General features: G+C 69.8%; 43 protein-coding genes. 29 read left to right on the top strand and 14 right to left on the bottom strand.

Annotated features, from left to right (window positions below):
• Positions 1-233: 233 nt before the first annotated feature.
• Together DFR50_RS28345 and crtD are read right to left on the bottom strand one after the other, a co-directional pair.
• Positions 234-1,055, bottom strand: coding sequence for a hydratase (locus DFR50_RS28345; protein WP_342634588.1), 822 nt, complete (start codon positions 1,053-1,055; stop codon positions 234-236).
• 26 nt (positions 1,056-1,081) lie between these two features.
• Positions 1,082-2,623: a 1-hydroxycarotenoid 3,4-desaturase CrtD gene (gene crtD, locus DFR50_RS28340; RefSeq protein WP_113893160.1), complete on the bottom strand. Its 1,542-nt coding sequence runs from the start codon at positions 2,621-2,623 to the stop codon at positions 1,082-1,084.
• Between the two features lie 90 nt (positions 2,624-2,713).
• On the opposite strand from crtD, the gene DFR50_RS28335 reads away from it, so the two are divergent.
• The 15 genes from DFR50_RS28335 to DFR50_RS28265 all read left to right on the top strand — a co-directional run bounded on the left by DFR50_RS28335 (position 2,714) and on the right by DFR50_RS28265 (position 18,586).
• On the top strand, positions 2,714-3,577 hold the full coding sequence (locus tag DFR50_RS28335; protein ID WP_113893158.1) for a polyprenyl synthetase family protein: 864 nt from the start codon (positions 2,714-2,716) through the stop codon (positions 3,575-3,577).
• Between the two features lie 13 nt (positions 3,578-3,590).
• Positions 3,591-4,730: a methyltransferase gene (locus DFR50_RS28330; RefSeq protein WP_113893156.1), complete on the top strand. Its 1,140-nt coding sequence runs from the start codon at positions 3,591-3,593 to the stop codon at positions 4,728-4,730.
• 73 nt (positions 4,731-4,803) lie between these two features.
• Positions 4,804-5,742 (top strand): chlorophyll synthesis pathway protein BchC, encoded by a 939-nt coding sequence (bchC, locus tag DFR50_RS28325; protein WP_113893169.1) that lies wholly within the window; start codon positions 4,804-4,806, stop codon positions 5,740-5,742.
• Positions 5,739-6,740, top strand: coding sequence for a chlorophyllide a reductase iron protein subunit X (locus DFR50_RS28320; RefSeq protein WP_113893154.1), 1,002 nt, complete (start codon positions 5,739-5,741; stop codon positions 6,738-6,740). The genes bchC and DFR50_RS28320 overlap by 4 nt, the downstream gene beginning before the upstream one ends.
• 16 nt (positions 6,741-6,756) lie before the next feature.
• Positions 6,757-8,298, top strand: coding sequence for a chlorophyllide a reductase subunit Y (gene bchY, locus DFR50_RS28315; RefSeq protein ID WP_113893151.1), 1,542 nt, complete (start codon positions 6,757-6,759; stop codon positions 8,296-8,298).
• Positions 8,292-9,746, top strand: coding sequence for a chlorophyllide a reductase subunit Z (gene bchZ / locus DFR50_RS28310; protein WP_113893149.1), 1,455 nt, complete (start codon positions 8,292-8,294; stop codon positions 9,744-9,746). Before bchY ends, bchZ begins: the two co-directional genes overlap by 7 nt.
• A 50-nt stretch (positions 9,747-9,796) precedes the next feature.
• Entirely contained in the window at positions 9,797-10,030 is a 234-nt protein-coding gene (locus DFR50_RS28305; protein ID WP_113893148.1) for a hypothetical protein, read from the top strand.
• Between the two features lie 98 nt (positions 10,031-10,128).
• The gene (gene pufB / locus DFR50_RS28300; protein WP_113893146.1) at positions 10,129-10,350 is read left to right on the top strand and encodes a light-harvesting antenna LH1, beta subunit; all 222 of its coding nucleotides are present in this window, start codon (positions 10,129-10,131) and stop codon (positions 10,348-10,350) included.
• A gap of 12 nt (positions 10,351-10,362) precedes the next feature.
• Positions 10,363-10,557 carry a light-harvesting antenna LH1, alpha subunit gene (pufA, locus tag DFR50_RS28295; RefSeq protein WP_113893144.1) on the top strand — a complete coding sequence of 65 codons (195 nt, stop codon included), beginning with the start codon at positions 10,363-10,365 and terminating at the stop codon, positions 10,555-10,557.
• A 138-nt stretch (positions 10,558-10,695) separates the two neighbouring features.
• Entirely contained in the window at positions 10,696-11,520 is an 825-nt protein-coding gene (pufL, locus tag DFR50_RS28290; protein WP_113893142.1) for a photosynthetic reaction center subunit L, read from the top strand.
• A 17-nt stretch (positions 11,521-11,537) separates the two neighbouring features.
• A complete protein-coding gene (gene pufM, locus DFR50_RS28285; protein WP_113893140.1) occupies positions 11,538-12,509 on the top strand; it encodes a photosynthetic reaction center subunit M in 972 nt (323 codons plus the stop codon).
• Complete coding sequence (gene pufC / locus DFR50_RS28280; protein ID WP_113893138.1) at positions 12,506-13,543, top strand: photosynthetic reaction center cytochrome PufC; 1,038 nt, start codon at positions 12,506-12,508, stop codon at positions 13,541-13,543. Before pufM ends, pufC begins: the two co-directional genes overlap by 4 nt.
• Before the next feature lie 145 nt (positions 13,544-13,688).
• Positions 13,689-14,429 (top strand): rhodoquinone biosynthesis methyltransferase RquA, encoded by a 741-nt coding sequence (gene rquA / locus DFR50_RS28275; protein WP_113893136.1) that lies wholly within the window; start codon positions 13,689-13,691, stop codon positions 14,427-14,429.
• 333 nt (positions 14,430-14,762) lie between these two features.
• Positions 14,763-17,402, top strand: a complete 2,640-nt coding sequence (xdh, locus tag DFR50_RS28270) for a selenium-dependent xanthine dehydrogenase (protein WP_113893134.1) — start codon at positions 14,763-14,765, stop codon at positions 17,400-17,402.
• Positions 17,393-18,586, top strand: coding sequence for an amidohydrolase family protein (locus tag DFR50_RS28265; RefSeq protein WP_210209066.1), 1,194 nt, complete (start codon positions 17,393-17,395; stop codon positions 18,584-18,586). Before xdh ends, DFR50_RS28265 begins: the two co-directional genes overlap by 10 nt.
• 1,259 nt (positions 18,587-19,845) lie before the next feature.
• On the opposite strand, the gene DFR50_RS28260 is transcribed toward DFR50_RS28265, so the two are convergent.
• A complete protein-coding gene (locus DFR50_RS28260; protein ID WP_113893132.1) occupies positions 19,846-20,064 on the bottom strand; it encodes a 4Fe-4S binding protein in 219 nt (72 codons plus the stop codon).
• Positions 20,065-20,251: 187 nt separating this feature from the next.
• On the opposite strand from DFR50_RS28260, the gene DFR50_RS28255 reads away from it, so the two are divergent.
• Entirely contained in the window at positions 20,252-20,950 is a 699-nt protein-coding gene (locus tag DFR50_RS28255; RefSeq protein WP_113893130.1) for a substrate-binding domain-containing protein, read from the top strand.
• A 170-nt stretch (positions 20,951-21,120) separates the two neighbouring features.
• Here the strand turns inward: DFR50_RS28255 and DFR50_RS28250 are convergent, their stop codons facing one another.
• The 7 genes from DFR50_RS28250 to DFR50_RS28220 form a co-directional block, all read right to left on the bottom strand.
• Complete coding sequence (locus DFR50_RS28250; RefSeq protein ID WP_113893128.1) at positions 21,121-22,653, bottom strand: acyl-CoA synthetase; 1,533 nt, start codon at positions 22,651-22,653, stop codon at positions 21,121-21,123.
• A gap of 59 nt (positions 22,654-22,712) precedes the next feature.
• Positions 22,713-23,381 (bottom strand): glutathione S-transferase family protein, encoded by a 669-nt coding sequence (locus tag DFR50_RS28245; RefSeq protein ID WP_113893126.1) that lies wholly within the window; start codon positions 23,379-23,381, stop codon positions 22,713-22,715.
• A gap of 112 nt (positions 23,382-23,493) precedes the next feature.
• Entirely contained in the window at positions 23,494-24,657 is a 1,164-nt protein-coding gene (locus DFR50_RS28240; protein WP_113893124.1) for an acyl-CoA dehydrogenase family protein, read from the bottom strand.
• 65 nt (positions 24,658-24,722) lie between these two features.
• Positions 24,723-25,586 (bottom strand): beta-keto acid cleavage family enzyme, encoded by an 864-nt coding sequence (locus DFR50_RS28235; RefSeq protein WP_113893122.1) that lies wholly within the window; start codon positions 25,584-25,586, stop codon positions 24,723-24,725.
• Between the two features lie 2 nt (positions 25,587-25,588).
• Positions 25,589-27,529, bottom strand: a complete 1,941-nt coding sequence (locus tag DFR50_RS28230) for an ATP-binding protein (protein ID WP_113893120.1) — start codon at positions 27,527-27,529, stop codon at positions 25,589-25,591.
• Positions 27,526-28,323 carry an enoyl-CoA hydratase/isomerase family protein gene (locus DFR50_RS28225; protein WP_113893118.1) on the bottom strand — a complete coding sequence of 266 codons (798 nt, stop codon included), beginning with the start codon at positions 28,321-28,323 and terminating at the stop codon, positions 27,526-27,528. The genes DFR50_RS28230 and DFR50_RS28225 overlap by 4 nt, the downstream gene beginning before the upstream one ends.
• A gap of 2 nt (positions 28,324-28,325) precedes the next feature.
• A complete protein-coding gene (locus DFR50_RS28220) occupies positions 28,326-29,936 on the bottom strand; it encodes an acyl-CoA carboxylase subunit beta (protein WP_113893116.1) in 1,611 nt (536 codons plus the stop codon).
• 481 nt (positions 29,937-30,417) lie between these two features.
• On the opposite strand from DFR50_RS28220, the gene DFR50_RS28215 reads away from it, so the two are divergent.
• Positions 30,418-30,669 (top strand): sulfurtransferase TusA family protein, encoded by a 252-nt coding sequence (locus tag DFR50_RS28215; RefSeq protein ID WP_113893114.1) that lies wholly within the window; start codon positions 30,418-30,420, stop codon positions 30,667-30,669.
• Positions 30,670-30,820: 151 nt separating this feature from the next.
• Here DFR50_RS28215 and DFR50_RS28210 read toward each other — a convergent pair whose 3' ends face one another.
• On the bottom strand, positions 30,821-31,516 hold the full coding sequence (locus DFR50_RS28210; protein WP_113893112.1) for a GntR family transcriptional regulator: 696 nt from the start codon (positions 31,514-31,516) through the stop codon (positions 30,821-30,823).
• A gap of 282 nt (positions 31,517-31,798) precedes the next feature.
• Here DFR50_RS28210 and DFR50_RS28205 point away from each other — a divergent pair, with 282 nt between their 5' ends.
• From DFR50_RS28205 to kce, 12 genes are all read left to right on the top strand, one after another.
• A complete protein-coding gene (locus tag DFR50_RS28205; RefSeq protein ID WP_113893110.1) occupies positions 31,799-32,635 on the top strand; it encodes a fumarylacetoacetate hydrolase family protein in 837 nt (278 codons plus the stop codon).
• Positions 32,636-32,687: 52 nt separating this feature from the next.
• Positions 32,688-35,666: a molybdopterin-dependent oxidoreductase gene (locus DFR50_RS28200; RefSeq protein ID WP_113893108.1), complete on the top strand. Its 2,979-nt coding sequence runs from the start codon at positions 32,688-32,690 to the stop codon at positions 35,664-35,666.
• 14 nt (positions 35,667-35,680) lie between these two features.
• A complete protein-coding gene (locus tag DFR50_RS28195) occupies positions 35,681-36,547 on the top strand; it encodes a 4Fe-4S dicluster domain-containing protein (protein WP_113893106.1) in 867 nt (288 codons plus the stop codon).
• Between the two features lie 44 nt (positions 36,548-36,591).
• Positions 36,592-37,890 carry an ABC transporter substrate-binding protein gene (locus DFR50_RS28190; RefSeq protein ID WP_113893104.1) on the top strand — a complete coding sequence of 433 codons (1,299 nt, stop codon included), beginning with the start codon at positions 36,592-36,594 and terminating at the stop codon, positions 37,888-37,890.
• A gap of 27 nt (positions 37,891-37,917) precedes the next feature.
• Complete coding sequence (locus DFR50_RS28185) at positions 37,918-38,643, top strand: ABC transporter ATP-binding protein (protein ID WP_113893102.1); 726 nt, start codon at positions 37,918-37,920, stop codon at positions 38,641-38,643.
• An 8-nt stretch (positions 38,644-38,651) separates the two neighbouring features.
• Complete coding sequence (locus DFR50_RS28180) at positions 38,652-39,353, top strand: ABC transporter ATP-binding protein (RefSeq protein WP_113893100.1); 702 nt, start codon at positions 38,652-38,654, stop codon at positions 39,351-39,353.
• Positions 39,354-39,357: 4 nt separating this feature from the next.
• The gene (locus tag DFR50_RS28175) at positions 39,358-40,221 is read left to right on the top strand and encodes a branched-chain amino acid ABC transporter permease (RefSeq protein ID WP_113893164.1); all 864 of its coding nucleotides are present in this window, start codon (positions 39,358-39,360) and stop codon (positions 40,219-40,221) included.
• Positions 40,218-41,285: a branched-chain amino acid ABC transporter permease gene (locus tag DFR50_RS28170; protein WP_113893097.1), complete on the top strand. Its 1,068-nt coding sequence runs from the start codon at positions 40,218-40,220 to the stop codon at positions 41,283-41,285. Before DFR50_RS28175 ends, DFR50_RS28170 begins: the two co-directional genes overlap by 4 nt.
• 2 nt (positions 41,286-41,287) lie before the next feature.
• Positions 41,288-42,238, top strand: coding sequence for a VOC family protein (locus tag DFR50_RS28165; protein WP_113893095.1), 951 nt, complete (start codon positions 41,288-41,290; stop codon positions 42,236-42,238).
• 197 nt (positions 42,239-42,435) lie between these two features.
• Positions 42,436-43,389 carry a VOC family protein gene (locus DFR50_RS28160; protein WP_113893093.1) on the top strand — a complete coding sequence of 318 codons (954 nt, stop codon included), beginning with the start codon at positions 42,436-42,438 and terminating at the stop codon, positions 43,387-43,389.
• A gap of 57 nt (positions 43,390-43,446) precedes the next feature.
• On the top strand, positions 43,447-45,048 hold the full coding sequence (gene mhpA, locus DFR50_RS28155) for a bifunctional 3-(3-hydroxy-phenyl)propionate/3-hydroxycinnamic acid hydroxylase MhpA (protein ID WP_113893091.1): 1,602 nt from the start codon (positions 43,447-43,449) through the stop codon (positions 45,046-45,048).
• 22 nt (positions 45,049-45,070) lie between these two features.
• A complete protein-coding gene (kce, locus tag DFR50_RS28150) occupies positions 45,071-46,000 on the top strand; it encodes a 3,5-dioxohexanoate:acetyl-CoA acetone transferase (RefSeq protein WP_113893089.1) in 930 nt (309 codons plus the stop codon).
• A 96-nt stretch (positions 46,001-46,096) separates the two neighbouring features.
• Here kce and cobD read toward each other — a convergent pair whose 3' ends face one another.
• The 3 genes from cobD to tcuA form a co-directional block, all read right to left on the bottom strand.
• Positions 46,097-47,131 (bottom strand): threonine-phosphate decarboxylase CobD, encoded by a 1,035-nt coding sequence (cobD, locus tag DFR50_RS28145; RefSeq protein ID WP_245428190.1) that lies wholly within the window; start codon positions 47,129-47,131, stop codon positions 46,097-46,099.
• An 83-nt stretch (positions 47,132-47,214) separates the two neighbouring features.
• Entirely contained in the window at positions 47,215-48,354 is a 1,140-nt protein-coding gene (tcuB, locus tag DFR50_RS28140; RefSeq protein ID WP_113893086.1) for a tricarballylate utilization 4Fe-4S protein TcuB, read from the bottom strand.
• On the bottom strand, positions 48,341-49,669 hold the full coding sequence (gene tcuA, locus DFR50_RS28135; RefSeq protein WP_113893084.1) for an FAD-dependent tricarballylate dehydrogenase TcuA: 1,329 nt from the start codon (positions 49,667-49,669) through the stop codon (positions 48,341-48,343). Before tcuA ends, tcuB begins: the two co-directional genes overlap by 14 nt.
• Between the last annotated feature and the right edge of the window lie 394 nt (positions 49,670-50,063).

The following is a 50,063-nucleotide window of genomic DNA, read 5'->3' as shown; positions in this document are numbered from 1 at the left end:
ACAACCATCCCCACCTTGACTCACGTTTCGCCCCGCCGCGTCTCGCAAAATCCGCCGCCACCCGACGAGCGCACCCAACCTGTGACAATTCGGACCCACCCCGGCTTGGGAGTTACGGTCGCCCGGGAATCTGGTCGCAACGCTCTGAGAAGATTGATTCCGCGCCCGACCTTTCGCGGGGTCGGCAGGCCCCCGCCCGGCCGGCGCGTCCCGACCCGACGGGGTGGCCGCCGCTACCACCGCGGCATGCGGAACGGCAGCATCAGGCGCACCGCCGGGCTGGCGAAGCGGTCGAGCGACAGGCTCTCGTGCACCGATTCCACCGTTTCGCCGTGGAGCCGGTGGGCGACGAGGCTGCGGGCGTAGAACGGCGAATCCTCGAACGAGCGCACCGCCTCGGCGCGGCCGTCGTCGGAGCGGGTGGCGCGCTCGAGCCGCCATTTCGTCCGCGGCAGCGGGACCGGCGGGGGCGCGGCCAGGGTCTCGCAGCCGCCGCGGGCGTCGAAACGCAACGCCAGCGACAGCGGCGGGCCGCGGCGCGGCGCCGCGTCGTAGAGCACGCTCGCGCCGCTCGCGGTCGCGGCGCGCGACCAGGTCCAGCGGGAAAAGCCGCGTTCGAGCGGCTCGGCGCCGGCGTTCTGGTCGAAATAGCCGGTCCCGCGCCAGCGGAGGGCCGGCGCGTCCATGGCGACCTCGACATCGGCGGTCGGCATGATCGGGCGCCACCAGTGGCCGCCCTCGGCGTCGAGGGTGAAGGCGTTGGCGTTGAGCGCCGCCGCCCGGACCTCGATCCGCCCGCGCACCCGGCGCGGGAAGGGCGCGGCGCGCTCGTCGATCACGAGCGCGAGCCCGGCGCCGGTCCATTCCGCTCGCGAGCGGCCGATCTCGAGCGTGTCGCGGCCCGGCCGCACCGCGCGGCGGCGGCGCTCGGTCATCGTCCAGATCGCGCCCCGCGGCCCGTAGAGCGCGACGTTGAAGGCGCAATGGTCGAGCGGGTCGCGCCGTCCGGCCCAGGCGTAATAGGGCGAGAACACGCTGCCGACGAAAACGATCACCGTCAGCCCGAAGGTGCGGTCGGCGCTCAGCGCGTCGACGTACCACCAGGCGTAGCCGCCGGGCGCGACCGGCCGGTCGAAGAAAGGTCCCTGATCACGCTCAGCGCCGCCTGCCGGCCCGACAGCGCCGCCATCGGCGCCCCCGGCCCCGGATGAACGCTGCCCCCCGCGAGATAGAGTCCCGGCAGCCGGGTCTTCGCCCCTTCCCGGGCGAAGGTCGCCTTCCAGCCGTGCGTCGCCGGGCCGTAGAGCGCCCCCCGGGTCGAGGGGTAGACCTTGGCGAAATCCTCCGGAATCGTCCGGACGATCGATTCGCGGTCCCGCTCGATCGTCAATCCGCACCGTCCCAGGAGGCTGAAGGCCGCGCTCTCGCATGTCTCGATCTCCGCTGCGGTCAGGGGACGGTTGGCCGGCCGCGCCGGCGCGTTGACGAGGCCGAAGACGCGCTCGGGCCCCGAGGGCGCGCCCGCGTCGGAATCACCGCGATCCTGGGCGCAAAGATACACGGTCGGGGCGGCGGGCAGGCGGCCGCGGGCGAACAGATCGTCGAATTCGGCGCGGCTGTCGCGCGAGAAGAACACGGTGTGGCGGACGAGCGGGAACCCGCGCACCCGCGCCGACATCGCCCAGGTCACCGCCGACAGCGACCGCTCGGGCGTGTGGGCGGCGACCGCGCGCCTGGCCTCGGGGCCGGCCGCGCCGTCCGCGAGCGCGGCGACGTCGCCGTTCCAGATGACGGCGTCCGCGGCGATCGGCTCGCCCGCGCCGGTCGCGACGCCCGCCACCCGGCCGCCCGCCGTCAGGATGCGCGCCACCGCGGTCCCGAACCGGAACTGCGCGCCGCGCGCTTCGGCGAGGCCGCGAAGCGCCTCGGCCAGCCGCGCCATGCCCCCCTCGACGAGCCACACGCCCTCCCGCTCGACATGGGCGACGAGCATCAGCGTCGCGGGCGCGAGGAACGGCGACGAGCCGCAATAGGTGGCGTAGCGCCCGAACAGCTGGCGCAGCCGCGGATCGGCGAAATGTTCGCCGAGCGCCTTCCACATCGTTGCGAACGGCGCGATGCGGACGAGGTCCCCGACGTGCGAGAGGCCGACGCGCGCCGACAGATCGAGCGGGCCGGCGACGCGCGGCGCGTCGATGAAGCCCGGGCGCAGCGTCTCGTAGATCGCCTGCGCGCGCTTGCAGAAGGCCCGATAGCCGCGGGCCTCGCGCGCGCCCGCGAACGCCAGAATCGCGTCGGCGCTGCGGTCGATGTCGGAATAGAGGTCGAGGCGGGAGCCGTCGGCCCAGGCGTGTCGGGCGAGCCGCTCGGCCCGGACGAGCGTCGCCCATTGCGACAGCGAGGAGCCGGCCTCGTCGAACAGCCGATCGAACACCCAGCGCATCGTCAGCACGGTCGGTCCGGCGTCGATCGGGCGTCCGGCGAGCGGAGCCGGGCGCATTTTCCCGCCCGCCCGGTCGGTCGCCTCGATCACGGTCGTGCGAAAGCCGGCGGAAGACAGGAGGACGGCGGCGGCGAGCCCGCCCATGCCCGCTCCGACGATGACGATGCGACGATCCGCCATGACGGCTCTCCTTGCGGGACACGTGCGAATGTGTCAAGTTCTCATGACACGAGAGAGAGACAAGCCGTCTTTACGACACTGGAGGCGCGTGTGCTGACTTCGGACCGCATCGAGCTGGCGCTGGAAAGCGCCGTCCATCGCGCCGGAGACGCTGGGTCGCCGCCGCTGCTCGCCTCGGCCCTGCATTACGCGGTGTTCCCGGGCGGGCACCGGATCCGGCCGAACCTGTGCATCGCCGTCGCCGCCGCCTGCGGCGCGCCGTTTCCGCGCGAGACCTACGCCGCGGCGGCCGCGGTCGAGCTGCTGCATTGCGCGTCTCTGGTTCACGACGACCTGCCCTCGTTCGACAACGCCGACACGCGACGCGGAAAGCCCTCGGTTCACGCGCAGTTCGGCGAACCGATCGCCGTCCTCACCGGCGACGCGCTGATCGTGCTCGCGTTCGAGACCTTGGCGCGCGAGGTGGCGCCGAGCCGGCTCGCGCCCGCGATTGCGATCGTCGCCGGGGCCGTCGGCGCGCCGGGCGGGATCGTAGCGGGCCAGGCCTGGGAATGCGAGGCCGCCGTCCCGCTGGCCGACTATCAGCGGGCCAAGACCGGCGCGCTGTTCGTCGGCGCGACCATGTCCGGAGCGGCGTCGGCGGGAGTCGACCCGGAGCCGTGGCGGATGCTCGGCGACAAGATCGGCGAGGCCTATCAGGTCGCCGACGATCTGCGCGACGTGCTCTGCACCGCGGAAGAACTCGGCAAGCCGATCGGCCAGGACGCGGCGCGAACCCGTCCGAACGCCGCGGCCCAGCTCGGAATCGCCGGCGCCAAGTCGAGGCTCGAGACGCTGGTCGCAGCGGCCTCGGCGTCGATCCCCGACTGCCCGGGACGCGCGGCGCTGTGCAAGGCGATCGAGCTGCAGACGCGGGCGCTGTTCCCGAGGCAACTGACCCAGGTCGCCGCCTGACCCCTCGGGCGCGATGGCGTCCCCGGGCCTGCCGCCGCTGTTCTCCGCACTCGCGCGGCGCATCAAGGATTGGCGCATCCGGCGCACCGCCGATCCCGCCTTCCAGCGCTGGGCGGCGCAGTCGCCGCTCACCCGCGGGCTCGTGCGGCGGGACGCCCGGGCGCTGTTCGATCTGTGCGCGGGCTTCGTCTATTCCCAGATCCTGAGCGCCTGCGTCAAACTGCGCGTCTTCGAGATCCTGCGCGCGGGGGCCGTCGACGTCGCGACGACCGCGGCCGAAACGGGCCTCGAGCCGCCGGCCGCGCTGCGCCTGCTCAAGGCCGCCGCCGCGCTCCGGCTCGTCCGGGCGCTGCCCGACGGCCGGTTCGCGCTCGACGACCTCGGCGCCGCGACCCTCGGCAACGCCGCGGTCGCCGAATTCGTCGCGCATCACGACCTCTTCTACGCCGACCTCGCCGATCCGGCGGCGCTGCTGCGCGGCCACGTCGAGACGCGGCTGTCCCGGTTCTGGAGCTATGCGTCGGACCCGACCAGGCCCGATGACGGCGACGGCGCCGCCGCCGCCTACAGCGCGCTCATGTCCCGGACCCACGCGCAGGTGGCGGACGCGGTCCTCGCCGCCTATCCGTTCGTGAGCCGGCGCCGTCTCCTCGATGTCGGGGGCGGCGAGGGCGCCTTCGCCGTCGCGGCGGCGCAGCGGCATCCCCGTCTCGCGGTCACGCTGTTCGACCTGCCGCGGGTCGCGGAGCGGGCGCGGGCGCGGTTGACGGAACTCGGGCTTCAGAAGCGCGTCGCGGTCGCCGGCGGCGACATGCTGCGCGATCCCCTGCCCGAGGGCGCCGATGTCGCGACTCTGGTGCGAGTCCTGCACGACCACAACGACGCGGAGGCGGGCGCGATCCTGGCGGCGGTGCGCGGCGCATTGCCGCACGACGGCGACATCCTCATCGCCGAACCGATGTCGGGGATTCGGGGCGCCGAACCCATGGGGGACGCCTATTTCGGCCTTTATTTGCTGGCGATGGGGCGCGGTCGGCCGCGCACGCCCGACGAGATCGGCGCTCTCCTGAAGGATGCGGGATTCGCCCGCCCCCTCCGTCTGAGGACCCCGAATCCGTTCGTTCTCAGCATCGTGAAGGCCTCCCGAGTGTAAATTCGACTTGACGCTTTGAGGTGACAAGTTAGACTTACACCAGAGAGTCTGAGTGCGGGAGCCGCCGGGCATGTTGAAGTCCCTGGCCGTGGTTTTGGAGCAGCCGGAGCGCCTGTCGTTGACGACGCTCCCGGTCGACTCCCCGGCCGCGGGTGATGTCGTCGTGGAGACGCTGTGGACCGGCGTGAGCGCCGGAACCGAGCGGCTGCTCTACACCGGCCAAATGCCGCACTTTCCCGGCATGGGCTATCCGCTCGTCCCCGGCTACGAGACCGTCGGACGTGTAGTCGACGCCGGCCCGGACTCCCGGATTCCTGTCGGCGCCCGGGTGTTCGTGCCGGGCGCGCGTTGCTTTGGTCCGGTCCGCGGACTGCACGGCGGCGCGGCCTCGAGGCTCGTGACGCGGGGCGACCGCGTGGTCCCGGTGTCCGAGTCGCTTGGAGAAAAAGCGGTGTTGCTCGCGCTCGCCGCCACCGCGCTGCACGCCCTCTCTGGGTCGACGCTCGAGGCGGGGGCGCTGATCGTCGGACACGGCGTTCTCGGCCGGCTGATGGCGCGGCTCGCAACGCTGCGGGGCGGCGAACCGCCGGTGGTGTGGGAGACCAACGCGAACCGGCGCGACGGCGGGACCGGCTACGCCGTCACCACGCCCGAGGACGATTCGCGCAAATCCTACCCGGTGGTCATCGACGTCAGCGGCGATGCAAGCGCGCTTGATTTGCTCGTTCAGCGTCTGGCGCCCGGCGGCGAGATCGTGCTCGCCGGCTTCTACGACCGGGTGAGCTTCGCCTTTCCACCCGCGTTCATGCGCGAGGCCCGCTTCCGGGTCACCGCGCAGTGGCGCGAGGGCGACCTCGCCGAGGCGGCGCGCCTGGTCGAGTCGGGTCTGCTTTCGCTGGACGGGCTGATCACCCATCGCGCTCCGGCGAGCTCGGCCCCGGAAGCCTATCCGGTCGCCTTCGGCGATCCCGCATGTCTGAAAATGGTGCTCGACTGGAGGACGTTGGCATGAGTCTCGGCGAGGGCTTTCTCACCGCCGAAGAAGTGGCGAACCCACCGGCGCATCTCGAGGCCGCCGCGGCCGAACCCGCGCCCGCCGCCAAGACGACGCAGATCATCGCGATCTACGGCAAGGGCGGAATCGGCAAGAGCTTCACCCTCGCCAACCTGTCCTACATGATGGCGCAGCAGGGCAAGAAGGTCCTGCTGATCGGCTGCGACCCGAAGAGCGACACGACCTCCCTGCTGTTCGGCGGTCGCGCCACCCCGACGATCATCGAGACCTCGACCCGAAAGAAGCTCGCGGGCGAGCAGGTTTCGATCGGCGACGTCTGCTTCAAGCGCGACGGCGTCTTCGCCATGGAGCTCGGCGGGCCGGAAGTCGGGCGCGGTTGCGGCGGGCGCGGCATCATCCACGGCTTCGAGCTGCTGGAGAAGCTCGGCTTCCACGAGTGGGGGTTCGACTTCGTCCTGCTCGACTTTCTCGGCGACGTGGTGTGCGGCGGGTTCGGCCTGCCGATCGCGCGCGACATGTGCCAGAAGGTCATCATCGTCGGCTCGAACGACCTTCAGTCGCTCTACGTCGCCAACAACGTCTGCTCGGCGGTCGAGTATTTCCGCAGGCTCGGCGGCAACGTCGGCATCGGCGGCCTCGTGATCAACAAGGACGACGGAACCGGCGAGGCGCGCGCGTTCGCCGCGGCCGCGGGCGTTCCGGTGCTCGCCTCGATCCCGGCCGACGACGATATCCGCAGGAAGAGCGCGAACTACGAAATCGTCGGCAAACCCGGCGGACGCTGGGCGGGGCTGTTCGAGGATCTCGCCACCAATGTCGCCGCGGCGCTGCCGAACCGCCCCAAGCCGCTCTCGCAGGACGGTCTCCTCGGCCTCTTCGCCGGCGACGCGGTCGGACGGCACGTGACGCTCGAGCCCGCGACGATGGCGGACATGTGCGGCGGGGCGCTGAAGCCCAGGCCGTCCCTCGAAGTCGTCTACGACCCAGCAGTCTGAGGGCGCCCGGAAAGTCATGACCGACTGTCTCGATATCCGCCCCGCGAACGGCGCCGCCCCCGCAGAAGTCGGCGCGCCCGCGCCCGAAACCGCGTCCTGCCATTCCGACAAGGCGGCCGTCCGCGAGGCGGCGCGCCAGGCCGGATCGGGCGAGACGCTCGAACGCTACGCCCGCGATTATCCGGCAGGGCCGCACGACCAGCCGCAGTCCATGTGCCCCGCGTTCGGCGCGCTGCGCGTCGGGCTGCGCATGCGGCGCACCGCGAGCGTGCTGTGCGGCTCGGCGTGCTGCGTCTACGGCCTCACCTTCACCTCGCATTTCTACGGCGCGAAGCGGACCGTCGGTTACGTCCCGTTCAGTTCCGAGACGCTGGTCACCGGCAAGCTGTTCGAGGACATCCGCGAGGCCGTCGTCTCGCTCGCCGACCCCGACCGCTACGATGCGATCGTCGTGATCAATCTCTGCGTGCCGTCGGCCTCGGGCGTGCCGCTGCGGCTGCTGCCGAGGGAGATCGACGGCGTGCGCGTGATCGGCATCGACGTCCCGGGCTTCGGCGTGCCGACCCATGCCGAAGCCAAGGACGTCCTCGCCGGCGCGATGCTGAATTTCGCCCGCCGCGAGGCGGAACAGGGGCCGGTTCAGGCGCCGCGCGCGCCGCGATCGGAAAAGCCTTCGGTGACGCTGCTGGGCGAGATGTTCCCGGCTGACCCCGTCCAGATCGGCGGCATGCTCGACCTTCTGGGACTGGCCGCGGGTCCGGTCGTCCCGACCCGCGAATGGCGCGAGCTCTACGGCGCGCTCGACTGCGCGGCCGTCGCCGCGATCCATCCCCACTACACGGCGTCGGTGCGCGAGTTCGAACTCGCCGGGCGCCCGGTGGTCGGCTCCGCGCCCGTCGGCGTCGACGGGACGGCGGCCTGGCTCGAGGCGATCGGCAAGGCTTGCGGGGTCGCCGCCGACCGGATCGATGCGGCCAAGGCGAAGCTTCTTCCGGCGATCAAGGGCGCTCTTGCGGCGACCCCGATCGCCGGCCGTGTCACCCTCTCCGGCTACGAGGGATCGGAACTGATCGTCGCACGACTCATGGTCGAAAGCGGCGCCGACGTCCGCTACGTCGGCACGGCGTGTCCCAAGACGCGCTTCTCGCTCGACGACCGCGACTGGCTCGAAGCCAGGGGCGTGCAGGTCAGGTTCCGCGCCTCGCTGGAAGACGATTGCGCCGCGCTCGCCGAGTACGAGCCCGACCTCGCCATCGGCACGACGCCGGTCGTTCAGAAGGCGAAGGAGCGCTCCATCCCCGCGCTCTACTTCACCAATCTGATCTCCGCGCGCCCGCTCATGGGCGTAGCCGGCGCAAGCTCTCTCGCCAAGGTCGTCAACACCGCGATCGCCGGCAAGAGCCGGTTCGACGAGATGTGCGAATTCTTCGCCGGCGTCGGCGCTGGCTACGCCGCGGGCCACTGGAACGCCGTTCCGCGCGACCGGCCGGAGTTCAAGGCGAAGCGCCGTCGGGCGCAAGCCGCCAGGGCCAAGGCCGAGGAGCCGGGCGCATGCTAGTCCTCGATCACGACAGGGCCGGCGGCTACTGGGGCGCGGTCTACGTCTTCGCCGCGATCAAGGGCCTGCAGGTCGTCATCGACGGACCGGTGGGCTGCGAGAACCTGCCGGTGACGGCGGTGCTGCATTACACCGACGCCCTGCCCCCGCACGAACTGCCGATCGTCGTCACCGGGATTTCCGAGGAGGAGCTCGGCCGGCACGGGACGGAAGGCGCGATGAAGCGCGCCCACGCGACCCTCGACCCCGACCTGCCGAGCGTCGTCGTCACCGGATCAATCGCCGAGATGATCGGCGGCGGGGTGACGCCCGAGGGAACCGGGCTGCAGCGCTTCCTGCCGCGCACCATCGACGAGGATCAATGGCAGTGCGCCAACCGCGCGATGGCGTGGCTGTGGAGCGAGTTCGGCCCGAAGAAGGGCCGCGCCGGCACGCCAAAGGCGCGCGCCGCGGGCGCGAAGCCCAAGGTCAACATCATCGGCCCGGCCTACGGCGTGTTCAACATGCCCTCCGATGTCGCCGAAGTCCGGCGACTGATCGAGGGGATCGGGGCCGAGGTCGGCATGGTGTTTCCGCTCGGGAGCCATATCGAGGACGTGCCGCGCCTCGCCGAGGCCGAGGTCAACGTCTGCCTGTACCGCGAGTTCGGCCAGGCTTTGTGCGAGGCGCTCGACCGGCCCTACCTGATGGCGCCGATCGGCTTGCACACGACCACCCGGTTTCTGGGCGCGCTGGGCGAGCTTCTGGGCCTCGACCCCGAGCCGTTCATAGAGCGCGAGAAGCACACCACGATCAAGCCGGTGTGGGACCTGTGGCGCTCGGTGACGCAGGACTTCTTCGGCACCGCGACCTTCGCGATCGTCGCCTCCGAAACCTACGCTCGCGGCGTCCGGCATTTTCTCGAGGACGAACTGGGCCTCCCCTGCCAGTTCGCCATCCCCAGGCGACCGGGAGAAAAGACCGACAACGCCGCGGTGCGAGAGGCGATCCGCGCGAGGACTCCGCTGGTCCTGTTCGGCAGCTACAACGAGCGCCTCTATCTGGCGGAAGCGGGCGCGCGGGCAATGTACATCCCCGCTTCCTTCCCCGGCGCGATCGTGCGCCGGCACACCGGCACGCCCTTCATGGGCTACGCGGGCGCGACCTACCTCGTGCAGGAAGTGTGCAACGCACTGTTCGACGCGCTATTCGCCATTCTCCCGCTCGGGGCGGACCTCGACCGGATCGAGGCGACCCCGTCGCGCATCCATCGCGAGCTTCGCTGGGACGAAGCGGCCCGGACGCGTCTCGACGAGCTCGTCGAGTCGAGTCCGGTGCTCGTGCGCATTTCCGCCGCCAAGCGGCTCAGGGACGCCGCCGAGCGCGAGGCGCGGCAGGCGGGAGAAGATCGCGTGAGTCTCGCGCGCTTCGAACGGGCGCGCGCTCAACTGGCTGAGGGGCGCGCATGACCGACGCGGGCGGCCGGCGAGGAACGGCGACAGGGCTGAGGAGAGGAAGGATGCACAAACCGATCCATGCCGATCAGGCCGGGCTCCACCATCCCGCGGACGGACGTCTGCTGTGGTGCGCGCTCGTGCCGCTGTTCGCGATCGCAGAAGGAACGCATCGCGTGATGACCGGGCTGAGGCGCAGTGGCGCTGCGACTGGTCAGCGCGATTGGCTGACGGAAGCCAAGACGCAGGCGTCGATCGCGACGTCCTACGTGCTCATGGCGCGATCGCTCCTGCACTGATCCGAGCGACGGAAGTCGCCCGGTACGCCTGTCGTGACGGAGGTCTCGACAATCTCGCCGTGAAGGGCGTGCACGGCAGTAAAGTTGGAGGTCAGTAGATGCCCAGCGACGATAGATCCACATTATCCGGACTGACGGAAGCGGAAGCGCAGGAGTTCCACTCGCTGTTCGTTTCGAGCTTCATCGCCTTCATCTGCGTCTGTGTGCTCGCTCACATTCTCGTGTGGGCGTGGCGCCCCTGGATTCCCGGACCCAAGGGCTGGGCGATGCTCGACGGCGTCACCAACGCGGCGCACAGCGTCGTCTCGCTCATCAGCTAAGGAGGCCTGCTCATGTATCGGATTTGGCTGCTTTTCGATCCCCGCCGTGCGCTGGTCGGGCTGTTCGCGTTCCTTTTCGTGCTCGCGCTCATCATTCACTTCATCTGCCTGAGCACGGCCCGCTTCAACTGGCTGGAAGGCAACCCGGCGAAGACCGGCATGATCGAGTCGGCGCCGTTCAGCATGACCGTGACGGACATCGGCTGAGACGAACATATCGTGGGCGGGCGCGCTCCTGCGCCCGCCGACAGGTCACGCTGCGCGCAGGCGTGACGGGTGGCGAATTGGCCTCGACCGGCTCGGCTGGACGGTCGACGGCCGGCGTTCGAACGCGGAGAACCGACCGTGGCGATGCTCAACTTTGAACGAAGATATCGCGTGCGTGGAGGCACGTTGGTCGGCGGCGACCTGTTCGACTTCTGGGTCGGACCTTTCTACGTCGGCTTCTTCGGTGTGACGACCTTCATATTCACCGCCGTGGGGGTGGCGATGATCGTTTACGGGGCGGCGATTGGACCGACCTGGGACCCCTGGGCGATCAACATCGCGCCCCCGGACCTGAAATACGGGCTCGGATTCGCCCCGCTCAAGCAGGGCGGGCTGTGGCAGATCATCACGATCTGCGCCTCCGGGGCCTTCATTTCCTGGGCGTTGCGCCAGGCCGAGATCGCGCGCAAGCTCGGAATGGGCTATCACGTGCCCATTGCCTTCGGCTTCGCGATTTTCGCCTATCTGACGCTGGTTCTTTTCCGCCCCTTGCTCCTGGGCGCGTGGGGATATGGCTTCCCTTACGGCATCATGAGCCATCTCGACTGGGTGTCGAACACCGGCTACCAGTACCTGCACTTCCACTACAACCCCGCGCACATGATCGCGATCTCGTTCTTCTTCACGAACGCGCTCGCGCTCGCGATGCACGGCGGGTTGATCCTCTCCGCGGCGAACCCGCCCAAGGGCAAGCCGGTGCGGGAGACCGAGTATGAGGACACGTTCTTCCGCGACGCGATCGGCTACTCCATCGGCACGCTCGGCATCCATCGGCTGGGCATGTTCCTCGCGGTCTCGGCGGCGTTCTGGAGCGCCATGTGCATCATCCTGAGCGGCCCGTTCTGGACCCAGGGCTGGCCCGAGTGGTGGAACTGGTGGCTCAACCTTCCGATTTGGCGCTAGGACAGAGGAGCTGACCAATGTCCGCCTATGAGAACATCTTTAGCCCGGTCGAAGTCTGGCCGGAAAAGCCCGAGGAAGGCGTCCTCGGCGACATCGTGGAACGGGAAAAGGGAACGATCTTCGTTTACCTGCTCGGCCTGATCGGCAACGCCCAGATCGGTCCGATCTATCTCGGAACGCTCGGCGTCGTGTCGCTCGTCTTCGGCTTCATGGCCTTCGAGATCATCGGCCTGAACATGCTGGCCTCGGTCCACTGGAACCCGATCCAGTTCGTGCGCCAGCTGCCCTGGCTGGCGCTCGAGCCGCCGAAGCCGGAATACGGCATCGGCATCGCTCCCCTGGCGGAGGGCGGCTGGTGGCAACTGGCGGGCCTGTTCCTCACCCTGTCGGTCCTGACGTGGTGGGCGCGCATCTATCGCCGCGCCAGGGCGCTGGGGCTCGGAACCCATGTCGCCTGGGCCTTCGCCTCTGCGATCTTCCTGTTCCTGTCGATCGGCTTCATCCAGCCGCTGCTGATGGGGCACTTCAGCGAGTCGGTGCCGTTCGGCATCTTCCCGCACCTCGACTGGACCGCGGCGTTTTCGATCCGGTACGGCAACCTCTACTACAACCCGTTCCACATGCTCTCGATCGCGTTCCTGTATGGCTCGGCGGTGCTGTTCGCGATGCACGGCGCGACCATCCTGGCAGTCGGCCGCTACGGCGGCGAGCGCGAAGTCGAGCAAATGATCGACCGCGGCACGGCGGCGGAACGCGCGCAGCTGTTCTGGCGCTGGACGATGGGCTTCAACGCCACGATGGAATCGATCCATCGCTGGGGCTGGTGGTTCGCCGTCCTCGTCACCTTCACCGGCGCCATCGGCATCCTGCTGTCCGGCACGGTCGTCGACAACTGGTATATCTGGGGAATTCAGCACGGTCTGGTGCCGACGTATCCGCACGCGGTTCCGCCGGTCGTTGACCCACTAGTGACGGGAGCCGGGCAATGAAGATCGTCGCCGCACTTTTCGGCGTCGTCATAGCGACGCTCCTGACGGTCGCGATGCTGTTCACCGCAGGGTGGGTGCATCCGCCGATCCTCAGCACCCAGGCCGGGTTCCGCGGCCTGGCCCTGAACCAGCTCACCACGCCTGCAGCCAAGGCCAAACTCGAACTGGCCAACGCCCTGCCGGCGGCGATCGAGGAGGGCCCGCCCGATGGGCCGAAGGCCTCCGAGGTCTACCAGAACGTCCAGGTTCTGAAGGACCTCTCGGCGGTCCAGTTCAACACCTTGATGGCGGCGATCACGACCTGGGTCGCCCCCGATCAGGGCTGCAACTACTGCCACAACCCGGACAACCTGGCTGACGACGGCAAGTACACGAAAAAGGTCGCCCGCCGGATGATCCAGATGGTCCAGCACGTCAACACCGACTACAAGGCGCACGTCGCCAACACCGGCGTCGTCTGCTGGACCTGCCACCGCGGCAACCCGATTCCGAAGTACACTTGGACCAATGGAGAGGGCTATCCGCAGGCGACCGGAGGCTTCGCCACGACCAACCGCGGCATGGGTCATCCCAGCTGGGCCAACGGGTCGACCGCGCTGCTGCAGGACCCGTACGGGCCTCTGGACAGCCAGGCTTCGGTCGTGAACGTTCGCGTCCAGCCGACCCGCGCGCTGCCGCTCAACAGCAACGGCCCCTCGTATCAGGACGCCGAAAACACCTACTCGCTGATGATCGCGATGTCGAAGGGTCTGGGGGTCAACTGCACCTTCTGCCACAACAGCCGCGCGTTCTGGAGCTGGGAGGAGAGCCTGCCGCAGCGCGTGACCGCGTGGCACGGCATGCAGATGGCCCGGGACCTCAACGTTTCCTACCTCGATCCGCTCAAGGACCTGCTTCCTGCGGAACGGCTCGGGAAACTCGGGGACGCTCCGAAGGCTAACTGCATGACTTGCCATCAGGGGGCGAACAAGCCGCTTCTCGGCGTGAGCCTGGCGAAGGACTGGCCTGCGTTGGGTGGAACGGCGGCGAAGTAAACCGCTCGTAACGCAAAAGGGTCGATGCGACGATAATTCGCATCGACCTTTTTCTTTGCGCAAGTCTATATGCAGCCGCGATTCCTTCATGCGTATCGTTCTTCCGCCCAGGCGGAATCGGCGAGCGACCGAACCGGAGGGTGGAATGAATATCAGGGTCACGACGACCGCAGACGCCGCATCGGGCGCCGCGGTGTCCCGCGGCGCTGTGGCCGAGGTCCCTGCCTACCTCGAGAAGGTCTACTGGTGGACCTACGTTCGGCCCTGGGCGATCCGACTGTTCGAGCGCCAATGGCTGATCAACGCGATCGTGTTCGGCAACTATGCGCGCCTGCGCGACAAGGCGCTCGACCTGCTCGGCCCGGCGCGGCTGTCCGGGCGAACGCTGCAGATCGCCTGCGCCTATGGCGACCTGACCAACCGCCTCGCAGCGCGGGTGCAGGAGGGCGAGGGCCACCTCGACGTCATCGACGTCGTTCCCGCCCAGATCGAGAATATGCACGGGAAGCTTCCGCCCGGCGCGCCCGTCCGGGGACTGGTTATGGACTCCGCCGACCTCGACCTGCCCGACGGCCGCTACGATCGGGCGGTGCTGTTTCTGCTCCTGCACGAGCAACCGGACGACTGGCGGCGCAAGACGCTCGCCGAGGCGTGGCGTGTGGTGCGCCCCGGCGGGCGCATCGTCATCGTCGACTACGCGCGCCCGAAGTGGTGGAGTCCCTTCCGCTACATCATGCCGCCCGCGCTCGCGCTGCTCGAGCCGTTCGCGCTCGACATCTGGCGCGACGAGATTCAAACATTCCTGCACCCGGCCGCGACGGTCCGAAGCCTCCGCCGCGAGTCGGTGTTCGCCGGCCTCTACCAGGCGGTCGTGATCGAGCGCTGAGCGCCCGAATTTCGGGCGCGGGCGCTTCGCCCGCGCGCCGTGCCGAGGAGATCGGCGATGCGACACGCGCCGCATCGAATCGGCCGCGGCAAGACAGGCGCATCGACGGCCTTCGGCGGCGGCGCGCCGCGGTGCGGGCCTCTCGACTCCTGCCGACCGGGCCGACCGGCCTTCGAACCCCGCGCCGTCCGCCACGACGGTGACGGGCCCCGGGACGGCTGCGACAAAGAAACACCTGCCGCGCCCCCGGGTCCGGGCATAACTGACATGCGGCGCGCGCGTCCCGGATGCGGCAAGAGACGGGGACGCCGCGACGACGATCGGGCGGACCGCATGAAGACGATTCAGTTCAAGCTCAACGGCGAAGCCCGGCAGTTCGAAGCCCCGGCGGACCAGCTGTTCCTCGAAGCCCTGCGCGAAACCTTCGGGATCAAGTCGGTGAAGGCGGGCTGCTCGCCGCAACGGGAATGCGGCAGTTGCCTGATGCTGTTCGACGGCCAGCCGAAGCTCGCCTGCGCCGTCCGCTCCGAGCAGGTCGAGGGCCGGTCGATCACCACCCTCGAGGGCGTCTCCGACAATGAGCGGCGCCTGTACGCCGACGCCTTCCAGGCGGCCGCCGGCCTGCAATGCGGATTCTGCACCCCCGGGCTGGTGCTGCGGATCAAGTGGATCACCGACCAGGGCGAGCGCCTCGGACGCGCCGAGTTGGCGAAGCTCATCGACGGGCACCTTTGCCGCTGCACCGGCTACGCAAAGATCCTCGATGCGGTCGAGATGATCCAGGACGCCAAGCTCGGCGGGGCGGCGCCGTCGCCGGTCGTCGAGGACGGCGGGGTCGGCAAGCGGCTCCGGCGCTACCAGGGCGCCGAACTCGCGCTCGGAATCCGGCCCTTCGTCGCCGACATCGACGCCCCAGGCCTCCTCTATGGGGCGGTCGTCCTGTCGCGCCACGCCCGCGCGCGCATCGTGCGCGTCGATGTGTCGAAGGCGCTGGCGCTGCCGGGGATCGCGGGCGTCGCGACCGCCGCCGACGTGCCCGGCGACCGCTGGGTCGGGCAGATTTACGCCGACTGGCCGGTGCTCGTTGCGGAAGGCGAAGAGGCCCGCACTGTCGGCGACGTGCTCGCGGCAGTCGCCGCCGAGACGCCGCGCCTCGCCCGCGAGGCGGCCGCGCTCGTCGAGGTCGAATACGAGCCGCTCCCCCCGGTGCTCGACCCGGCCGAGTCGATTGCCATGGGCGCGCCGCAAATCAACCCGAGGCACGCCAACGTGCTCTCGACCACGGCTTACGCGCGCGGCGACGTCGAGGCGGCGCTCGCTGCTTCCGCCCATGTCGTCAGCGGCGAATGGCGGACGCAGCGCATCGAGCACCTGTTCCTCGAACCGGAGGCGTGCCTCGCCAGGCCCTTGCCCGACGGCCGCCTGCACGTGCTCACCCAGAGCCAGGGCATCTTCGAGGACCGCCGCCAGATCGCCGCGGTTCTCGGCGAGCCGGAGGCGCAGGTGTTCGTCGAACTGGTCCCGAACGGCGGCGCCTTCGGGGGCAAGGAGGACATGACGATCCAGGCGCAGACGGCGCTTCTCGCCCGCCTGACCGGCCGCCCGGTGCGGATCGAACTCACGCGGGAAGAGTCGATCCGGATGCACCCGAAGCGCCATCCGCTGACCATGACCTACACGGTCGGATGCGACGCCGACGGCCGGCTGACGGCTGCGAAGATCCGCATCCTCGGCGATTCGGGCGCCTACGCCTCCGTCGGCGGCAAGGTGCTCGAACGCGCCGCCGGCCACGCCTGCGGCCCCTACCGCATGCCGGCGCTCGACGTCGAGGCGATCGCCGCCTACACCAACAACCCGCCGTGCGGCGCGATGCGCGGCTTCGGCGTCAACCAGACGAGCTTCGCCATCGAAGGCGCCATCGATCTGCTCGCCGCCAAGGCCGGCCTCGACGGCTGGGAGATGCGGTTTCGCAACATCGTGCAGGTTGGCGACATGACGACGACCGGCCAGACGCTGGAGAAGTCGGTCGGCGCCGAGCGGACGCTGCTCGCGGTGAAACCCGCCTGGGACGCCGCGCGCAAAGCGGGCCGGGCGGTCGGCATCGCCTGTGGCGTCAAGAACTCCGGGCTCGGCAACGGCGCGATCGAATACGGCCGGGCGCGCCTGACCGTCGAGTCGGGCGGGATCGTCGGCCTCTACACCGGCTTCACCGAGATGGGACAGGGGCTGCTCACCATCCTCACCCAGTGCGCGGTCGAGGTCACCGGCCTGCCGGCCGCCGTCTTCCGGCCGCGGGTCGACAGCCGCTTCGAACTCGGCTGCGGCGAGACCACCGGATCGCGCGGCAGCCTGCTCGCCGGGCGCGCCACGATCGACGCGGCGCAAAAGCTGAAGGCCGACCTCGACGCCGGGCGAACGCTGGCCGACCTCGTCGGAACCGTCTACGCCGGCGAAGTGCGGATCGACGACACGACGGGAGGCCAGCCGAAGGGCGGCAGGGTCAAGACCCACACCACCTACGGCTTCGCGACCCAGGTGGTCGTGCTGAACGAGAAGGGCGCGCTGGAAAAGGTGATCGCCGCCCACGACGTCGGCCGGGCCCTCAACCCGCAGCAATGCGAGGCCCAGATCGAGGGCGCCGTGCACATGGGGCTCGGCTACGCCCTCACGGAAGAACTTCCCTGCAAGGACGGCTGGCCCGTGACCTTCAAGTTGCGCGAGCTCGGCGTCCTGCGCGCGCAGCACATGCCCGAGGTCGAGGTGATTCTGGTCGAGGAGCACGAGCCCGAGGGGCCGTTCGGCGCCAAGGGCGTGGGCGAGATCGGCCTCGTGCCGACGGCGGGGGCGGTCGCCGGCGCGCTCGCAGCCTTCGACGGCGTGCGCCGGACCCGCTTGCCGATGAAGGACTCGCCGGCTGCGCGCGCGATCAACGTCGGCCGCATCCCCGACCGCGAGCGCGACCGGTGGCGGTGACCGCCGCCCTCGTCGTCGGCCCCGACCGCAACGGACGGAGCGTGGCGATCGACGGCGGGCGCGTGGTCGCGGAGGCGCCGAAGGGCGCGGCGCGGCTCGCCTGCGGCGACGGCGAGATCGTCCCCGGCGCCGTCTGCGCCCACACCCACCTTTACAGCGGCCTCGTCCGCTACGGCTTGCCGCCGCCCGACCCACCGCCGCGGAGTTTTCCGGAAATCCTGCAAAGCGTGTGGTGGCGCCTCGACCGCGCCCTCGATGAAGCGAGCCTCGCCGCCGCCGCGCGCGATCATGCCGCCCGGGCGCTGCTCGCCGGCGTGACGACGCTGGTCGACCATCACGAATCGCCGAACCTGATCGAGGATTCGCTTCCCCTTGTCGTCGAGGCCTGCGCCGGCCTCGGCGTCCGGGCGCTGGTCGCATACGGCGCGACCGAGCGCAATTTCGGCCGCAACGAGGCGCGGCGCGGACTCGAAGCTTGCCGGCGCGTCGCGCCCTCCCCGCTGGTCCGCGGTCTCGTCGGCCTGCACGCGAGCTTCACGGTGTCCGACGAGACGATCCGCGACGCCGGCGCGCTGGCGCGGGAACTCGGCACGGTCGTGCACGTCCACGTCGCCGAGGATCGGGCCGACGTCGACGACGCCCGCCGCCGCGGCTGGGCCGGGCCGCTCGAACGACTGACGGCGCTCGACGCGCTGCCTCGGGGCTCGATCCTGGCGCACGGCGTCCATTGCTCCGCCGAGGCGGTGCGGCGGGCGGGCGACGCGGGCGCGTGGTTCGTCCACAACCCGCGCTCCAACGAAAGCAATCGCGTCGGCTACGCCGCAACCTTGTCCGCGACAGGCCGCGTGGCGCTCGGAACCGACGGCTTCGACCCGGACATGGGCGCGGAAGAGGCGGCCCTGCGCCGGCTCGCCGCCGAAAACGGCGACACCCGGATCGACGGTCGCCTCGCGGCCGGGCACGGCCTCGTGGCGGAGCGCTTCGACGCCGCGGCCGAGCCGCTCGCGCCGGGATCGCTCGGCGACTGTGTCGTCCGGCGCGACGACGCGGTCGTTCACGTCGTGGTCGACGGCCGCGTGGTCGTCGAGGGCGGCAGGCTCGTCACCGGCGATGCCGAACGAATTTTTGCGCTGGCGCGCGAGCAGGCGGCGGGCCTGTGGGCGCGAATGGCGGAGCTCCATTAGGGCTTGCGTCCGAGGCCGCCCACCCTGGCGCTGCGCGCCGTCCGAGGGCCTCCTATGGTTTCCATCACAGCGGCGGATCCGGAACCGTCTCCGCTGTCTGCGATCGCCGGCGCGAACGCCGGGTGTCGCGGGCGATGACCGGTCGGCCTTGCCGTCTCCGCGCCCATTGTGACGCGCTGCAACGCGTTCGGAGCTTTGACCCTTCCGAGGGAACCGGGCGCTCGACGGCGCGCCCCCTCTTCCGGCGCCGCGCTCTTGTCGCCGCGCCGAGAGCGGAGACAGGCCCCGACGTCGGCCGGTTTTGAGCGTTTTCAGCAGTTTGTGCGGGATTTTCCGGGCGGCTGCAACTCCCGAGCCGGCAGCGAACAGCGCCGTCATCGCGAGCGAAGCGAAGCGATCCAGGGCCGCTGAGCTGCTGTTGCGCCCTCTGATCGTCCCGCCGCCCTTCGTTGCGAGCAGAAGACGGAGCGATTTTTTCCGCAGGAGGCAAGCGGCGGCATGGGTTGCTTCGTCGCTTCGCTCCTCGCAATGACGGGGTTGGCGGTTACGGGCGGCTGCAACACCCGAGCCGCCGTGCTCGCGAGGAGCGACCCCCGGACTTGGATCCTGACTTGGATCCGGGGGGAAGTGGCGATCCAGGGGGGCGTGGCCAAGTATGCCGGGCGTCGCCGCGCTTCAACGTCGGCGCAGGCGGCCCCTGGATCGCCGCGTCGCCCTTCGGGCTCCTCGCGAGGACGGCGCGAAGCGTCATCGCCCCCGCCTCGGGGTCGACGACCGCCGGTCATTCCCAAGCTGCGCCAAGGCTTGGGTGTTACGGGCGGGCGCAACTCCCGAGCCGGCTGTAACAGCGGCGGTCGCGCCGCCCAACGGGAGGGCGCCTGTCCCGGGCTTCCGGGGCCGCCCCCTCCAGGGCGACGCGTCCGGCTCATCGCGAACGGCCGGCTCGCTCGTTGGGCCGCGATGCGCGGCCGGCGACCGCGTCTTCAGGCGGGCGCCCGACGAGGGGCGAGTCCGCGCAGGTTCTGCTTCTGGATGTCAGACAGCCGGACGCTTTCGTCGGCAGCGACGCGCGCCAATCGAAAGCACCGTAGTCCATATTTCTCTTTTTCGCAACAAATTGTCTGCCGAGCGCTCTGCTTCCCCAACCCCTCGGCGACCGCATCCGAGCCCCTGCGGCTCGAAGCCGTCGTTCGGAAGCCGTGTCCCATTCCTCCCGCGGGGAAGGTGGCGCGAGCGCCGGACGAGCGCGCCCGCCGGCCTCAGCCTTCGGCGGCGGAAGCGGCTTCGTCCGGCACGCAGCAGCCCTCCACCGGGCAGACCGAGGCGCAGTGCGAAGTGTCGAAAAACCCCTTGCACTCGGTGCACTTCGCCGGATCGATCACATAGGTGAAGCGGTCCATGCTGATCGCTTCGTTCGGGCAGTCCAGCTCACAGGCGCCGCAGCTCGTGCAGAGATCGGCGACGATCCGATAGGCCATGTCTTGTCTCCGCCGCCGTCCGTGTCCGAGCGGCTTCCCTCAAGCGCATTTCTTAAGACCGCCGCCGGCTTTCGACAATCGGCGCGGACGCGGCGGATGGTCACGGCGGCTCAGGCGAGGCGGCTTGGGCCGCCGGGCGCGCCGCGCTATACCGGCCTGCGAGACCCGCCTTTCCCCGGAGGACGTCATGGCGCACCCGATCACCGGCATTTCCTCCATGGCGACCCGGCGCGCGCTCGGCGAGCTGACGGAACGCTACGCGGCGTCGACGGGCAAGCCGGTTTCAATCGAGGCGATCGGCGGCGTCGACGCGGCCAGACGCGTCCGGGCAGGCGAGCCGTTCGACCTCGTCGTCCTCGCCGACGACGTGATCGCGAAACTCGAGGCCGAGGGGCATGTCCTCGCCGGAACCGCCGTCGGGTTCGTCCGTTCGGCGATGGCGCTCGCGGTCAAGGCCGGCGCGCGTCGGCCCGACATCGGCGACGGCGAGGCGGTCAAGGCCGCGCTCATGACGGCGCGCTCGATCGGCTATTCGACCGGGCCGAGCGGAACCCACCTCGTCGAGATTCTGAAGACCTGGGGTCTCGATCCCGCCGGCGACGCCCCACGCCTCGTCCAGGCCAGGCCCGGCGTCCCGGTCGCGGCCCTCGTCGCGGGCGGCGACGCCGAGATCGGGGTCCAGCAGCTCAGCGAATTTCTCGGCGAAGCGGGCATCGCCATCGTCGGCCTCGCGCCGCCGCCGGTCCAGTCAGTCACCACCTTCTCGATCGGCGTCGGCGCCGGCTCGACGCGGGTCGAGGAGGCGCGGGCGCTGATCGCCTTCCTCAACGGGCCCGAGGCCGCCGAAACCAAGCGCCGGTTCGGCATGGAACCGGCGCAGGCGTAGCCGGGCGAATATCGGGCGCCGGCGCTCTGGTAGTCCGGGCTCGGCGAGCGCGGGACACGGCCAGCGGCCGCGTCTGCAACGACGGCCCGACTTTCGCCCCGGTACGCGTCTGCGGGTTAGCGAAGTGCGGGCCTCGTCGCGATGACGCCGCGCCGGACCCGGCCGCGGCCTCACTGCTGCGCCGCCGCCCTGCCCGCTTGCCCAAACGTCTGGCGCAGCTGGCGTTTCAGGATTTTCCCGGTCGCGTTGCGCGGCAGCGCGGTCACCAGTTCGAGCCGCTTGGGCAGCTTGTAGTGGGCGAGGCTTTGTTCGGCGAAGGCGCGCAGCGCCTCGAGCGTCAGCGTCTCGCCGGGCTTCAGCGCGACCACGGCCACGACCTTTTCTCCCCATTGCGGATCCGGCTCGCCGATCACCCCGACCTCGGCGATCGCCGGATGACGCATGAGCTGGCTCTCGATCTCGGCCGGATAGACGTTCTCGCCGCCGGTGATGATCATATCCTTGATGCGGTCGCTGATGGTGAGGAACCCATCCGCGTCGAAGAAGCCGGCGTCGCCGGTGCGGAACCAGCCGTCCCCGTCGATCGCCATGGCGGTGGCGTCGGGGAGGCCCCAGTAGCCCTTGGTCACGTTGGGCCCGCGCACCAGAATCTCGCCCTGCTCACCCGGCGCGGTCAGCTCCCGGCCGACGGAATCGACGATTCGGACCTCGACGAACATCGGCGTCCGGCCCGAGGAGCCGATCTTGGCCAGCGCGTATTCCGGGCTGAGTATGCTGACCATCGGCGAGGTCTCGGTCAGGCCGTAACCCTGCTGCATCATCACGCCGCGCGCGAGCCAGACGTTGAGGACCGGAACCGGACAGGGCGCGCCGCCGACGACGAGCAGGCGCAGCGACGACAGGTCGGCTTCGGCGAAGCCCGGGGCCTGAGCCATGAACAGGAACATCGCCGGCACGCCGAACATGGTCGTGACCTTGTGCGCCGCAATGTCGGCCAGCGCCCGGCCGGGATCGAACGCCCGGCTGAGGACGACGAGCGCGCCCTTCTGCAAGGCGGCCAGCATCGTCACGTTCAGGCCGCCGATGTGGAAGATCGGCGCGTGCACGAGCGTGACGTCGTTCGCCAGCACGTCCATCGCATGCATGGCGCTCGCGTTGTTCCACCAGAGATTGCCGTGCGTCAGCATCGCCCCCTTGGGCCGGCCGGTGGTCCCGGACGTGTACATGATCAGCGCGACGTCGTCCTCGAGCGCCCGGATCTGGGAAGGGACCGGCGGCGGCCCCTCGATCCAGCCCGCCTCGTCCTCGGCGGCGAGCGTCGCCTCGAGCGAGGCCAGCCGCGCCAGCTGGGGCTCGATCACCGGACGATGCGCCGCGTCGACGATCAGCGCGCTCGCCGCGCAGTCGTCGATCATGAAAGCGAGTTCGGGTCCGGTGAGGCGGAAATTGAGCGGGACGAAGATCGCCCCGAGACGCGCCGACGCGAACATGGCGAACAGGAACATCGGCTGATTGGCGCCGAGGAAGGCGACGCGGTCGCCCTTCCCGATCCCGATCGCGGCGAGACGGCCGGCGCAGTCTTCGATCGCCCGCTGCATGGCGCCGTAGCTCCAGTCGCGGCCCTCGAAATGCAGCGCCCGGCGTTCAGGCGTGCGAACGCTGCGCTCGCGAAACCAGTTGGCGAGCCCGATGTCCGGCGTCATCTTTCCTCCCCGTCGCTTGTCTCTTTGTTGGGGGAGTTCACCACGAAGGACACGAAGAGTCACGAAGGGGGCGCGTTCTGCTTCTGCGGCGCGTGGAGTTGCTCGGCGGCGGCGGTCGTCTGCGCGTCCTTGGCGCGATGGAAGCCGGGGCGCTCGCGAAGGCGGCGGTAATAGGCCTTCATCGACTCCGGCGCCTGATCGAACAGGCCGACCACCTTGAGCAGCATCAGGGCGTAGGCGACCGAAATATCGGCGACGGTGAAGCGGCCGGCGGCGACATAGTCCGCCCCATCCATCAGGGTCTCGAATGCAGCCAGTCGGCCGAGCGTCCAGCGGGCGTAGTCGGCGACCGCCTGCGGCAGGCGACGTTCCGGCGGCTCGAGGGTGGAGTAGCGCAGCACCAGCGTCTGCGGGAAGGTCAGCGTCGCCTCGCCGCAATGAAGCGCGTTGAGATAGGCGCCGTAACCGGGCTCGTCTGGCCTGACGGCCAGCGGCGGGCCGGCGTAGCGCTCGGCGAGATACTGGCAGATCGCCGCCGATTCCGTCATCCGCGTCTCGCCGTCGATCAGGAACGGGATGGTGCCGAGCGGGTTCACCTCCAGATATTCGCGCGCGAGACGGCGCGGCGGGAACGGCAGCATCCGCAGTTCGTAGGCGACCCCGACCTCTTCCAGCGCCCAGAGGGCGCGGAACGAGCGGGCGTCGACGCAGTGGTAGAGCGTGATCATGGCAACCTTTCCCGATCGTCATTGCGAGCGAAGCGAAGCAATCCTGCCGCAGGGCGCGGCGGGTGGCGTGGATGGCTTCGCTTCGCTCGCCATGACGGATGAAGTGGCGGGTCTAAAGCCCCATCTGCCGGCTGGCGAGGTCCTTCATGATCTCTTCCGTTCCCGCCCCGATGGCGTTGACCTTCACCTCGCGATAGATCCGCTCGACCTTGACGCCGCGCAGGTACCCTGCGCCGCCGAAGATCTGCACGCCTTCCGAGGCGCAGAAGGCGAGGGTCGTGGTCGCCTGGTTCTTCAGCATGCAGATTTCCGCGACCGGGTTTTCGCCCTGCTCCAGCCGCCAGGTCAGCAGTTCCAGCATCGCCTGCGACGCCTCGATCTTCATCGCCATGTCGACGAGCTTGTGGCGGATCACCTGATGCTGCACGATCGGCTTGCCGAAGGCCACGCGCTGCTTGGCGTAGGCGATCGCCTCCTCGAGGCAGACCCGGGCGGCCGAAATCGCGCCCGCCGCGCCGTGCAGGCGCTCGTCGTTGAAGTTGAGCATGATGGCGCGGAACCCCTCGCCCTCCGCGCCGATCAGGTTCTCCGCCGGAACCCGCACGTTGTCGAAATAGAGGGTCGCGGTGTCGGAGCACCACCAGCCCATCTTCTGAAGCGGGGTGCGCTGCAGGCCTTCGGGCTCGCCCTCGATCAGGATCAGGCTCACGCCCGACGCGCCGGGGCCGCCGGTGCGCGCCGCGAGCGTGATGAAATCGGCGCGCATCCCCGAGGTGATGAAGGTCTTCGAGCCGTTGATCACATAGTGATCGCCGTCGCGCCTCGCCGTCGTGCGCAGGTTCGCGACGTCGGAGCCGCCGGACGGCTCGGTGATGGCGAGGGCCGAGATTTTTTCGCCCGACAGGATCTGCGGCAGCACCCGCGCCTTCATGGACTCCGCGCCGCGGTGCAGGATCGGCGGCGCGCCGATGGTGTGGGAAAACAGGCCCGCGCCAACGCCGCCGCAGCCCGCCCGGGCGATCTCCTGCATGGCGATGATGCGCATGAAGCGGTCGCCTTCCGTGCCGCCGTAAGCCTCCGGGAAGCCGAGGCCCATGTAGCCGACCGCCGCGGCCTTCCGATACAGCTCGCGCGGAAACGCGCCGGCCTCGTCCCACGCGTTGCAATAGGGCTCGATCTCGCGGGCGACGAACCGGCGCAGGGTGTCGCGAAAAGCCTCGTGCTCGGCGCTGTAGAACGGGCTCTTGCGCACGACGTCGAACACATGGGCAGTCATCTTTTCGGCTCCTTCTCTGGCCTGTAGACGCGGTCGCTGACCGCGTCCGCGCTCAACGAGCGCGGCTACCGTGCAAGTCCGAGCGCCGCGCGCGCCTCCTCCGGCGACGCGATGTCCCGGCCCGCGCCGCGCGCGGCGAACACAAGCGCCGCAATCAGATCGCCGTTGGAGGCGGCGCGCGAACCGTCCGGCAGGTAGATCGTGTCTTCGAGGCCGGTGCGCAGGTCGCCGCCGAGCTCGGCGGCGCGGCGGTGCAGCGGCCAGATCTCTGCCCGCCCGATCGCGGTCACGCTCCAGCGCGCGCCGGGCGTCGTATGGCGAAGCAGGATCGGCAGCAGGTCCGGGTCGGCCGGCATGCCGGACTCGACGCCCATCACGAAATTGTATTTGGGCGGCCGGGGAAAGCCGTTCAAGCGCGCGATCGCCGCCGCCGTGCGGACGATGCCGGTGTCGAAACATTCGAACTCCGGCTCGATCCCGCATTCACGCATGACGGCGAGAAAGGCCGCGACCTTGTCGACGGAATTGTCGAACAGCATCGGCGGCCACGCCCACGTCCCGTCGCCGCGGGTCTTCAAGTAGTTGAGCGAGCCGGCGTTGAGCGCCGCGATCTCCGGCCTGACCGCGCGCAGGCAGGCGAGCGGGCCGGACAGGTCGGGGCCGACGATCCCGGTGGTCTGGTTGACGATCACGCCCGGGCAGGCGTCGCGGATGGCGGCGACGACGGCGGTCGCGACCTCGGGAGCCCAGGAAGGCAGGTGGCCCTTCCCGGGCTCGAGCCGGCGGAAATGCACGTGGACGACGCTCGCGCCCTCGTCGGTCGCGCGCCTCGCCTCGCGCGCCATCGCCTCCGGCGTGACGGGAGCGGGATAGACCGCCGGGTCGGTCAGGACGCCGGTCAGCGCGCAGGTGACGACGGCCTTGTCCATGGTCAGTTCTCCTGCGGCGCGAGCGTGAAAAGAACGGCCTGCGCGCGGGTCTGACGGCCCGCGACGGCGTGCGCCTCCGCGACCGCCCCGTCGATCGGGGCCAGGATGGCGTAGTGCATCTTCATCGCCTCGACGGTGGCGAGGATCTGGCCCCGCTTCACGACATCGCCGGCTTTCGCCTCGACCGCGACGACGATTCCGCTGACCGGCGCGCGCACCGCGCCGCCGCCTTCGTCCGCGTCCCGCGCCGCCGGCGGCGCATAGCTTCGGTCGGCGAAGCGCCGGCAGGCGCCCTCGACGTCGAGCCACAGCGCCTCGCCGTCGCGGGCATAGGCCGCGCGGACAGCGACGCCGTCGATGGCGTAGCGCGCCACGCCGCCGTCGGCGTCGATCAGGCGAAGCGCGACCTCCTCGCCGTCGATGGCGACGACCGTCTCCGCGCCCTGCCGCCTGACCGAGACGCGGCGCTCGCCTCCGTCGACGTCGATCTTCAACGGCGCCGCGCGCCATCCGGCGGTCGGCTGCGGCGGACGTCCGCGCTCGACCAGGAGCGCCGCGGCCAGCGCGAGCGCCGTGCGGCTCGCCTCCCGCCGCTTGAACGGCGCGTCGCCGACGAAGGCGGTGGTGGCGCGCCCGTCGACGAATTCGGGCCGGCCGAGCGCATGAAGCAGGAAATCGCGGTTGGTGACGACGCCCGCGACGAAAGTCGCCTCGAGCGCACGCACGAGCCTGCGGCGCGCCTCCTCGCGGGTCGCACCGCAGGCGACGACCTTGGCGAGCATCGAATCGTAATACGGCGTCACCGCCGATCCGGCCTCGACGCCGGCGTCGACCCGCACGCCCTCGGCCGTCGGCGGCCGCCACGCCGTGATCGTCCCGATCGAGGGCAGGAAGTCGGCGGCCGAATCCTCGGCGTAGAGCCGCGCCTCGATCGCGTGGCCGCGAAGGGTCACGTCGGGTTGCGAGAACGGCAGCCGCCCGCCCTGCGCGACCCGGAACTGGAGGCGCACGAGGTCGATTCCGGTCACGCATTCCGTCACCGGGTGCTCGACCTGGATGCGGGTGTTCATCTCGAGGAACCAGAAGCGGCCGTCGGAATCGAGCAGAAACTCGACCGTGCCCGCCCCGACATAGCCGACCGCCGCGGCCGCCCGGACGGCGGCCTCGCCCATCGCCGCGCGCAGCTCGGGCGACACCGCGGGCGAGGGCGCCTCCTCGATCACCTTCTGATGGCGGCGCTGGATCGAGCAGTCGCGCTCGCCGAGATGGACGATGTGTCCGGCCTCGTCGCCGAAAACCTGCACCTCGACGTGCCTGGCGTTGAGGAGCGCGCGTTCGACGAGCAGGCGACCGTCGCCGAAAGCGGCCTCCGCCTCGACCCCGGCGGCGGCGATCGCCGCCGCAAGGGCCTCGGGCTCGCGCACGATGCGCATGCCTCGGCCGCCGCCGCCGGCGGCCGCTTTCACCATGACCGGATAGCCGATCCGCCGCGCCTCGGCGGCGAACCGCGCGGGCGACTGGTCGGCCCCGTGATAGCCGGGCGCACAGGCGACGCCGGCCGCCTCCATCTTCGCCTTGGCCGCGCTCTTGTCGCCCATGGCGCGGATCGCCTCCGGCGGCGGACCGACGAAGACGAGGCCGGCCGCGGCGCAGGCCTCGGCGAGGTCGGCGTTCTCGGCGAGGAAGCCGTAACCGGGATGGAGCGCTCCGGCGCCGGTCGCCCTGGCCGCGTCGAGCAGCGCGCCGATCGCGAGATAGGAGCCGGCCGGCGGCGACGGGCCGATGCGGACGCTCGAGTCGGCGAGCCGGACATGGGGCGCGTCCCGATCGGCGTCGCTGTGGACGGCGATGACCCGAAGCCCCTCGGCGCGCGCGGCGCGCATGATCCGGCAGGCGATCTCGCCGCGGTTGGCGATCAGCACCGAGGAAAAGCGTGCGCTCATGCCGACCCCTTCGCCCAGGCGGGGGGGCGTTTCTGGGCGAAGGCCGCGAGCCCCTCGCGCCCCTCCGCGCCACGCAGCGCCGCCGCGAAACTCAGCGCCGCCGTCTCGACATAGGTTTCCCGCGGCTCCACGGCGCAGGCGCGAAAAAGCCGCTTCGTCTCGGCGTTGGCGCCGGGGGCGCAGCGGGCGATGGAAGCGAGCAGGCCGCCGAGCGCCGCGTCGCGCTCCGCCTCGCTGTCGCAATAAAGATCAGCGAGGCCGACGGCGGCGGCCTCGCGACCGTCGAGCCGCGCGCCGGTGAGCGCGAGGCGCCGGGCGACCTGTTGGCCGAGGCGGGCGACCAGGTAGGGCGCGATCTGCGCCGGGGGGATGCCGAGGCTGGTCTCGGTCAACGCAAAGCGGGCCCTCGGCGTCACGATCACGATGTCGGCGGCGGCGGCGAGGCCCATGCCGCCGCCGACCGCCGCGCCGTCGACGACCGCGATGGTGACGAAGGGCAGGCTCGCGAAGCGGGCGAAGAAGCGCCCACCGGCGGCGTTCAGCGCCTGCAGCGGATCGGCCTCTCCGGCGACGGCAGGCGTCGTCAGCGCCGCCGACAGCGCCTTCAGGTCGGCGCCGGCGCTGAAGGCGCCGCCTTCGCCCTCGACCGCCAGGGCCGCCAGATCCTTCGGCGCGGCGTCGAGGGCGCGCTCGATCGCGGCGACCATCTCGGCCGACAGCGCGTTCTGGCGGCGCGGGTCGGCGAGGGTCAGAACCAGGCTTCGGCCGACGGCCCGTGTGCGGACGAGCGTCATGGTCAGAACCTCGCCACGCCGAACGCGTTCGGCCGCAAGGCGCGGGCGTCGCTCTCCGCGCAGGTGTCGAGGCAGAAAGAGAGCACCGAACGGCTGTCGCGCGGGTCGATCAAGCCGTCGTCCCAGAGGCGGGCGGTGGCGAACAGCGCGGTCGACTGCTTGTCGTATCCGGCGACGATCATCGCCCCCATCGCTTTGGTCTTCGCCTCGTCGAACGGCTGCCCGCGCGCGTTCGCCGAGTCCTCGGCCACGATCGCCATGACCCGCGCAGCCTGTTCCCCGCCCATCACCGCCACGCGCGCGTTCGGCCACGAGAACACGAAGCGCGGCCCGAAACTGCGGCCGCACATTCCGTAGTGGCCGGCGCCGAACGAACCGCCGATCTGAAGCGTGAGCTTGGGCACGCTGGCGTTGGTGACGGCCTGGATCATCTTCGAGCCGTGCTTGACGATGCCCGAGCTTTCGGCTTCCACGCCGACGAGATAGCCGGTGGTGTTCTGCAGGAAGACGATCGGCAGGCCGGCCTGGCAGCAGAGCTGGATGAACTGCGCCGCCTTGCCGGCCCCGGCCGAATCGATCGGGCCGTTGTTGCCGACGAGGCCGATTCCGCGGCCCTCGATCGCGGCATGGCCGCAAACGGTCGCCGGGCCATGGCCGGGCTTGAAGTCGAGAAACTCCGAGCCGTCGACGACCCGGGCGATCACCTCGCGCACGTCGTAGGGCTTGCGGTAGTCGACCGGCACGACACCGAGCAGTTCCTCCGGGTCGTAGAGCGGCGGGGAGCTGCGCGGGCGGGGCGGCGGCGCGCTCCAGACGACGCGGGCGAGGATCTCCCGGCCGATCCGCAGGGCGTCGGCGTCGTCCTCGGCGAGATATTCGGCGAGGCCCGTCGTGACGCTGTGCAGCTCCGCGCCGCCGAGCGCCTCGTCCGCGGCGATCTCGCCGGTCGCGGCCTTGAGCAGCGGCGGGCCGGCGAGGAAAACCTTCGAGCGGCCGCGCACCATGACGACATAATCGGCGAGCCCGGTCTGATAGGCGCCGCCCGCGGTCGAGGAGCCGTGGACGATCGAGATCACCGGGATTCCCGCCGCCGACATCCGCGCCATGTTGGCGAAGGTCGCGCCGCCGCGCACGAACATCTCCGCCTGGAGCAGCAGATTGGCGCCGGCGCTCTCGACCAGTTGCACGTAGGGCAGCTTTTCCCGGAGCGCGATCTCCTGCGCCCGGATCGCCTTCTCCACCCCCATCGGGTGGGCGGCGCCGCCCTTGATGCCGGAATCGTTGGCGGCGACGAGGCAGCGCACGCCCGAGACGAAGCCGATCCCGGCGATCAGGCCGCCGCCGTAGACATTCTCCCGGCCGTCGTCCTCGTGCATGCCGAGGCCGCACAGGGTCGACAATTCGAGAAAGGCGGACTCGCGATCGAGAAGCCAGTTCAGTCGTTCCCGGGGCGGCAATTGCCCGCGGGAGCGGAACTTTTCGTCGGCGCGGCCGGATGCGGCGCGGACCTTGCGCTCGAGGTCGCGAAACCCTGCGATCAGTTCGAGATGGGCGATGCGATTGGCGCGAAACGCTTCGCTCTCGACGATGACGTTCGACGCGATCGCCGGCATGCCGCCGCTCCCTCCCGTCCCGCTGCTGCCCGGGATCGTTCACATATGATCGGTAACAGACCACGAGAACCGGCGGGAAGTCAAACGGGGCGCCGCGAGGTTCGGGTGACCGGAGCGGATTTGCGGGCGCCGGTGTAGGGCGGGGTCGCTGACCTGGTCGGAGACCCCGCCGGCGCGCTCGACGAGCGCGCCCCGCAACCGGGCCGGGCCCTTCGCCATCCGCGCGAGGCGCCCGAAGGGCGACGCGGCGATCCAGGCGCCGCCCGGGCGGATGTCGAAGCGCGGCGCTGGCGGCAGGCCCTGTCATCGGCCCGGTCCCCCTGGATCGCCACGTCGCTTCGCTCCTCGCGATGACGTCGGAAAGCGCCGCCGTCCCAGCCCCCTCGGCCGGCCGATTGACACGGCTCGCTCTCTCCTCCAGTCGACGCGGCTGGCAATCGCCGGCGCCCGGCGATCCTTCAGGAGCGAGGCTGAGACCGTCATGGCCGACTCGACCGCGACCGACGACGGAGTCGTCGTGCTCGATCTTCGCGGCCTCAATTGCCCGCTGCCGGCCCTGAGGACGCGCAAGGCGCTGTCGCGCATGGCCCCGGGCGCGCGGCTTCGCGTCCGCTGCACCGACCCGCTCTCGGTGATCGACATCCCGCACCTCGTCGCCACCCGCGGCGACGTGCTCGAGGGCCAGTCGCGGGACGGCGACGTCTACACGTTTTCGCTGCGCCGATCGGGCTAGAGCCGGCCGGGCGCGTCCGGCCCCGTCCGCGGGGCGTCAGGTCCCGTGCGGACCACAGCCTTCGGCGATCACCCGCTGCGCCCGACGAATCCGATCATGCGCACGGGCGCCCTCGCGACCGGGAGGGCCCGGGGGAGCGGAGTCGCACCCCTCAAACGGCCCTGCGCCGCTTGTCATCGTCCGCGGCGTCCGGGCGTCCGAACGAACCGGTGATGATTGCGGCGGTGGCGCGCAGGTGCTCGCTGATCGCCTTCGCCGCCTCGGCGCCGTCGCGCGCGATGGCCGCGTCGAAGATCCGCCTGTGCTCGCCGGCCACGTCGCGGTCGCGGTCGACCACGCCGGAATACCGGCGATAGCGCTCGGTCTGCTGATAGAGCTGCGAGCGGATCTGCAGGAGCTTCGCCGAGCCGCAAGCCTTGACCAGCGCCTCGTGGAACGCCCCGTGCGCGAGCGCCCATTGATCCGTCGGCAGGCCGCGGTCGTCCTCCTCGCGCTCCGAAATTCTCGAGAGCCGATGCCATGCGGCGACGAGATTGGTTTCCCAGTCGAGATCGCCGCGCGCGATCGACCGCGCCAGGGCGGCGCCCTCGATCTCCACGCGCGCCTCGGTGAGGTCCTGCAGATCCTCGACCGACAGGGGGGCGACACGATAGCCCTTCTGCGACTCGGCGATCACGAGATCCTCCGCGCCGAGCCTCGACAGCGCCTCGCGCACGGCGCCGAGACTCACCTCCGACGTCGCGGCGATGTCGTTGATCCTGAGCTTGCTGCCGGGAAGAATGCGGCAGGCCAGAATGTCGGCGCGAAGCGCATCGAACATGCGGTCCGATTGGGTCTTGCTGCTCATGCCCTCCGCCCTCCGGCCCCGTTCGCGTCGCGGCGCGCGGACAGGTCCCGCCCGCGCCTGGGGCGGAGGCGTCCCGCCCGCCCGCTCGAGCCGCTCCCCGGCCGATCGCTGCCGTCGGATATGACGGCGACGCGAGCTGGCGCAAGCGTTCAATCCGCCCGCGGCGTCTCACAAAATATCTTATGTGGAAAAAAATATATTTTCAATCGCCAAATCTCGTGCTATCGAGGAAATACATTCAAGTCCGACATCGGCTGCGGCCATGACGAAGGGGAGGAAACGATGCGGCTTTTCCGACACGGCGCGGTTGGCTCGGAGCGGGCCGGAGCGCTCGACAGAAACGGCGTCAGGCGCGACCTGTCGCTCCTCGTCCCCGACATCACGCCCGAATGGCTGTCCCCCGACAAGCTCGGCGCGCTCGCGGCGATCGACCTCGAGAAACTGCCCGTCGTGTCCGACGGCGCGCGGCTCGGCGCGCCCGTCGCTGGAATTCGTCAGTTCATCGCCATCGGCCTGAACTATCGCAAGCACGCCGCCGAAGCCGGCATGCAGATCCCCAACGACCCGGTCGTTTTCAACAAGGCGATCACCTGCATTCACGGCCCCAATGACGACCTTCGCTGGCCGCAGGGATCCGAGAAGATGGATTGGGAGGTCGAACTCGCCTTCGTCGTCGGGACCAAGGCGCAGAGTGTCGGCCGCGAGGCCGCCCTCGGGCACATCGCCGGCTATTGCCTCGCCAACGACGTCTCCGAGCGCGAGTGGCAGGCCAATCGCAGCGGCCAGTGGGTCAAGGGCAAGAGCTTCGACACGTTCGGGCCGCTCGGTCCCTGGCTGGTGACTGCGGACGAGATCCCCGATCCGCAGGCGATCCCGCTGACCCTCTCGGTCAACGGCGCCGTGCGGCAGAAGAGCGGTACGAACGACATGATCTTCACCGTGGCCGAGATCCTGTCGCACCTCAGCCAGTTCATGACGCTGTTGCCGGGCGACGTGGTCGTCACCGGGACGCCGGAGGGCGTGGGGGCCGGCATGAAGCCGCCGCAGTTCCTGAAGCGCGGCGACGTGATCGAACTCGACGGCGGGATCCTCGGCTCGCAACGGCAGACCGTCGTCTAAGCGACAAGGCAAAGACCTTCGAAGACGATAACAATCGCGGGGAGCGAAACGGATGGACCTGCTCAAGCTCAAGTTCATTCTCTTCATGGTCTCGCAGGTCCTGCGTAGCTCCATCAAGAAGTATGGCGCGGTACGAAAGCATATCGGCAAGACGCGCGCCGTGGTGCAGGTGAAGCTGCGCGACGGTTCGCTCGGCCGCTGGTACGACATCTCGATCGATGGCGTAAAGAGCAAGGCCGGGCTGCACGCGAAGCCGGACGTGATCGTCGACATCCTCGACGTCGACACCGCGCTCGCCTTCCTCAACCCGAACGCCGACCAGGCCGAGATCATTCACGCGATGAAGAATTTTCGCGTGCTGCTGATCGGTCCGGACCATCTCGCGGTCTGGTTCGCACAACTGATGAACCTGACCGCGAGCGCCAAGCTCGAGTACGGCGCGAAGATGCCGGACGGATCGACCCGTTACACGCAGAACGGCAACGGCGGGCCGACCTTCGTCTATGTGAAGGACGGCAAGATCCTGCGCATTACGCCGATCGACCTCGACCCGAGCGACGCCCCGAGCTTCGTCATCCGCGCCCGCGGCAAGACGTTCTCGCCCGATCGGCGCGTCAGCATCAATCCGCACGCGCAGACCCTCAAGTCGATGGTCTATTCCGACAAGCGCATCCTCTATCCGATGAAGCGCGTCGACTTCGATCCGAACGGCGCGCGCAATCCGCAGAACCGGGGCAAGTCGGGCTACGTCCGCATCAGCTGGGACGAGGCGTTCGACATGGTCGGAAACGAGATCAAGCGCCAGCGCCAGGTCTACGGGCCCGGCGCGCTGGCGATCTGGCACGGCTCGCATCACCAGTGGGGCAACGTCGGCTACTATCTGTCGGCGCTGCTGCGCTTCGGCAATCTCCTCGGCTTCACCCGCGTCCATCACAACCCGGATTCCTGGGAAGGCTGGTACTGGGGCGCGACCCATCACTACGGCAATTCGATGCGCGTCGGCGTCTCGGGCATGTACGGCCTGGTCGAGGACTGCCTGAAGGAAGCCGAGATGATCGTCTTCTGGTCGAGCGACCCGGAATCGACCAACGGCTACGCCGCCGGCTACGAGGGCACCAAACGGCGCCTGTGGGCCAAGGACCTCGGCATCGAGATGGTCCACATCGATCCGAACTTCAACCCGACGGCGCAACTCTTCGGCGGCCGCTGGATTCCGATCCGGCCCGGGACCGATCCGGCGCTCTCGCTCGCGATCATGAACGTCTGGATCAACGAGGGGCTGTACGACAAGGACTACGTCGCCAACCGCACGACCGGCTTCGAGGAATGGCGCGACTACGTGCTCGGGGTCGAGGACGGCGTGCCCAAGACGCCGGAATGGCAGGCGGACGAGACCGGAATCCCCGCCCACGTGGTGCGCGCGCTGGCGCGCAAGTGGGGCAATCGCAAGGTCTATCTCGGCGCCGGCGGACCGGGCATCGGCTTCGGCGGCGCGTGCCGCAACGCCACCGGCACGCAGTTCGCCCGCAATCTGGTGATGATGATGGCGATGCAGGGCCTCGGCAAGCCGGGGGTCAATTTCGGCAACCTGCAGTACGGCACGCCGCTCGACCCGTACTTCTGGTTCCCGGGCTACGCGGAGGGCGGCATTTCGGGCGAACTCCAGTGGACCGCGGCCGCGCCGCACACCTACTGCCGCATGCCGCACATCCTCAGCATGAACCCCGTCCAGCAGATGGTGCCGCGCCAGCGTCTGCCCGAGGCAATCATCGACGGCTACGCAAGGGGCTATCCGTGGGACGGCTTCTCGAACGAAGCGCAGTTCCAGGCCTACGAATATCCCAAGCCCGGCTATTCGAAGATCCACATGCTCTACCGCTACGGAACCTCGACCTTCGGCACGATCGCCAAGTCGGGCCGCTACATCGACATGTTCCGGCACGAGTCGATCGACATGGTCGTCAACCAGGCGATCTGGATGGAGGGCGACGCGCATTTCGCCGACGTGATCCTGCCCGCCTGCACCTCGTTCGAGCGCTGGGACATCTCGGAAGTGGCCAATTCGGGCGGCTACATCCACCACAACACCCACGGCCTCAATCACCGCATGGTGATGATGCAACACAAATGCATCGAGCCGCTAGGCGAATCGAAATCGGACTACGACATCTTCACCGGCATTCTCAACCGCATGGGAACGGGGGCGATGTTCACCGAAGGGTGCTCGGATCTCGACTGGGCGCGGCGCCTGTTCATGGCCTCGGACGCCTCGAAGCGGGTGAAGTGGGCCGATTTCGTCAAGAAGGGCTATTACGTCGTGCCGCCGGAGCCCGAGGCGATCCGGACGCCGCGCAACTACGGCTGGTTCGCCGAAGGGCGTCCCAAGGACGCGCCCGAGCCGATCCCGATGCCCTCGCAATGGTCCGGCGACTTCCTCAAGGGGCTGTCGACCCAGTCGGGCAAGATCGAGTTCATCCCGAATTCGCTCAAGCGCTTCGACGCGGTCGATCCGGAACGCAATCCGCTCAACCGCTACGTGCCCTCCTGGGAGGGGCCGCGCACCGAAGCTCTGGTCAAGAAGTTCCCCGTCCAGATGATCTCGACCCACTCGCGCTACAGCTTCCACACCTACGGCGACGGCAAGGACTCCACGATCAACGACATCAAGGACCACCGGGTGAACGTCGGCGGCCGCCTCTACTGGGTGATGCGGATCAACGACGAGGACGCGAAGGCGCGCGGGATCGCCCACAACGACCTGATCCGCGTCTTCAACGACCGCGGCTCGGTCGTGTGCGCGGCCGACGTCAGCCCGCTCACCATGCGCGGCGTCTGCAAGACCTACGAGTCGAGCGCCGAGTCCGACTTCCAGCACGACCCGCGCTACGGGCTGGTCGACTTCGGCGGTTGCGTCAACATCCTGACCCCCGACCGCCCGCAAACCCGCAATACCGACGGCATGGGCTCCAACGCCTGCCTCGTCCAGTTCGAGACCTGGACGCCGCCGGAACATGCGCTTTTGCGCGCCTGAACGGAGCCCGACCGATGACCCAGTCGACACCCCGGCCGACGGCGCGATGGAACCTCATCGTCGACGTCGCGCTCTGCGAAAACTGCAACAATTGCATCCTCGCCACCAAGGACGAGTACGTCGGCGCCGATTTCCCCGGCTACAGCGCCGGACACGCGCGCCACGGCAGAAGCGTGATCGAGATCACCCGTCACATGCGCGGCTCCGGCCACATGGTCGACGTGACCTACGTGCCCAGGCTCTGCAATCATTGCGACGACGCGCCCTGCATCAAGGCCGCGCCGGACGCGGTGCGGAAGCGCGACGACGGAATCGTCGTCATCGATCCGGTCGCCGCGAAGGGCAGGAAGGACCTGGTCGGCGCCTGCCCGTACGGCGCGATCGTCTGGAACGAGGAGGCGCAGCTGCCGCAGAACTGGACCTTCGACGCCCACCTCCTCGACCAGGGCTGGACCGAGCCGCGCTGCGCCCACTCGTGCCCGACCGGCGTGTTCACCTCCGTCAAGGCGGACGACGCCGAGATGACGCGGCGGGTCGACGCGGAGAGGCTCGAGACGATCCGCCCCGAGCTGAAGACCCGGCCGCGCGTCTGGTACAAGAACCTCGGCCGGGCGAAGAGCCACTTCGTCGGCGGCGCCGTGATCGGCAAGGTGCAGGGCGTCACCGAATGCATCGAGGGCGCCGAGGTGGCGCTGATCGCCGACGGACAGACGCTTGCAACGGCGCGCACCGACGCCTTCGGCGACTTCAAGTTCGACGGGCTGACCCGAACGACCGGCGACTACACGGTCCGGATCACCCGTGAAGGGTTCCCGCCGGCGACGGCCAAGGCCAAGGCCGGCGTCCCGACCTATCTGGGAGAACTTTCGCTCGGCGGCTGAGCCCGCGGCCGGAACAAGCAAACAAAATCATCAGGGAGGACGATATGGCGGACATCGAATTCATGCGCGGCGGCCCGAGGCTCGACCGGCGGCGGGCGCTGCAACTGGCCGGCGCCTCGGCGCTCGCCTCGGTCGCGCCGTTCGGCGTCGCGCGCGCCGCGCCGCGGCCGATCAAGATCGGCCTGGTCACGCCGACGACGGGCCCGCTCGCGCCGCTGGCCGAGGCGGACGAGTTCATCCTCCAGGGCGTCCGCGCCGCGTTCAAGAACGGCCTCGCCAATCCGGCCGGGACCTTCCCGATCGAGATCCTGGTCAAGGACAGCCAGTCGAACCCGAACCGCGCGGCCGAGGTCGCCGGCGAACTGATCCTGCAGGACGGGATCGACCTGATGGTGGTCGGCGCGACGCCGGAAAACTCCAATCCCGTCTGCGACCAGTGCGAGCTCAACGGCGTGCCCTGCATCTCGACCACGACGCCGTGGCAGCCCTGGTTCTTCGGCCGCGGCGGCGACCCGGCCAAGGGCTTCCAGTGGACCTACCACTACTTCTGGGGCATCGAGGACATCCTCGAGGTCTTCACCAGCATCTGGAAGCAGGTCGACACCAACAAGAAGGTCGGCCTGTTCCTCGCCAACGACGGCGACGGCAACGCCTGGGGCGATCCGAAGCTCGGCCTTCCGCCGCTGCTGACCAAGATGGGCTTCACCGTCTTCGATCCGGGCCGCTTCCAGCCGCTGAGCCAGGATTTCAGCGCCCAGATCGCCGCCTACAAGAAGGCCGGCGTCGAGATCCTGTGCGGCGTGCCGATCCCGCCGGACTTCATCAACTTCTGGAAGCAGGCGCGCCAGCAGGGCTTCCGCCCGAAGGTCGTGACCATGGGCAAGGCCTATTCCTTCCCCTCCGTCGTCGATTCGATGGGCGACCTCGCCAACGGCCTGTCGCAGGAACTGTGGTGGACGCCCGCCAATCCGTTCAAGTCGTCGCTGACCGGCATCACCTCGCCGCAGCTCGCCGACGGCTACGAGGCCGCCACCGGACGGCAGTGGAACGGCGCGATCGGCTTCGTCCACTCGATGTTCGAGGTCGCCGCCGACGTCATCAAGCGCGCCAAGGACCCGAGCGACAAGGCCTCGCTGCGCGACGCGATCGTCGCCACCAACCTCGCCACCATCGTCGGCCGCGTCGACTGGAGCAAGGGACCGATGAAGAACGTGTGCAAGACGCCGCTGGTCGCCGGCCAGTGGGTGAAGGGCGACAAGTGGCCGCACGACCTGATCGTCGTGGCGAACACCGAAGCGCCCGAGATCCCGGTCGCCGCCAAGCCGATCGCGATCCCGTACTGAAGTCCGGACCCGCGGGGACGCGCAGCGATGACCGCCCTTCTCTCCTTCGAGCGCGTCTCCAAGAGTTTCGGCGCGCTCAAGGTGACCGACGACCTTTCGTTCGAAGTCGCCAGGGGCGAGGCGCTCGGCGTCCTCGGGCCGAACGGCGCGGGCAAGACGACGGTGTTCAACCTGATCAGCGGCGGCCTCGCGCCCGACTCCGGCGCGATCCGCTTCAACGGCCAGGACATGGCCCGGCTCTCGCCCCACCGTCGCTGCCGGGCGGGGATCGGCCGTTCCTATCAGGTCGCGCTGCCGTTCGAGGGCATGACCGTGTTCGAGAACCTGCTGGTCGGCGCCATGTTCGGCGCCGGCCAGCGGTCGGCGGCCGAGGCGAACGACCGCTGCGTCGATCTCCTCGACCGGACCGGACTGATCGGCAAGGCCAACCGCCTCGCCGGAACGCTGACCCTGCTCGACCGCAAGCGGCTCGAGCTGGCGCGCGCGCTCGCCACCGACCCCGCGCTCCTGCTGCTCGACGAAATCGCCGGCGGCCTCACCGAGCACGAGGCGCACGACCTGATCGCCCTGATCAACGATATCCGCGCGCGCGGCGTGACCATCGTCTGGATCGAGCATGTCGTGCACGCGCTGCTCGCGGTCGCCTCGCGCCTCCTCGTCATCAACTTCGGCGCCAAGCTCGCCGAGGGCGATCCCCGCGCGGTGATGGCGAGCTCCGATGTGAAACGCGTCTACATGGGTATCGAGGTCTAGAGGCGACAATGCTGCGCGTCAGAAATCTCGTCGCCCGCTACGGCGACTTCCAGGCCCTCTTCGGCGTCGACTTCGACGCGGCCAAGGGCCAGATCGTGGCCCTGATCGGCGCCAACGGCGCCGGAAAGTCGACGTTCCTGCGTTCGATCGCAGGGCTGATGCCGTCGAAGGGCGGCGAGATCCGCTTTCAGAACGAGGACATCGGGGCGCTCGCCGCCGACGAGGTCGTCCGCCGCGGCGTCTCGATGGTTCCCGAGGGGCGGCGCCTGTTTCGCAGCCTGACGGTCGAAGAAAACCTTCGCGCCGGGGCGTTCGCGGGCCGCGCCGGGCGATGGCGCCTCGAGACGGTCTTTGCTCTCTTCCCGGTCCTGAGGGAGCGGCGCGCCAATCCCGCGACCGCGCTGTCGGGCGGCCAGCAGCAGATGGTCGCGATCGGCCGGGCGCTGATGTCGAACCCCGATCTCTTGCTGTGCGACGAACTGTCGCTCGGGCTCTCGCCGGCGGTGGTCAAGGACATCTACGCCGTCCTGCCGAAGATCCGCGACGAGGGCGTGTCGATCGTCGTGGTCGAGCAGGACATCGACATGGCGCTCAAGGCCGCCGACGAAATCTATTGCTTCATGCACGGGCGGGTGACGCTGCGCGGCGCGCCGCGCGACCTCGGTCGCGAGGCGATCTCCGCCGCCTATTTCGGACTCGAGGACCGCTGACATGATCGAATGGCTCGACACGATCATTCAGGGGGTCCTGCTCGGCGGCCTCTACGCGCTGTTCGCGATCGGGCTCTCGATCACCTATGGCGTGATGCGCGTGGTCAACATCGGCCACGGCGACTTCCTGGTGCTCGCCGCCTATCTGGCGCTGTGGCCAGTGATGCAGATGCAGCTCAATCCGTTCCTGGCCATCCTGCCGGTGGCGGCGCTGATGTTCTGCCTCGGCTACTCGCTGCAGCGCATTCTGCTCAACCGCACGATCGGACCCAACCCGCTGGCGCCGCTGCTGGCGACGTTCGGCCTGTCGATCATCCTGCGCAACGGGCTGCAGCAGGTGTTCCACTCGGATTCGCGCTCGTTCCAGATCGGCGCCCTGGGAACCGACAGCATCGCGGTGGGCGGCGGGATCGCCATCGGGCTGTTCCCGCTGATCGTGTTCGCGACCGCGATCGCGCTGACCGTGCTGGTGTCGCTGCTCTTCACCCACACCCGCATCGGCATCGCGCTCCGGGCGACGTCGGACGACGCCGAGACCGCGGGGCTGATGGGCATCCGCGCCCGCCACACCTACGGGATCGCGCTCGCGATCTCCTTCGCCCTGATCGCGGTCGGCGGGGTGTTCGCCGGCATCCGCACCACCTTCACCCCCGAGTCCGGGCCGGCCGCCTTGCTTTACGCCTTCGAGGCGGTGGTGATCGGCGGCATGGGGTCGCTCTGGGGCACCTTCGCCGGCGCCGTCATCCTCGGCGTCGCCCAGACGCTCGGGGCCAAGATCGCGATCGGCATCGGCATCCTCGCGGGCCATCTCGTCTTCCTCGCGGTGCTGTTCTTCAAGCCGACCGGCCTGTTTGCGAGGACGCTATGACCGAACGCGGCGTTTCCTACACGGTCTCGCGCAACACCCGGACCAGCGTCGCGGCGGTCTGGCTCGGCGTCGCCTCGGCGCTGGCGGTGCTGTCCGTGCCGCTCTGGGGAAGTCCGGCGCTGATGCGCTGGGGGGTCGAGGTGATGTGCTACCTCGTGCTCGCCCAGATGTGGAACCTGATGGCGGGCTACGGCGGCCTGATGTCGGTCGGCATGCAGGCCTTCGTCGGCGTCGGGGCCTATTCCCTCTTCATCTTCGCCCAGCACCTCGGCGTCCATCCGTTCCTCGCCATTCCGCTCGGCGGCGTCATGGCGGCGCTGGCCGCGCTCCTGACCTCGGTTCTCGTCTTCCGCATGCGCGGCGGCTATTTCGCCATCGGCACCTGGGTTCTGGCGGAAGTGTTCCGCATCGCCTTCTCCAACGTGTCGCTCCTGGGCGGCGGCTCCGGGCAGAGCCTGACCGTGATGGCGCATATCGACCGCACGACGCGCGAGATCGGCGTCTATCTGATCGCCGCGACGGTCCTGATCGCTGCGTCGGTCGCGATCAACCTGCTCCTGCGCTCGCGCTTCGGGCTCGGCCTGACGGCGATCCGCGACAGCGAGGACGCGGCCGAAAGTCAGGGCGTCGACGTCAAGGCGCTGAAGCTTCAGGTCTACACGCTGGCTTCGTTCGGCGCGGGCCTGGTCGGCGCAGTCTATTTCACCAGCATCCTCAGAATCTCGCCCAACGCCGCCTTCGATCCGAACTGGGTCGTCGCGGCCGTGTTCATCGTCGTCATCGGCGGGATCGGCACGCTCGAGGGGCCGGTGCTCGGCACGGCGATCTTCTTCGGCCTGCGCTGGCTCTTGGCCGACTACGGGACCTGGTACTGGCTGGTCATGGGGGCGGTCGCGGTCGGCGTGGTCGTCTTCGCCCCCGCCGGCCTCTGGGGATACGTGCGGGCGCGCTGGGACCTGCAGCTCCTGCCGCTGCAACGCCGCCTCATCCTGTCGGCGCGGCAGCCGCAGCGCGGCGCGCGGACGCTCGAATTGGCTGGAAAGACAGAAGTCGGGAGGACATGAGCATGCCGAAGATCGATTTTCACGACGCCGAGGCCGGCGTCCATTCCATCTTCCAGTTCGGGCTCGCGGAGCCCGACCTCGACGAGGCGCAGCGCTTTCTCGCAGCGTTCGGCGTCGAGCCGACTCGCGCCGGCGACCGCATCGAGATCCGCGCCGGCGGCGGCGATCACGTCTGGGCGACGATTCTGAAGTCGGAGACCGCGCGCAAGAAGCTGCAATATCTGTCGCTCGGCTGCTACGAGCAGGATTACGGGCGGATCCGCGATCAGGTCGAGGCGGCCGGCGGCGTCTTTTCCAACGGCCATCCGGCCGGTCCGACCGGCGGGTTCTGGTTCCGCGACCCGTTCGGCCTGCTGGTTCAGGTGCTGGTCGCGGCGAAGACGATGCCGGACGCGAAGGCGCGCATGGACGATCTCAACGTCGGCGCCAACGTGCGCGGCGCGCCGGCGCGCTCGGCGGCGCGCAAGGTCGGGGCGACGCGGCTGTCGCATGTGGCGCTGTTCACGCCGGACCTCGACCGCGCCCTCGCGTTTTACACCCAGGCGCTCGGGTTGCGGCTCGCCGACCGCTCGGGCGACATCATCGCCTTCACCTACGGCCGCCACGGCTCCGATCATCACATGCTGGCCTTCGCCGCCGGCCCCGCCCCCGGCCTGCACCACACGTCCTGGGACATGCCGAGCGTCGAATGCCTCGGCCTCGCCAACACGCAATTGCGCGCGGCCGGCTACGCCATACACTGGGGCCCCGGCCGGCACGTGCTCGGCTCCAACTATTTCAATTATACCGCCGACACATGGGGCCAGCTGTGGGAGAACAGCTGCCACATCGACTACATCGAGAAGGACGCCCCCTGGGAGGTCGCCAATTTCGCCGACGAGGACGCCTTCTACCTCTGGGGTCCGGACGCGCCGGCGGAGATGATGCAGTTCACCGAGGAGACGGCGGCCTGACGGCGCCGCAACGGACGCGCGCGAACCGACGCCCCGGCGGCCGTCGCCGAGGCGATCGCGCTCGCGAAGGGCCCGGCGCGGTTTCGATCGAGATCCGCGCGGCCCTATAGTCGGCGACAGCGCGTTCGGCGCGGCGAGCGGCTCGCGCGCTCGAAGCGCGGCGAAAAGGACGAAGCGGAAGACGCAGGAGGAGACGCATGACCGCCATTCAGGGATACGTGAAGCCGACCCGCAGGCCGGGCGCGCTCGGGGTGCATTCGCTCGACCATTTTCATTTCGTCGTCCCGGACCTCGCCGTCGCCAGAACCTTCTACGACGCGTTCGGACTCGACGTCGGCGAGCGCGGCGGGGCCCTTTCGCTCGCGACCAGGGGCAGTCCCCACGTCTGGGGAACTATCGGCGAGGGTCCGCGCAAGAAGCACCGGTCGATGACGTTCGGGGCCTTCGAGGACGATCTCGACCGCTTCGCCGAGCGCCTTCAGGCGCAGGGCGTCAAGCGCGTCGATCCGCCCGCCGGCGTCGATTCGAACGGCCTGTGGTTCCACGACCACGACGGCAACCTGGTCGAGATCGCCGCCGCGCCGAAGACCTCGCCCAGCGAGAAGAGCGCGTTCGTGCAGTTCTCGGCCGGCCCGCTGACGCGCGGCGCTCCCAATCGCGGCGCCGTCGCGCGGACCCATCCGCGCCGGCTCGCCCATGTCCTCCTGTTCACCACCGACGTAGCTCGGGGGATCGACTTCTATTCGCGCGTGCTCGGGCTCAGGCTTTCCGATCGCTCCGGCGACGGCATCGCGTTCCTGCACGGCATCCACGGCAGCGACCACCACATGATCGCGCTCGCGAGATCGAGCGCCCCCGGCTTCCATCACCTGAGCTGGGACGTCGGCAGCGTTGACGAGATCGGCATCGGCGCGACGCACATGCTCGGCAAGGGCTACGCCAAGGGCTGGGGGCTGGGGCGCCACGTGCTCGGCTCCAACTTCTTCCATTACGTCGGGGACCCGTGGGGCTCGTTCGCGGAATATTCCGCCGACATCGATTTCGTGCCTCACGACGCCGACTGGCCCGCAGCCGACCACCCGCCGGAAGACTCCTTCTACGTTTGGGGACCGAACCCGCCGGCGGATTTCGTCCACAACTACGAGGCCTGAAGACCGGCCCGGAACAGCGAGCGCCGGCGTCGTCGCCGGCGGGAGAGGGAAGAGGATATGCAAGTGACCGCGGACGTCGCGATCGTCGGCTACGGCCCGACCGGGCAGACGCTGGCGCTGTTGCTGGGCGGGATGGGCCATCGTGTCGTCGCCATCGACCGCTGGCCCGATCTCTATCCGCTGCCGCGCGCGGTTCATTTCGATCACGAAATCGCAAGGATCCTGCAGGCCGCCGGCGCGATCGACGATGTGCTCCCGGTCCTGGACGAGATCGACACCTACCAGTGGCGCAACGCCGATCACGAGATGCTGCTGGAGCTCGACTGGCGCGGCCTCGGGCCGAGCGGCTGGCCGGTCTCCAACATCTTCTCGCAGCCGGAGCTGGAAGCGGCGCTCGACGCGCGCGTCAAGGCGACGCCGAGCGTCGACGTCCGCCAGGGCTGGAGCGCGAAGCGGCTTGCCCAGGACGCCGACGGCGTCCGCGTCGAGGTCGAGCGCGGCGAGATGCGCGACGGGCAATGGGTCGCGACCGGCGAGACGGGCCGTCTCCAGGCTCGCTACGTGATCGGCTGCGACGGCGCCAATTCGTTCGTGCGCCGCGCCATCGGCGTCGAAACGCACGATCTCGGCTTTGCGTTCGACTGGCTGGTGGTCGACGTCAAGCCGCGCGAGCGGCGCGAATGGACGCCGAAGACGTGGCAGCTCTGCGATCCGCGCCGGCCGACCACGATCGTGCCGGGGGGACCGGGGCGCCGGCGCTGGGAGTTCATGCTGCTGCCGGGCGAGACGGCGGCCGACATGAACCGGCGCGAGGTCGCCTGGCGCCTGCTCGAACCCTGGGGCATGACGCCCGGGACGGCGGAACTGGAGCGCCACGCGGTCTACACGTTCCGGGGCCAGTGGGCCGAGACGTGGCGGATGGGCCGCGCGCTGCTCGCCGGCGACGCCGCCCATCTGATGCCGCCGTTCGCGGGCCAGGGCCTGTGCAGCGGCGTCCGGGACAGTCTGGCGCTCGCCTGGCGGCTCGACGCCATCTTGCGCGGCCTCGCCGGCGATTGGCTGCTCGACAGCTACGGGCCCGAGCGCAGCGGCCATGTGCAGGCCATGATCGGCTTCTCGATCGAACTGGGCAAGGTGATCTGCGTCACCGATCTCGACCTGGCGCGCGCCCGCGACGCCGAGATGATCGCCGCCCGGACGGCGCCCGGCTACCAGCCCCCGCCGCCGCCGCAACCGCGCCTCGGTCCGGGACTATGGAGCGAGGGCGCGCCGGGGGCGGGCCTGCTCGGCGTTCAGGCGCGGGTGGAAGTCGATGGACGAAGCGGCCTGTTCGACGACGTTTTCGGCGTGCGGTTCGCCCTGTTCGCCCGCGACTGCGAAACGCTGGCGTCCTTGAGCGCGGCCAGCCGCGATGCCCTCGCGCGCTGGAACGTGGCCGTGGTCGACCTCTCCTTGGGGATCGACGTCACGGGGGCCTATCGCGCATGGCTCGATCGGTTAGGCTGCGTCGCGGCGTTCGTGCGGCCGGACTTCTATCTCCAGGGGGGCGCCCGCGACGGGAACGAACTCGAGCGCCTGATCGGCGACTGGCGCAGGCGCGTCGAGGGGCTCGGGGAGTCCCGCGCGCCTGCGGAATTGGCCGGCGCCGCCGAAGCCTGAACGAGGGAAGGATACCGATTTCATGAGCAAGCCCAAGGTCATCATCACCTGCGCCGTCACCGGTTCAATTCACACCCCCTCGATGTCGCCGCATCTGCCGATCACCGCCGAGGAGATCGCGGAGGCGGCGATCGGCGCGGCGGAAGCCGGCGCCGCCATCGTCCATCTGCACGCCCGCGATCCCGCCGACGGCAGGCCGGACCAGTCGGCCGAGCGGTTCAAGCCGTTCCTCGACATCATCAAGCAGCGCTCGAACTGCGTGGTGAACATCACCACCGGCGGCGCCTCGACCATGACGATCGACGAGCGGCTGCTGCCCGTGGCGAAGTTCAAGCCCGAAGTCGCCTCGCTCAACATGGGCTCGATGAACTTCGCCCTCTTTCCCATGTTGCAGCGCTTCAAGGACTTCAAGCACGACTGGGAGCGGCCCTATCTCGAAGGCTCGCGCGACCGCATCTTCAAGAACACCTTCGCCGACATCGAGAAGATTTTGACCACCTGCGCCGACAACGGCACCCGCTTCGAGATCGAGTGCTACGACATCGGCCATCTCTACACCCTCGCCCATTTCGTCGACCGGGGCCTGGTGAAAGCGCCGTTCTTCGTACAGAGCGTGTTCGGCATCCTCGGCGGGATCGGCGGCCATCCCGAGGACGTGATGCACATGCGCCGAACCGCCGACCGCCTGTTCGGCAAGGACTATCGCTGGTCGGTCCTGGGCGCCGGACGCAACCAGATGACGATCGCAGCGCAAGCGATCGCGCTCGGCGGCAACGTGCGCGTCGGGCTCGAGGACTCGCTCTGGCTCGGACCGGGTCAACTCGCCCGCACCAACGCCGAGCAGGTCGCCAAGGCGCGGCGGCTGGTGGAGGAACTCGGCCACGAGGCCGCGACCCCGGACGAGGCGAGGGCGATTCTTCAGCTCAAGGGCGGCGACCGCGTCGGCTTCTGAATCGGCGCCGCCGGATGGCCGGAGCCTCGCGGCTCCCGCCATCCACGAAGGCGGTCGGCGAAGACCAGCGCGCGGAATCAATCCGCTTCGACAGCGTCAGCTCTTGTCGAGGGCGCATTGCGACAGCGTTTCGGACAGCCGGGCGCGTAAGGATGGCGGCGGGACGCCGAAGCGGAGCCATTCGGGATGCCCGGCGAACGGCCGCGTCAGGACGCCGCCTTCGCACAGCCGGGAAAATCGCTCGCGGGCCCGCGGATGGCGGACCAGCCGGAACAGCGCATTGCCGCCGATCGCCTGGAAGCCTGCGCGCGCGAGCGCGCCGTCGAACCACGCGCCGTCGTCGCGAAGGCGCCGGCGCGTGGCCTCCAACCATTGCCGATCGAGGAGGGCGCGGCGTCCGATCTCGATCGCCGGCCCGGACACCGCCCAGGGGCCGAGCGCCCGGCGCATGAGGAGCGCCCGATCCGGGGGCGCGAGCGCGAAGCCCAGCCGGAGGCCGGCCAGTCCATAGGCCTTGCCGAACGACCTGAGCACGACGATCGATCGGCGCAGGTCGGGAGCCAGCGACTCGTCCTCGAAGTCCATGAAGGCCTCGTCCACGATCAGGAGCCCGTCGCGGCGGTCGAGGCGGTCGGCGAGGTCTTGCAGCGCCGCGCGCCGATAAAGCCGGCCGTCGGGGTTGTTCGGGTTGACGACGACGACGACTTCGCGGTCGCCGACGTCGGAAATGTCCGGGACGACGTCGACGACCGCGCCGCCGGCGAGCCAGCTGCGCTCGTGCTCGGCGTAGGTCGAACCGACGACCGCGACCCGGCGGGCGGGGAAGAGCCGCGGCAGCCACTGGATCAGCGCCTGCGTCCCGGGGCCTGCGGCGACGCAATCCGCCCCCGCGCCGTAGCGGCTCGCCGCCGCCGAGAGAAGCGCCTCGACGAGCCCGGGCTCGGGCAGCCGCTCCCAGGCCCGGGGGCTCACGTCGGCGGGATAGGCGACCGGATTGATTCCGGTCGAGAGATCGATCCACGGCCCCGGCGCATCGGGAAAGAGCGCCGCGGCCGATCTGAGGTCGCCGCCGTGCCGGAACAGGCGCGCCATCAGCGCTTCGCGCGGGGGATCTTCGCCTTCCGTCGCCATCGGGTTTTCCTGTGATTGCCTCGCTCGACGCCGCCCTTAGCGCGGATGCGCAGGCCCGTCACGGGGCGCGGCGGCGGGCTCGGTCACTCGGACAGGACCCGGGCGGCGCGCGCGCCCTCCTTGCCCTCCGAGGCTTTTTGCTCTGCGGCCGCGCGCAGGAGCGCTGCGGCCCGGAACGGCGCGTGCAGGCTCTTCATGGCCGGCAGACCCACGAAAAGACCGACCACGGTCCCGATGTGGACAACGAGCAGCGGCCCCATGACGGCGGTGTCGCGCAAGGCGAAAAGCGCGAACCCGCTCAACGCCACGACTTCGAGGGCGACGAGGAAGGCGACGTTGAGCACCGACTCGCCGCGTTCGGACGGCGCCCGGTCGGCGCGGGCCTCGAGCGCGAGAAGCCCGGCCGCCCCGACGACGACGCCGACGCCGCCGACCGCGCCGAGGCCGACGGGCAGGCTCGCGAGCGGATAGGGCGGCGGCCACGAGAAGACGTCCTGGCAGGCCGCGGCCGCGAGCGTCGCGGCGACATCCAGCGCCACCCCGCCGGCCATGAGGTGGTGGAAGAGCCGGCGGCGCTTCGAGAAGCGGATGTCTTCGTCGTTGCAGCCCGGTCCGCCGCCGCCGAGGTGTCGCAAGGTGACGATGTCGCGCAGCGCCGGTCCAGCGGCGAGCCACAAGGCGCGACCGGGAACTTTGGGGGCGATCGCCCGCCAGAAGCGCCAGGTCGAGGCGGCCATGCTGACGATCGCCCAGGCGATCGACACCCCCGCCAGCCCGGCCATCACGCTCCACGGGACGGCGGCATAGAACGATCCCGGACCGGCGCGGACCCTCCAAAGCGCCGCCGGCGAACCCGACGCGGCGACGATTGCGATCATCGCCGCGAGGGCGGCCGCGACTATGAGGACCGCGCCCAGGGCCGGCCGCCGAAAAGCCCGGCCGAGCAGCCTCGGCCAAACGGTTTCCGCATACGACTCCCGGCGGAGGGCGGCGAGGGCGGTTGGCAGATTGACCGCGAACGGGTGCGGCGGGGCGTATTGGCAGGCGTACCAGCAGCCGCGACAGTTGTGGCAGAGATTGGCGAGATAGTTCAGGTCGTTCGCCGGATAGGCATGTCGACCCGCGAGCGCCGGAAACACCGGGCAGAGCCCGTCGCAGTACATGCAGGCGCTACAGATTCTGAGGACCCGCTCGGCCTCGCTCGCGGCGCTATCCGGCGGCATGGCGCGCGGCGGCCTCCCCGGCGCGTCTTCCCGAAACCGCCGCAAGGGCGAGCCCGAGACCGGCGAGATAGCCGGACCGAAGGATGTTGGCGGCCATGATCATGCCGGCCGCGAACAGCGTCGCGACGGTCCCTCCGTCGCGCCTCCGGACGCGCATCCGCTCGTCGACCGCGACGCCGTAATGAACGAAGGTCAGGCCCGGCCGCATCGGGAACGCGAAAAACGGCGGACCGGAGAGCGGATGGCGGCGACCGGAGCGCTCTGCGTTGAACGCCTCGAGCGCGCGAGCGAGCGCGTCGGCGTCGAGGCCGAGGGTCCCGGCCAGGGCGGCGATCGTGTCGGCGCTGATCGCCGGCAGCGCGGTCGGGGCGGCGCGCTCGAGCGCGCCTGCGTCCAGAATCAGGAACGCGACGCCGCCGGGACAACGGGCGATCCTCGGCCCCCACCGGGCGTAGTGCGTGCGGCCGACGTCGTGGCTCTCGATGTCGACGCGCGCTGCGTCGCGGTCGACCACGAGCCCGTAGGGAATGGCGGTGATGCGCGTGACGATCCCGCCGTCGAACCGGGGTCCGCGGGCGTCGACCGCCACTATGTGGCAGGTCGTCGGGTCGCCCACGGTTCGAGCGCCGGCCTCGATCAGCATCTGCATGGCGTGGCCGTTCGAATACGCGCAGCCTCGAATGCTGTAGCCGTCCGCCGCCGGGCCGAAATGCGCGCGCAGCCATTCCGGATCGGCGCCCGGCCCGCCGGCCGCGACCACCACACAGCGCGCCGCGATCCGCTGTCGCTCGGCGCCGGCGACCTCCACGCTCCACCCGCCATCCGGCCGGTCGGCCAGACCCACGGCCTCGGCGCCGTAGCCGACGACGACGCCGATGCCGGCGGCGGTCTGGTAGAGCGCGTTCAGCATCGCCTTGCCCCCGCCGAGCAGAAAGGCGGTGCGACGGGAAAAGGGAACGACCCCGACCCGCGGGTCCTGCAGTCGCACGCCGCAGTCCATGAGCCACGACGCGAGCCCCGTCGTGTCCGCGATCAGTTCTTGCGCGAGGCCTTCGTCGAATTGCGGCGCCGACGCCTTCCGGAGCTCGGACAGGAATTCGTCCGCGGTATAGACGCCCGGCGAATGCCAGGCCGGCGCCCCGTGGGCGGCGCGAAAATTGCGCGCGTGACGCGCGTTGCCGCCGCGCGACTCGGACGGCGCGCTTTCGATCAGGCGCACCGAAGCTCCGAGCTTGCGCGCCGAGATCGCCGCGCAAAGGCCGGCCAATCCGCCGCCGATCACCAGGACGTCCCAAGGGTCCGCCGTCGCCGGCACAAGGCCTCCCAAGATGGATGAATCGCGTGGCCGATCGGTCGCGCCGCAATCGCCGATCGAGCGCCCCCGTCATAGACGATCGCGCCGCCGGATGCATCCCGCCTGACCGGCGGCCGTGGGAATCGCCATGTCCGGCCTGGATTCCGCCGGCCGGACTGAGGCATTTTGCGGCGCCCCGGCTGGAAACATGGACGCCCTGTTGACAGCCCGCGAGCGATCCGTTCAGGTGCGTGTCAAGCCGGCTTGACACATGCGCGCGAGCAATTTGCGCTCGAGACCATGTGCGGGAATCGCGACTGGAGGTCTGGTCATGAGGATCGTTCTGATCCATCCGAACTACCATTCCGGCGGCGCCGAGATCGCCGGCAAGTGGTCGCCCGCCTGGGTCGCCTAT

Source organism: Roseiarcus fermentans (assembly GCF_003315135.1).
In the GTDB taxonomy this organism is placed as follows: Bacteria; Pseudomonadota; Alphaproteobacteria; order Rhizobiales; family Beijerinckiaceae; genus Roseiarcus; species Roseiarcus fermentans.
Note: the sequence above shows the minus strand (reverse complement) of the source record. Positions and strands in the feature narration are given on the sequence as shown.

Coding starts and splice junctions, on each gene's coding strand:
- crtD (WP_113893160.1), bottom strand. CDS start 2,623: ATGGCGGATCGTCGCATCGTCATCGTCGGAGCGGGCATGGGCGGGCTC.
- DFR50_RS28330 (WP_113893156.1), top strand. CDS start 3,591: ATGGCGTCCCCGGGCCTGCCGCCGCTGTTCTCCGCACTCGCGCGGCGC.
- DFR50_RS28320 (WP_113893154.1), top strand. CDS start 5,739: ATGAGTCTCGGCGAGGGCTTTCTCACCGCCGAAGAAGTGGCGAACCCA.
- bchY (WP_113893151.1), top strand. CDS start 6,757: ATGACCGACTGTCTCGATATCCGCCCCGCGAACGGCGCCGCCCCCGCA.
- bchZ (WP_113893149.1), top strand. CDS start 8,292: ATGCTAGTCCTCGATCACGACAGGGCCGGCGGCTACTGGGGCGCGGTC.
- DFR50_RS28305 (WP_113893148.1), top strand. CDS start 9,797: ATGCACAAACCGATCCATGCCGATCAGGCCGGGCTCCACCATCCCGCG.
- pufB (WP_113893146.1), top strand. CDS start 10,129: ATGCCCAGCGACGATAGATCCACATTATCCGGACTGACGGAAGCGGAA.
- pufA (WP_113893144.1), top strand. CDS start 10,363: ATGTATCGGATTTGGCTGCTTTTCGATCCCCGCCGTGCGCTGGTCGGG.
- pufM (WP_113893140.1), top strand. CDS start 11,538: ATGTCCGCCTATGAGAACATCTTTAGCCCGGTCGAAGTCTGGCCGGAA.
- pufC (WP_113893138.1), top strand. CDS start 12,506: ATGAAGATCGTCGCCGCACTTTTCGGCGTCGTCATAGCGACGCTCCTG.
- rquA (WP_113893136.1), top strand. CDS start 13,689: ATGAATATCAGGGTCACGACGACCGCAGACGCCGCATCGGGCGCCGCG.
- xdh (WP_113893134.1), top strand. CDS start 14,763: ATGAAGACGATTCAGTTCAAGCTCAACGGCGAAGCCCGGCAGTTCGAA.
- DFR50_RS28260 (WP_113893132.1), bottom strand. CDS start 20,064: ATGGCCTATCGGATCGTCGCCGATCTCTGCACGAGCTGCGGCGCCTGT.
- DFR50_RS28255 (WP_113893130.1), top strand. CDS start 20,252: ATGGCGCACCCGATCACCGGCATTTCCTCCATGGCGACCCGGCGCGCG.
- DFR50_RS28250 (WP_113893128.1), bottom strand. CDS start 22,653: ATGACGCCGGACATCGGGCTCGCCAACTGGTTTCGCGAGCGCAGCGTT.
- DFR50_RS28245 (WP_113893126.1), bottom strand. CDS start 23,381: ATGATCACGCTCTACCACTGCGTCGACGCCCGCTCGTTCCGCGCCCTC.
- DFR50_RS28240 (WP_113893124.1), bottom strand. CDS start 24,657: ATGACTGCCCATGTGTTCGACGTCGTGCGCAAGAGCCCGTTCTACAGC.
- DFR50_RS28235 (WP_113893122.1), bottom strand. CDS start 25,586: ATGGACAAGGCCGTCGTCACCTGCGCGCTGACCGGCGTCCTGACCGAC.
- DFR50_RS28230 (WP_113893120.1), bottom strand. CDS start 27,529: ATGAGCGCACGCTTTTCCTCGGTGCTGATCGCCAACCGCGGCGAGATC.
- DFR50_RS28225 (WP_113893118.1), bottom strand. CDS start 28,323: ATGACGCTCGTCCGCACACGGGCCGTCGGCCGAAGCCTGGTTCTGACC.
- DFR50_RS28220 (WP_113893116.1), bottom strand. CDS start 29,936: ATGCCGGCGATCGCGTCGAACGTCATCGTCGAGAGCGAAGCGTTTCGC.
- DFR50_RS28215 (WP_113893114.1), top strand. CDS start 30,418: ATGGCCGACTCGACCGCGACCGACGACGGAGTCGTCGTGCTCGATCTT.
- DFR50_RS28210 (WP_113893112.1), bottom strand. CDS start 31,516: ATGAGCAGCAAGACCCAATCGGACCGCATGTTCGATGCGCTTCGCGCC.
- DFR50_RS28205 (WP_113893110.1), top strand. CDS start 31,799: ATGCGGCTTTTCCGACACGGCGCGGTTGGCTCGGAGCGGGCCGGAGCG.
- DFR50_RS28200 (WP_113893108.1), top strand. CDS start 32,688: ATGGACCTGCTCAAGCTCAAGTTCATTCTCTTCATGGTCTCGCAGGTC.
- DFR50_RS28195 (WP_113893106.1), top strand. CDS start 35,681: ATGACCCAGTCGACACCCCGGCCGACGGCGCGATGGAACCTCATCGTC.
- DFR50_RS28190 (WP_113893104.1), top strand. CDS start 36,592: ATGGCGGACATCGAATTCATGCGCGGCGGCCCGAGGCTCGACCGGCGG.
- DFR50_RS28185 (WP_113893102.1), top strand. CDS start 37,918: ATGACCGCCCTTCTCTCCTTCGAGCGCGTCTCCAAGAGTTTCGGCGCG.
- DFR50_RS28180 (WP_113893100.1), top strand. CDS start 38,652: ATGCTGCGCGTCAGAAATCTCGTCGCCCGCTACGGCGACTTCCAGGCC.
- DFR50_RS28170 (WP_113893097.1), top strand. CDS start 40,218: ATGACCGAACGCGGCGTTTCCTACACGGTCTCGCGCAACACCCGGACC.
- DFR50_RS28165 (WP_113893095.1), top strand. CDS start 41,288: ATGCCGAAGATCGATTTTCACGACGCCGAGGCCGGCGTCCATTCCATC.
- DFR50_RS28160 (WP_113893093.1), top strand. CDS start 42,436: ATGACCGCCATTCAGGGATACGTGAAGCCGACCCGCAGGCCGGGCGCG.
- mhpA (WP_113893091.1), top strand. CDS start 43,447: ATGCAAGTGACCGCGGACGTCGCGATCGTCGGCTACGGCCCGACCGGG.
- kce (WP_113893089.1), top strand. CDS start 45,071: ATGAGCAAGCCCAAGGTCATCATCACCTGCGCCGTCACCGGTTCAATT.
- cobD (WP_245428190.1), bottom strand. CDS start 47,131: ATGGCGACGGAAGGCGAAGATCCCCCGCGCGAAGCGCTGATGGCGCGC.
- tcuB (WP_113893086.1), bottom strand. CDS start 48,354: ATGCCGCCGGATAGCGCCGCGAGCGAGGCCGAGCGGGTCCTCAGAATC.